Here is a 57671-nt window from a genome sequence, read left to right on the forward strand (position 1 = left end):
TGAGGAGGAAAAACACGCCATTCATCTCGCCGCCTTAGAGGATGGATAATCCTGGCACAAGATCGTTAAAATAAAACATACATTTCTGTCACCGTGTATGCATCAGAAGCTTATGCATCAGAAGCTTATGTATCTGAACTCAAGGCAAGTGGGTATCCCGTCACTGATAGGAATCAAGTCAGCGGAAATAATCCCGTCGTGATTGATTATCCACCTGGTCACTTAGCATGGGGATTACAAGTTGGTCGCACATTGGCCACAGGAAACTCCATTGTGCAACCAGGGACCTCTTCACAAGCGGTAGTCGTGTACGGTCCATAGAGCCTAGTCTAATCTCCTCATATCTATCACATCTCGCATAGGCACTTCATAACTTCCTATATACAGACGTTCACCTTTTATCTTTGGAATACCCTGGTAGATGATGTCGTGATCCTTCCCTTTCCTCACCTTCACTTCAATAGAGGCGGCATTATTCAATGCCATCTCTACAATCTCTTGCATCTCCATGTACTTTTCGTCATCGATCAGATCAGCATCGATCGATGGTAATCGCCTGTTCCTCATATCTCTCATCTTTTCACGATGTTCAGGTAAAATGATTCTCATAAAAGCAAATACGTTTCCATCCAATAATTTGCCCATATCTTCACCTCGCAGTATGTCCACCAATTTTGCTACTTCTAACCTTCTTTTGACCAGCTGGCAATAAACTGGATGCTCGATACACACTCAATTCCCCAAAACGTGTATGCAGATCATCCACGACTGTGTTTAATCGACTATTTTTTATCGCATCTTCAAATAAAGAGAGTTGAATCATCTCCGTACGTTCAATGAGATCATCCAATCCCACAGCAACTGCACGGACAGATCCACCAGTCCAAAAGCGATCAAACAATGCCAAGCAAACAGGATACAGTAACTTCGCATCATCCACGTACTCTCCAAGTGTTTTTGCTTTATAAAATCCACCCACAAATCCTGCATAAGTGACACCCACACTAATGCGCCGCCCTTTTTGCCCACTATGCCGAACGCGTTCACATACCTCATCTAGCAATTCTAGTAGCACAATCCCAATCTCACTGCGCTCAGCATAATCTCTAGAAAGCGTCGTACGATGCGAATACCCTTTATTCGGTGCCATGTAAGACGATGGATCAATCGGTGATCGATCGATGCCATGACTCCAGCGAAACAGAATCTCACCCCATACATTCCCAAACCGTTGTTTCAATTGTCCGCGCGAAATGGCTGCTACATCTCCTATCGTTTGACAACCAAATGCTCGTTGTAAGACTTCTCCGCGCTTTTTCACTCCCCACATCTCCGAAACAGGGATTTTTTCAAGTTCTTGTTGAACCTGTTCTTCTTTCCACCAGACAATGCCATTTGCCGCCTTCTTAGCTGCTTTATTCGCCATCTTAGCAATCCACTTATTCGGCCCTAGTCCGATGCGACAACGAATACGAAATTGATCCCAAATATCATCTTTTAGCGCTTTAGACACCATGATTGGATCATAAAACATCCCCGTAGGGTAAGGAAATGCAAAGAATGCCTCATCCACTGAAAACTGTTCATGCAAAGGGAAGTGTTGTTGAATCGTTTGTTGAATACGCACACTCACTTCGAGATACAGCTCCATCCGGGGTTTCACCACAATCAACTGGCGATCCAATCGTAAAGATTCACCTAGCGTCATTGCAGTAGTAATCCCTTTAGCTTTAGCCGCTGGTGTAGCAGCTAAAATAATCCCTCTTCGATGCTCTGGATCGCCTGCCACCACCAGAGATGGATCTGTTGCATCATCATACTGACTTCGTCCGCGTGCAAATTCACCGCGAGTGGCAACCTCACACGATGCATAAAAGGATTGCATGTCGACGAGTCCATAGATCATCTGAATCATAAAGATACGCCTACTACATCCTCTAGTGCATCGAGGATCGTCTTCACTTCGGCATACAGCATCGCACGCATGAAAATCGCTTGTGCTTCTTTCTCGCCTACACGGTATTGCATGAGGAAATCCTTGTCATTTTGCTCAATATGCAAAATCTCAATGTTGTTTTTGTCCAGTTCTCTAGCAGACTGTTTACCTAACTGAGTGATGTCATCATGCAACAAACGCAAAATCAGATACTTTCTCAACTGTCCAAGTGGTCTCATGTCAATCACCGCCATAAACAAACGTATGTTCTCTCTAGTATATCCGAATCCGCAGAAAAAGCAAACGTATGTTTGTCTGTTTTTTGTGGCTAGCATTTTAACAGAAGTCCATGTATTGTTGAATCATCAATACTTAACTAAAAATTCCCTCTATATACCCATGGGTTATACGATCATAAACGCGTCACATTACGGAAAAGGAGATGATCACATACATGGCTGATCAAACAAACCACGTTCTAGACACCATCCTGCAACTCATGTGCGAAGGCATTGTCATCGTGGATGTCCATGGGATGATTACAGAACTCAATGAAGCGTATGCAAGATTCCTTGGTATCCAAAGAGAACAGGCATTGCATCGCCATGTAACTGAAGTCATTCAAAACACCCGATTGCACAAAGTATTACAATCTGGAGTTGCTGAAAAGGGGCAAATCCAAATTATCCATGGCCACGAAATGCTGGTGCACCGCATTCCTGTGCTTCGTGAAGACGTTGTGATGGGCGCCATCGGTCTAGTGATTTTCCAAGGTGTAAACGAACAATATCAGATGATGGATCGCATTCATCAATTAACCCTATCGTCAACTCGCGAAAAAACTCCGCCTTCAGTCGATTCACCAACTACATTGCGGTCATTTGATGCAGTGATCGGCCATAGCACAGAGATGATGGCATTAAAAAAAATGTCGATGCGCGTAGCACAAACGAGCATGACCGTGTTAATTACCGGAGAAAGTGGGACAGGCAAAGAGTTATTTGCTCGTGCCATCCACAGTGAAAGCCCATTTGCAAAAGGTCCATTTATCGATATCAATTGTGCAGCCATCCCGGAGCATCTACTAGAGTCAGAATTATTTGGCTACGAGGAAGGCGCCTTTACTGGAGCCAAAAAAGGCGGGAAAACAGGAAAATTCGAGGCCGCTCACACAGGAACACTATTTCTTGATGAGTTAGGTGACATGCCATTGACTATGCAAGCCAAATTATTACGTGTATTAGAGGACCACTCCGTAGTACGCGTTGGTGGAATTAAGAAGCACCCCGTTACCTTACGTGTTATCGCCGCCACACACCGCAACATATCCGATATGGTTGCAAAGGGAGAATTTCGCGAGGATCTATACTTCCGCTTAAGTACGATGCATATCCAAATTCCCCCGCTTCGCTATCGGAAATCAGATATTCCCACTCTAGTTCATTATTATATAGAGCAGTTGTCTACACGACTTCAAGTACCTAAAAAGCGTTTAGATGATCGCACGATGCAAGTGTTTTATGATTATGCATGGCCTGGGAATATTCGCGAACTTGTTAATGTAATTGAAGTAATACTAGAAATGATGGAAGGATGTATAGTCTATCCAGAAGACTTTCCAGAATTTATAAAGAAAAAATTGATGTCTCCAGATGTACAAAAAGAAAGTGAACAGAGTCCCTATATAGAAAATAACATCACATTAAAAGGGCAACGAATACACGGAGATCGAGAAATTATTTTAGCTGCATTACAACAAGCGAGAGGTAATAAGGTTGTTGCTGCACGTCTGTTAGGCATTCATCGATCGACGCTGTATCTAAAATTGAAGCAACTTGGACTATAACTATGTGTAGCAGAGGTTATGTCATAACCAAAGATCACTCCACATGTGTAGAGATCATCTTTGATTATGATCGACCCCCGAGGCAAAATAGGGATCCATTCTACACGCGATAAAGGATTGACTACATTTTTCGATTGCTCATTTTCCCTTTTAATCCGTCTATTTTTGAAAACAGTTTAATAAGTCACCGCATCATGCGAACAATCGCACGTCCTTTAATCTGACGATTACGAAGTGCAGTATACGCTTCATCCGCCTGCTCTAATGAAAACGCCTCTGTAATCGATTGTTTGTAGTTCATTTGTCCAGATGCCGTTAATTGGATAATTTTTGGCATATCTGTTCGTACGCGCGCACCGTATGATCCTATGATCTGCAATCCCCGTCGAACGACACGTTGCAACTCGACGGGTGCAGTAAGACCCGACTTTGCAATGCCAACTACAATCACACGCCCACCATCCCTTACAAGCTCAGACGCTAGTGAGAACGTCTGCGTACTACCTAATGCCTCAATGGCAACATCCACCCCTTTTCCAAATGTTAACGCTTTTACTTTGGCGATCGGATCATCCTCAACGTGCACTGCATGTGTAGCACCCATAGTTTTTGCAAGATCTAATTTATCGTGGTCGATATCTAATGCAATAATTTGCGAAGCACCAAATGTCTTGGCCCATTGAATCGCGTTCAACCCTACACCTCCAGTGGCTACGATCGCAACTGTATCTCCAGCATGAAGATCTGCGGCGTGGCGAACGGCACCGTACGCGGTAAATACAGCGCATCCAAGAATGGCCGCTTCATCAAGTGCAACTGCATCAGGTAAGGGGAATACATCTGTGACGGGAACGACTGCGTATTCAGCAAGTCCTCCCATGGAATACATCCACACTGGAGACCCATCAGGTCGAAATAAGCGGGTTTGCCCATCGTATAACTGTCCTTTTAAGCGATTCAATGAAAAGAATTTTTCACACATATCATCTCTACCTGATTGACAGTATTCACATGTACCACATGGCATAATAAAGGATGATACTACGCGTTGCCCAATCGTAAATCCTTCTACATGTGGTCCTATTTTGGCGATCGTTCCACTAATCTCATGACCTAGAACAGCAGGAGTAGGAAAGTTCACATCGCCTAAGATCACATGTAAATCCGTGTGACAAACTCCGCAAGCCGCGACTTGTATCAATACTTCTCCATCCATTGGCTCTGGCATAAGAAGTTCTTCTATCTGCAATGGTTGATTGATCCCCACAAAGACAGCAGCTTTCATTGTACTTGCCATGTGCATCTCTCCTTCACTAGTGCAACAGTTCCTTTGTCATATAACAAGCAAGTTCCATTCCATGCTTTAGCGTACAATCGAGGATATAAAAAAGCCTACAACGAACGATCATATAGCGTAATGAAATCGATATAAGGTGGTGAATACTCATACTCATATGTCTTGTTTTTTAGACATGTCGATTCTACGTCTACATAAATAGACAGGGTGCCACAGATCTCATCTGTGGCACCCTGTCTATCCATACACTTTGTTCCACATTCACGTAAAAAGGATAGTTACTCAGTCTTATGAAGGTTGCGTAGTTGGTCGAATCACGATCTCATTCACAGATGCCCACTCCGGTTGATCCACAGCATACGCAATTGCATTTGCAATGTCTTGCGATTGGAGAGCTGATGATGCACGTGCTTTTAGAGCAATTAACGCATCTTCATCAGTGATTGTCGTAAGTAATTCGGTCTCCACTAAGCCTGGAGAAATAATCGTTGCCCGAATATTGGCAGTTGGGGATAATTCCATACGCAATCCCTCTGTAATGGCACGAACTGCAAACTTAGTTCCACTATACACAGCACCAGCCATCCCCACTCGATGGCCTGCAACAGAAGAAACATTGATAATATGACCACTATGCTGTTGCTCCATAATTGGAATTGCAGCTGCAATTCCATAAAGTACACCTTTAATGTTCACGTCAACCATGGTTTCCCACTCGTCAATTTTTCGTTTATTGAGATACGAAAGTGGCATAAGTCCTGCATTGTTTACCCATACATCAATCCGTCCGTAGGTGTGCATTGCAAAATCAGCCAAAGCCTGCACATCCGTTTTCGATATAACATCAGCAGCAAAATAGCTCGCAATTCCACCCGACTGAACGATCTCTTGCACCGTCTTTTCTAGTCGATCGGTACGGCGTGCCGACAACACAACCTTGGCACCGTCTTTAGCCAATTGGAGTGCTGTAGCCTGTCCAATCCCACTACTCGCTCCGGTGATAACAACCACTTTATCTTGAATCATAGTGGATAGATCCCCTTTATTATTTGTCATTTGCTTCTTTACTTATGTTTCATTAGATACTATTATAACATACCATTAGGAGCCTTGCTGATTACGTGTATGCTACATCTCGCTTGACAAAAAAGACCCACGCTAAGATGTTCATCACGATAAAATACGCTACAAGTATGCTGATAGAAAATCCAAGTGTCAGACCCTGAATGCTCGGACCATTGACGACAAACTGCGAGAGATCCGTATTGGCAAAGAGAATATATTTGACCCAGCTGTAACTTGACAGTGCACTGACCACCGTACTGCCAATTAAAAAGGCGAGAAGAGAGATCGTAATCGCAAGTGCACTGCTACGGAAAATAGCAGAGATCATAAAGGCAATGGTCGCAGTCATCACAATTTGTATCCATAAAAATCCATACTGCATCAACACATAGGACAAAACACTCATCTGTTGAATCGTTTGGTGTGCATCCAGATAGACCTCTGGTGACCCTGCTCCTGCTATGCCAAAAAATATCCAGCCAAGAAGAACAGAACAGACAAACATAAAGATCGTCGCAAATAAGCTATACATCAGCAGTGCCAGATACTTAGCCAGGAGAATATGAGCTCTAGTCGCTGGTTGCGTGAGCAACATCTTGATGGTTCCAGAGCTAAATTCACTAGCTACACTATCACCTGCAACAACGACAATAAACGCAATTAAGACAGGTGCTATATTTTCTGCCGTAGCAGCGAACCCCCACCCGGTCGTTTGACTAGGATTCATATTATGTACGATATCGTATTGATTGACTTTAATTTTTGCCTGTAATCGGGCAATTTCTCTTGCGGGCATGTGCCTTGTGTGAGCGATTTCTTGTTGTAATTGATCCGTCTGTACGATCATGTTTTGTTTCCAATTCGATCCTGGCGCTGGCTGATGAGTGACCATCACAATCGCCACAAGAGCGATCACGATCACAAGGAGCACCATCATGACCCACGTTCGAGATCGGCGATAAATTTTCATGTTTTCATTGCGAATGAGGTTAAACATGGGATTCACCACCTGTGATCTCAAGGAACGTCTCCTCAAGCGTTTTGTTTACCATTCGCACCTCATATATGCGTTCTCCATGACTCACGAGGGCCTGTACGATATCTGGAATCATCTCTCGTGCCACCCGAAGTTCTAGGTGGTGATCATCACGTAGTACCACGTCTACTTGAGGATAAGTAGTGTGTAAGATCGAGACCGCTTGCACACCATGTTCGATTTCAATCAAAATGTCTTGCTCGCTTGTCTCATCCATTTCCGTGCGGCGAATGGGACGAAGATCAATCAACTTGCCCGCTTGAATAATAGCCCCGCGATCACACATCAGTTCCATCTCCGATAAGAGATGACTCGACACGATCACAGCAATGCCTTCTTTTTCTGCAAGCCCTCGCAAATAATCACGCAATTCGCGAATGCCCGCTGGATCGAGGCCGTTTGTAGGCTCATCTAAGATGATCACATGCGGACGACGCAACAAAGCCTGAGCCAGTCCTAACCGTTGTCGCATACCGAGCGAGTACGTTTTTACTTTATCGTGAATGCGCGCTTCTAACCCCACTTGGTTAACAACCTCATGAATGCGCTGATCCGATACGCCTTGTGACATGCGCGCAAAGTGTTTGAGGTTTTGATATCCCGTTAAATATTTGTACATTTCCGGATTCTCTACGATGGCTCCAATATGTTGCATCGCCTTTGTAAAATTTTTTGACACATCGATCCCATCGATGAGTACTTGCCCACGAGTCATGGAGATGAGTCCCACCATCATGCGAATCGTTGTTGTCTTACCTGCTCCATTGGGTCCTAATAAACCAAACACTTCACCCTTATGAATCTCAAAGGAAAGACTGTCCACAATCGTCTTACTACCGATCACCTTCGTTAGATCGCGTATTTCGACCGCCACATTCTCGCTCATCGTTGTCCCCCCACCCTTGTTACACACCCCTTAATGTACAGCTTATCCAATTCATACTACCGCATTCTCTACTAGCTCGTGCCTACATAGGACAAAAGATGGACTCCCTATCCGAACGTTATGATATGCCTTGAATTTCTCAATTTGAGGTGAAGAGGAATTCAGCATGGCAGCCCGTTCTACTACAGGTATTGATCATGACCATGGAAGTAGAAAAATAATGAACACAGTCTCAGCTCAGTCACAACATCCAACCACACGTATACAGTGCACTCGGCGACGCGACAGTATGCTCGATTTCTTTTGTGGGCGTGGTCAATACCTGTGTAGATATCGGGATATCCCAGATGCACATGAGTCTACCGCTTTCCATTAGCCATCTGAATAGATGCTCCATTCCTGCGCAATCTCGCCATCGCGATAATGGATACGATCGGGCCGATTGCGAGCAAACTAAATACGTGTGACCAACCTATGGAGCCTTCCATACTTCCAATAAGATTGATCGATCCAATCGTCAAAAGAAACCCTATAGCCATCTGCACGGTAAGTGCACTGCCTCTGCGATCCACTGGACTGAGTTCTGTCACAGCCACTGAAAATTGTGCCGAATCAGCGATCACACTAAATCCCCACATAAAGATCACTCCAACTGTAAGCCAGATATTTTGTCGATAAGTAAATCCAATGATCAGCGACATCATTCCACTGATGGCAAGAGCAATGATCGTAGTCGCGGTACGTCCCCACAAATCTGCGATATACCCCCCGACTAAGGCACCTAGCATACCTGTAACACCAATTGCAGCAAAACTCGCAAAACCCACCCATTGACTGAGATCAGGTACGCGCGATATTCCCATCCAACTGGCTAGCAAAAATGCAGGAAGCCACGTCCACATGGCATAAAGTTCCCACATATGCCCCCAATACCCGATATTCGCAAGCATGACAGGGCGATCGCGAAAAACTTCGCCAACGCGGTCCCAACGAAAAGTCGAAGTTTGAACGCGAACAGGACTTTCCGGGACTACCCACAATACTAACCCACAACCGATCACAGCAAGAACCCCACTTCCCCCGATCACCCATGGCCATTCAGTCAAAAAGGGCAATCCAGCTAGCAAGTGAGGTAATGCTGAGCCAATGGTCAATCCACCAATTAAGATCCCCACAGAGATGCCCCGTTGGCGCGGGAACCATGTAGACACCCATTGAACCGCGACGGGATACACAATCGCAAGAAATGCACCTGTTATTGCCCTCAAGATGAATGGAGCGGGACCTCCGTGTGGAAAAAGAAGAATCAAATTGGTTGTCAGCGCAGCGCCAAATGCGCCAGACCCCATCATCCAGCGCGATGGGATGCGATCTGGCAGACCAAATGTAGCACTGATGAGTGCACCTATCACAAACCCCAATTGCACACCGGAAGTTAACCACACCATACCAGATCCAGCAATGTGCCATGCTTTAATCAACTCGGGAGTAACAGCTGATGCACTAAACCAGACACTCATAACAAGCAATTCAGCTAACGTAATCCAAAATAAAGCAACCCAACGCAAATGAAACGGAGATGGAACAAGCCCCGTAGTAGCAAACTGCAGCCCACGATCTTCCGACACTGATGCACCTCCACCATATCAATCAACATCACCATATAACTATCCTTTAGCGTATATACTATCATAACTTTAGTTAATTATTTTATCACAATTAATGATGGTATCCTGATTATAATGACAACCTCCTCCTGATATCCCATAAAGTTCTTTAAAAATTTTGTCATAGCATGTAATCTAATAGCGTACCATTCTCTTACATGAGATGCGAAAGGAAGATTCATATGAGCGTAGAAGGAACAGAATTAGAAAAAAGCCGCACGTGGCTATTTGATCAGGACCAAAACCATCGACTACTTGTAAAAATGACTGCTGAATTGCATGGATTTCCAGAGTTACTCTCCATCCCACGCTCATTTGATGAGTTAGTTCGGCTGGGATACGACTCTCGAATTTTAGATATGGTGCTGTATACATTACTACATATGAAACCTGTAATAATAACACAAATCGGAGATGGTTATCAGTGGATAGGTGCGCGTACAGAGCAACGGGATTTACATGCATTTGAGATGCAGCGCCGTTGGCTACGATTAGAAGAAGTGCTCATGTCTGGTAAGCCAGCGGGCACATTAGAACCGTGGTTCTTAGACATTTTAACAGACACGATGCGCTTATCTTCATTAGAGCTCATGCCCTCTGTTGTGGATTTTGTTAAACGGCATACATCACCACATGCTACCGGTATTGATATTGGGGGTAGCCATGGTCTATTTTCTAAAAACATGATGATTCATGGGTACGATATGACTGTGCTTGACCTACCGTTTGTTGTACAGAAAGCATCTAAACACTCCCCTGAACTAAACTTCATAGGACATAATATCCTTGAAGAACCTCTCACGGCATTTGATCAAGCATATGATTTCGCGCTGATGATTCGATTTGTTCACATGCATGGCCCTATAGATATCGCAACAATTATCGAAAATGCACGCCCTGCCATGGCTCCTCACGCAAAATGGATTGTTATTGACACAGTGCGCGGGATCTCCCCGAATGCAGATGTATTTGCTATCAACATGGGTGTAAACACGCCTCATGGCAATACGTATTCAGTAGCCGACATGGAACGCTTTTCTGGCCTACGCTGTACTCATCAAGAGTTACTACCAGCACTCGGATATGCCGGACTCATTTTTGAAAACTAATACCGTCCTATTGGCCAAACTAAAATAAGGATGCAAGTACCCTAGATTAGAGCACCTGTATTCTTATTTTAGTATTTTCTTCATATCTCCAATCATGTTTATTGTAAACACTCTTTCATAAAGAATGAGTGTATTTTTGTATTGACAAAATAGAAAGTATAATTATATTATTTTAACTAATAGATTATTATCTCGTCGACGGTCGACAGTCGACGATATAGATGCAAAAGAAAGGAGTACATCATTGACATCTCAGATTACGCGGAGTGAGCCCCTTACTAAACAAGTGTATCGCGCGATTAAAAACGCCATTTTATCTGGTGAATTGCTCCCAGGAGAACGAGTGGTAGAATCCCGATGGTCCAGTCAACTGAAAGTATCTAGAAGCCCTGTAAGAGAAGCGATACGTATGCTTACAGCTGAGTATTTCTTGACAGACCACGAAGGCGTCATTGAAGTGTATCAACCTACCTTACCAGATCTAGAAAAACTATATGAAGTACGTCTAGCCATTGAACCAATGGCCGCTAAATTGGTCGTTCAAAAGATTCCTTCACCACATGTACTTACTCAGTTAGAGATCAATCTAACGAGTACCATTCACGTTTTGCAAAACGACCCAACCATCTCAGAAGTGGTTACACTCAATACAGAATTTCACAGACTGATCATGGAGGCTAGCGACAATCACTATTTGACTGAGATCTATCATAACTATTCTCTCTTGATTGAAATGTACGGACATTGGATTTTACAGTCCCATCTATCCACGACCAAGATCGTTGAAGAACACACCGCTATTTTTGAAGCCTTAGCACATGCTAACCCAGAAGTTGCATTTCAAACGATGTATGCCCATATTTCAAAAGATATTTCCGCAATGCAACGTCTTCATACTGGGGGGGTAATACGATGAGTTTCCATAAAAATAAAGTGTTTTTCACCATTTCTACAGCTACTTTACTTAGTCTGAGTGCAATCACTGGATGTGGAACAACTACGACAACAACACCCAATACAAGCCCTGTAGTCAATTCGACAAATCAAACGTTAAACATAGGATTAAGTGCGGATCCTCCGACGTTAGACCCTGCCTATTCTAGCGCACTAGTAGATCGGCAAGTCATGTTTAACTTGTATAACACACTATTTAAACTTTCTACACAAAATACCATTGTCCCTGATCTAGTCAAATCATTTACAGTTTCTCAAAATGGATTAACGTACACCTTACAGTTACACCAACACGTCACTTTTCAAGACGGTACACCATTTAATGCTGCAGCCGTCAAATTTAATCTAACACGCGATATGCAACCTGCCTCTGCACGACATTCATCACTTTCTGATATCTCAAGCGTCACTACACCAAGCGAATATACAGTAGTCATTCAACTACAAAAGCCCTTAAGTCCACTTCCAGCCATTCTTGCTGGTCGCGCAGGAATGATGGTGTCACCCACCGCAGTCCAAAAGGAAGGGGCTAACTATCCAAATGATCCAGTAGGTACAGGTCCATTTGAATTTAAGAGTCGAGTAAAAGGTGCCTCCATTCAACTTGTGCGCAATCCTCATTATTGGAGAGCAGAACCAAAATTAGAAGCAGTAACATATCAAATTTTTACAGACCCTAACGTAGAACTGACCAATCTGCAAAGTGGTGCTGTGCAGATCGTGGATACTGTACCACCTCAAGAAGTAAGTACAATGGAGCAAAACAGCAACTTTACCGTTGTCAATCACACTGGGCTTGGATACGAAGGGATTTATCTCAATATGCAACAAGGTCCCTTTACCAATCCCTATCTACGTCAAGCTGTCAATCTTGCGATTAACCGTCAGACTTTGGTCAATGTAGCTCTAAAAGGGGTTGCAACAGCTGCTTATAGCCCCTTTAGTTCAGCCTCACCTGTCTATAACCAACAACAAGACACACCTCCAACACCCAATGCAGTAAAAATCAAGCAGTTATTGGCCGAGGGCGGGAAACCACAGGGATTTCAATTTACACTACAATCTCCTAATGACCCAATTACTACACAAGTCGATCAAATTATGCAAAGCATGTTAGCGCAATACGGTATCAACATGAAAATAGAACAACTAGATTTTGGCACGCTACTAGCCAATAACGAAGCTCATAGTTTCCAAGCTTCATTTCTTGGCTGGTCTGGACGACTAGATCCTGATCAAGATGTCTACTCATTCTTTTATAGCAATGGATCTTTCAATGCATCTGAGTTCAGCAATGTACAAGCAGATCAACTATTAAATCAAGCAAGAGAAGAAACCAGTATGGCGCAACGCGCTAAAACGTATGCGGCTTTTGTACACATTTTGCATCAACAAGTGCCTTATGTATTTCTCTACCATCAAAATAATGTATTTGCATATGCAAATACATTGCAAGGATTCCACTATTACTCAGACGGTGTGATTCGCGCCTATAGCCTTTCACTATCGTAGACATCGAGTGCACGTAAAGGAAGGAGGGGTGAGCACATGACTTATATTGCGAGACGAATCATCATGATGATTCCCGTCTTGTTTTTCCTATCGATCATCGTGTTCTCCCTCATTCATTTGATCCCGGGGAATCCAGCACAGGTCATTTTAGGTCAAGATGCTTCCCCATCAGCGATCCGAGCGCTAGAAGTACAACTAGGACTCAATCAATCGCTACCAGCCCAATACTTTTCTTGGTTGGCTGGCGTACTTCACGGCAACTTAGGACGCTCCTTACTAGATGGGCAACCCGTCTCACAACTTATTGTGCAACGCTTACCTGTAACTGTGGAGTTAGCGATCGGTACCATTATTGTAGCCATTGTGATTGCTTTTCCTTTAGGCATTTTGGCAGCCATCTATCGAGATAAATGGGCGGACGTGGCGACTTTATTTGTCGCCACGGTCGGAATATCAGTCCCCCCATTTTGGTTGGGCATGTTACTTTTAATTGAATTCACAGTAAAAATTCATTTATTCCCGTCATCTGGTTATGAGCCGATCTGGTCCCATCCATTACAAAATCTATCTGTGATGACGTTACCCATTGTAGCTACGGGCTTTCGCGAAGCTGGGGTTCTTTTGCGAATGCTTCGAGGATCACTCCTGGATGTATTAGATCAGGAGTTTATTCGCACAGCACGTTCAAAAGGGATCTCCGGGTGGAAAGTCATTTTCCACCATGCAGTGAAAAATGCCCTCATTCCTGTCATTACCACGGGGGGACTGCAAGTCGCTGGTTTATTGGGTGGAATTGTAATCACAGAGACCATTTTTTCTTTGCCTGGATTCGGAAGTTTGTTAGTAGAAAGTGTATTTAGTCGCGATTATACGACAATTCAAGGCACAGCACTTGTCGCTGCATTAGCTGTCGTGTTAGTGAATTTACTTGTCGATATTACGTATGGACTAGTTGATCCACGCATGCGTACGTAAAGGGGGACTAGACCATGCAACTAGGAGACATAGGTACAGCTGTTGGGAACTCCCCGACCCGACCATTCCAATTTTTCATGAGATGGGGAGGTATACGTAAGCGCTATTCTTTATATATTGGTGGAGCCATGGTCGCACTCGTTTTACTCAGTGCACTTTTTGCTCCTTTTCTTAGTCCTTATTCACCCATTGCACAAAATTATAACGTTATTCTCCAAGGCATCAGCATGGCACACTGGCTTGGTACGGATAATCTAGGGCGCGATACGTTTACACGACTGCTCTATGGCGCTCGCACATCGATGGAAGTCACATTTGGATCGGTACTACTTGGCGTAGTCATCGGAGTCCCACTTGGTCTGTTATCTGGATATTATCAAGGTTGGTTAGATGACTTGGTGCTGATGCGCATCATTGATGCTCTACAGGCATTTCCATTTTTGATTCTCGCACTCGTTTTGGCGGCTATGCTAGGCCCCGGTATTCGCAATGCGGCCATTGCCATTGGGATTGGCTATATCCCCATCTTTGTGCGTACTGTGCGCGGCCAAGTACTGCTTGAAAAGAATAAAGAGTACATTGAATCTGCACGATTGACGGGTTGCCGTGCATCGCGACTCATGCTACACCATCTGTTACCTAATGTCATGACTCCGCTCTTCGTACAGATGACGCTTGCGATTGCAAACGGCATTGTCACAGAAGCTTCACTTGGTTATCTCGGACTGAGTGCACAACCTCCAACAGCTAGTTGGGGATCCATGTTACAAGTGGCTCAAGGCTATATCAGTACTGATCCGTTAATGGCTATTGCTCCTGGGCTTGCCATTGTATTTGCAGTGATGGGATTTAATCTACTTGGCGATGGATTACAGACTTATTTTAACAAGCGAAAAGGATAATCCAATCACTCGGAGGCCCTATAATGAACCTTACTCATCATCTCAACGACTACCCATATGCTTCAAAGAGATCGGTCGTAGTTGGTAAACGCGGCATGGTTGCCACTGGACAACCGCTTGCTGCACAAGCAGGATTAGCCGTCCTACAACGCGGGGGCAATGCGATCGATGCTGCAATTGCAGCCGCTGCCTGCCTTACAGTCGTTGAACCTACTGCCAATGGCATTGGTAGCGATCTGTTTGCCATCGTCCATACACAGGGCAAACTACACGGGTTAAATGCCAGTGGACCTGCTCCCGCACTATTGACCGCACAAAAGGTACAACAAGCAGGACACAAAGAAATGCCGCGCTTTGGCGTTTTACCAGTCACAGTACCCGGTACACCCAAAGGATGGGCCACCCTTTCTGAGAAGTTTGGGAAATTGCCATTAACTGACGTTATGACCGATGCTGTTTTTTACGCACAACAGGGATTTCCGCTCTCGCCCGTGCTTGCACGCATGTGGGACCGCGCATACTCCGCATACAAAAATCATTTGCAGGGAGAAGAATTTGCTGCATGGTTTGAGACCTTTGCACCAGATGGACGCGCACCTCGTGCAGGTGAGGTTTGGCGCTCACCCGGACATGCACACACATTACAACAAATCGCAGAGACGCATGCCCGATCCTTCTATGAGGGTGATATCGCTCACCACATTGACACTTTTTTTCGCCAACACCAGGGATATCTATCGAGTGCAGATCTTGCTGCTTATCAACCTGAGTGGGTTGATCCCATCCACTCAACATATCGCGGATATGAAGTGTGGGAATTACCTCCAAATGGCCAAGGTCTCATCGCATTGTTGGCACTCAATCTATTGCAGACAGAGGAATTTTCCACAAAAGAATCAGAACAAACGTACCATTATCAAATCGAAGCATTAAAATTAGCATTTGCGGATGGATTAGCCTATATTACAGATCCGTTGCATATGTCGATGGATGTTCAGGCCTTGTTATCTGCCGATTACACAAACATGCGCAAACAAGCCATTGGACAACGTGCGGGAGAACCAACTGCAGGCTCACCTGTTAAGGGCGGAACTGTGTACCTTGCAACAGCAGATGAAGAAGGCAATATGGTCTCCCTCATTCAAAGTAATTACATGGGGTTTGGATCGGGGATTGTCATTCCTGGGACAGGGATTAGTATGCAAAACCGAGGTCATCTGTTTTCATTAGATGCATCACATGCAAATTATTTACAGCCAGGGAAACGAACGTTTCATACCATTATTCCAGGATTCCTCACTCAGCAAGGGCGAGCCGTCGGACCATTTGGTGTGATGGGTGGTTATATGCAGCCACAAGGACACTTACAAGTCATGATGAATCTACTTCACTTTAATCTCAATCCCCAGTCTGCACTTGATGCACCCCGCTTTCAGTGGATCAAAGGTAAAACGGTAGAAGTGGAACGGACGGTATCAGAGTCGGTAGTAAGTGGATTACAGTCTCGTGGACATGATGTACGCATCGCAGCTGATTCTACAGCATTTGGTCGGGGGCAAATGATCTTGCGCAATGAACAAGGAGTACTTTTTGGTGCGACAGAACCCCGTACCGATGGTACAGTAGCGACCTATTGAAAAAACGCAGCGACATCTCTCACGCACTATGACGTCTGCCTAATAGATGTCGCTGCGTTTCATATGGCCAAAATAGGTACTATCTATGATGATACTTCAAATGAAAAGCCGCATTGTTCTATGACGGAACGCGGTAATTCCATACGCGCAGTCTTCTTTGGATCAACAATCTGACATACATGTAAGTTAGCTGCAGCACTCAAAAGAAAGACCGCTTCAGGTGTCGTCATTTGGCATTCTTGTTCAAGCAAGCGCGCCATATGTTTCACAGCAAGCTCACTCGCCTCGTCAAGATCTTGTGCAGATGCAATCGTCATCACGGTGTTCTTATTGATCAGCATTGGCGCCGGCCAAGCCTTACCTTTTAACACATGGACTTGCACCGTCACAGAACCTGCAATTTCTACACCACTTACACCAACCTCGCCATCTCCCATCACAGCATGCAAATCACCAAGGGCTAACAATGCTCCAGGTACATTTACAGGTAATAACAAATAAGCACCTGTCGTGATATGTTTACAGTCCATGTTGCCACCATGATCACCAGGTGTACCGCACGAGATCGATGCGCCCTTAGGCGCGGTTCCAATGACGCCTATCATCGGATGGAGCGGAATGCCTATATCTTGTGAAATCCATGCTTGATGATCGATAATAGGTACCATTCGAATCGCGTTTTCTTTTAACTCATCCCCAAATACGCCTAACTTTGGACCAATCGTCATCACGCCTTGATCGGCTAACTCCATAGTAAGAATGTGCACTACAAGTAGATCACCCGGTTCCGCATTTTCTATATACACAGGTCCCGTGGCAGGGTTAATGCGTTCCCAGTCTAATTCACCAAAATCCATACGATCACTCTGGATTTGATCTTCGAAACAATCACAGGTATGAAAAACGATGATACTATGGTCAGGAACGCGCAGAACAGGTTCATTCTCGGAGCACAAAGCATACACAATATCCATTTTAGAAACTTCATAGTTCATAAGCATGCCTCCACCCATTCGTATATTTCGCCTCACTGTAGTTTAAGACTATCGCACTATTTCCATCTCTAACTTCTCTGCCTACGAAGTAAGCACCTCTTGTAACAGCACTTGTAATCGCTTAGTGATACTTCCTTCAACAAGGCCATTAGTAGAGATAGGAGTTCCCTCTACACGTATAATTGGTGTGATGCCACTCATGGTCCCTAAGGTAAATACTTCATCTGCAGAATATAATGCATCTGGAGAAAAGGATTCTTCTTTCACCTCAAAGCCTAGTAGGTTAGCATGTTCTATCATGAATCGCCGAGTGACTCCATGTAAAATGAATTCATCAGCTGGATGCGTAACTACCACTCCATCCCTAACAATAGCTAGATTACTACTCGTACATTCTGTTACCACACCATCGCGCACAAAAATAGCATCGTCTGCCCCTTGATCTTTTGCTTTTTGTTTCATCCACACATTGGGTAATAAGTTAAGTGATTTAATATGACAGTGTTTCCACCGAATATCATCAACAATAATCATGCGTTGCCCACGTTGTTGTACGATCTTCCATAACTCATCGTGATAGGGCCGAACGGTTAAGCTGAGATGACTCGGAACATTTGGAAAAGAGTGTTCCCTTTTTACGATCCCTCGCGAGAGTTGAACATACACTTGGGAATCTATAAACGCGATACGCGCGATAGCTTCCTCAATTAACGTGCGCAAATCTGACATCGATCGCTCTAAAGGAATACCGATCACTGATGCGCTACGTTCAAATCGCTCCAGATGTTCATCTAACAAGAATGGTTTGCCTCTATGAACGCGGATGACTTCATACACTCCATCACCAAACTGATGAGCACGATCTTCAATGGGAATCACTGGTTCATCGAGGGATACAAATCGTCCTCTTGCGTATCCAATTCCCTCTGATTGTGCCTCCATCTGTGTAACAGCCACTCTTCTTCACTCCTCATTTCTCTCTATGTCTATCTACATAAGAAACGATTATATCTCACTATTTGATCTAGTATAAGATACTATGACGTATTCATCCAGACTTTTTCTACATCATTCCGTGATCGATGGATACTCTGATATTCGCTTCTACACTACCAGACAGGTTTTGTGGATATATACATAATCTACATCAACATGTATGCTCTTGAATGACGAGGTCGTTCACACATGTCTTGATTACACTATGCATGGCGCGGGTCATATCGTCCAAAGACATACTTGGCAGCGCACGATCGATCACCTGGCTAGGAAGATAAGGTATGTGAATAAATCCACCCTTAACCTTTGGATATTCAGTTGCAATGATGTGCATAAGTCCATAAAACAAATGATTGCATACAAAAGTACCTGCTGAGTTCGAAACTGCGGCGGGAATCCCTATCGAACGAAGTTCGCAAACTATTTTTTTCAAGGGGAGTGTAGAAAAATATGCAGCTGGCCCATTCTCTACGATCGTCATGTCAATAGGTTGTTGTCCGTCATTATCAGGGATATTCGCGTCATTAATATTGATCGCGACTCGTTCCGGGGTCATCTGATATCGACCTCCTGCTTGCCCCACACAAATCACGATATGTGGCTGCCATTCTCTCATCACAGAGTGAATTTTTTCGATGGCTTGACCAAAAATCGTAGGGATCTCTAGGGATCGAACATTGATCACACCGATTCCCGTATCCATACTTCCTTGTATACGTGTAACGACTTCTAATGCTGGGTTAATGGATTCACCACCAAACGCATCAAAGCCTGTTAGTAACATGCGTTTTTCCACGACTACCACCTCCGTTTCTCCTTCAAAAAAAGATCGATTCGTCTATCAGTTCAATAGGTACCCAACCACGCACACTATTGATCATCCACATTTTTGTAACTCTTTCTAAATCAGACCGATGCAACACGATTTCTTCAAGAATTCCTTCGTCAAGTAATTGTGCTCGAAAAGTACCTGCCAGTAATCCACAGGAACGAGCTGGAGTCAACATGCGCCCATCTAGTTCTACTACGATATTTCCATTCGTACATTCAGTCACTTCACGATCCTCATTCCAAAGTACTACGTCAAAGACTCCGGGATATTCATGTTGATCATACTGATACATCTCCCTCCGCGTAGTTTTATGATAGAGAAATAGATTATTTTTTAAAATAGGATTTCTAGCTACTGCCACTTTTTGTGCAAATCCAGTAAGCTCATGTAGCACTCCACTTTCTACCCGAACTTCACCAGACTGAGACACTAAAAGACGAACTTTGCGTTTCATTGAAGGATAATGCCTAGCATGTTCCTTCAATCGATCAACAACCATTTCTAGATCAAGACCAATATTGAAAAACTGTGCAGTTGTTGCTAAGCGAGCCATGTGCCGTTCAAACAAAGTATACTCGCCATGGTCTAATCGAAGAGTTTCTAACAAATCAAATGGTGTATCCGTCTTCCCTAGCAGTTCAGCTTTAGTCAGTGCCTCAACATATTCACCATCTGTCGTAGAATCCCACGTGACACCACCACCGACACCATACTCTGCGAGTCCCGTTTGAGCATCGATAACACAGGTACGTATAGCTACATTAAACATAGCATGACCATTTGGTTCCATGATTCCAACCGTTCCACAGTATATTCCTCTTGGATGTTGTTCTAGTTGTGCGATGATACCCATCGTTCTGATTTTAGGGGCTCCTGTGATCGATGCACTTGGAAATAATGCCTTTAGCACATCGATAACTGTTGTGCTCTCCTCCATAGTAGCCGTAACAGTAGACGTCATTTGATATACCGTTTTATATTGCTCGACTTCAAACAATAGTGGAACCTCTACAGTCGAAACACCCTCAATCTTTGATAAGTCATTGCGCAATAAATCCACAATCATCACATTTTCTGCCCGATTCTTTTCTGAAAAAGCTAGCCATGATGCCAACCCTTGATCTTCTTCCAGTCATCTTCCGCGTTGAACAGTTCCCTTCATCGGACGAGTGGTAATGATGTTTCCATTCTTCTCAAAAAGTAACTCAGGTGAAATGGATAGAATGCGGTAACGCCCCATGTGAAGATACGCAGAATAATCTGTTTCCTGGGCGCGTTTCAAGCGGTGATAAAAACCTATATCATCACCCTCAAAGTGAGAACGAAGTCGCATAGTATAATTGACCTGATACGTATCTCCACGCGCTATCGCTTGTTTGATCTCCTCGATACTGTCGCTATATTGTTCAAAGGTTGTATCTGATTCCCAAGGCGACATCGTATATTCATTGTCAAAAGCCACATCTGCATCCGTCATAGGTTCATTAAAAATACCAAACCACAACAAAGGCATTTGATGCTGGGATCCTACCTTATAAGCAGAATCAAATGCAGATGCGGCCTCATAAGAAATATACCCGGCGGCATAGTACCCTTGATCCACAAGTGTCTGAATTTTCCTGAGTGTAGAACACACTTCAGATATGGAATGCACAGAGAATACATTAACAGGTTGACTAAATACCCTCCGCTGCGAACATCCCTGTTGATCAACAAAATCAAAAATAAGCAAAGGTGATTGCGATTCTCGTTCCATTCGTCTACTCACAGGTTCACTCCATATCATGGATCGTTATCATCAAAAAAATTGCATGCAAAGTGCGTAGCATTCAGTGTAATCTATAGCTATATACTTCATAGAGCGAGAGGTGAATCTATGCTTTTAGCTGCACTTCATGGATTTCTTTTAGCAGTTGCACTCATCCTTCCCATCGGTATGCAAAATGGCTTTATTATTGGCCAAGGTGCGCTTCACAAGCGCTGGTTTGGTGCCTTACCAGCTGTGATCACGGCAGCCCTATGTGACACTCTTTTAGTCTCATTAGCAGTAATAGGCGTATCCTCGGCTGCGCTTCACATAACCTGGTTGCGGTATGCATTTGGTGCGCTTGGCATCTTGTTTTTGCTGTATATTGGTTCAATAACCTGGAGAGACAGCTCTAAGATAGAGCAACATGAGACTGCTACCGCATGGTCGCCAAAAAGACAGATCAAATTTGCCGCGTCCGTATCATTACTCAATCCACATGCACTCATTGATACATTAGCCGTGATTGGCGGGAGCGCCCTCATGTATACCTCTTGGCCAGATAAGTTCGCTTTTGGCATTGCATGTGTAGCCGTCTCGTGGATATGGTTTTTTGTTTTAGTCATTCTTGGGCATGTGACCGGACGCGTTGCAGTAAAAAAATCATCACTAGGTCTCATCAATCGAATCTCTGCCATCATGATGTGGAGCTCTGCCATCTACCTTAGCTATATCATCTATACCTTCAAGTGAAACAAACTTGATCACGTAGATGAATGTGCGGGCAGTAAACCGATCCAAGCAAATTGACTGCCTAAAACGACTCGTTTCGAGTCTGTGAGTTGAAATCGTCCAAATTTAACTTGGAGCTGCTGACCTTCTTTTAGTTGCGCATGACCCAGCTTATACAACTGTTCATCGAAATGAATGTCTAACTTTGAGCCGACAGAATAAGGTGATGGTCCATCCACATCGTTATAAGTCTTTGTCACGTCGAGTGTTATCGATTGAAGTCGATCATTGGTTGAATTCATCGCAGACAGTATGCCATCCACTTTAAAGATCGGAGAAGTGAGCACACCATGCGAGGAGGTAGATTGTAAAGTAAACCCACCCGCTGGACTCGATGCAGGAATAAGCGGTTGCGCTTTTGCTGCTGCCGTGCCACAACCAACAACTGTTAGAGAAGCTATACATAGTAGGAGTGCCGTAGTAGAAACCCTCATGTTCATCATCATTCCTCCCTATGTTAGTATACCTTTTTTAAAATGATTGTGTATAAATTCAAGTCTTCTTAGGCACTCCACGTAAGATGGTGTGCATGGGATGGACAAGTGATTGTACTCAGTGGTGCTACCATTCCAATGTATAGACTGAATATTATAAAAATAAAAGATACATATGTCGATACTACGAGTGCTAAATATCGATCACGTATTTCCAATGATGAAAAATAAAATATACTATTATTTCTCTCTAAGATGGATCGATTAATTTCCCCGGATTCAACAAATGTTGAGGATCAAGAACAGACTTGATCAGTCTCATCGTTTCAAGAGCCGTTCCGTGTTCCTTTTCTTGATACTTCATTTTGCCAAGCCCAACACCATGTTCCCCTGTACAAGTTCCTCCTACACGCAGTGCTAGAGCGACCAATCTTTCGTTGAAGGCATGAGCTCGAGATAGATCTTCTTTGCAATCAACATTCACAGCTAGTGACACATGAAAATTGCCATCTCCGACATGCCCCAATACGGCTCCTTGTAACTCCATTGTACACAGTAATTCTTTTGCGTTCCTTACTGCATCCGCTATCATTGATATGGGCACACACACATCCGAGCCCATATGACGTAACCCTACATGTTGATGCATAAACGCATAGAGCGCATGGTGACGTACTTCCCACATTTGCTGACGCTCCTTTTCACCACTGACAAATACAAAATGGGTACAACCTTCATCTTTCATCAACTCTTGTGTTACACGAACGTCAGCCATTACACTTTCTGACGTTCCACGAAACTCTAGAAAAAGATGTGGCACAACAGAAAAACCGCTTGATCGATAGTGATTGAATGCCTCTATATAGGGTGAATCAACAAGTTCCATGCGTACAATCGGAATCCCTGCGCTGACTACAGCAGTAGATGCCTCGACACAAGATGTAATATCGGGAAATTCTGCTCTCGCGCATACAATGCTTTCCGGTATTCCCCATACCTTGATCCACAATTCGGTAAACACACCTAGAGTCCCTTCAGAGCCAACAAAAAGCCCGTTCAGATTGTATCCAGAAGATGATTTTGCTGCCAAGGTTCCCGTATGAATCACAGTTCCATTCGCCAGGACAACTTCTATAGCACGCACATTCTCCCGCATCGCTCCATATCGAACAGTAGTCGTTCCGCTGGCATTGGTTGCCGCCATACCACCTAATGTTGCATTTGCGCCAGGATCTACGGCAAAAAATAACCCATAGGGCTTCAAAAAATGATTAAGCTGATCCTTTGTCACACCAGATTGAACTCGTACTAGAAAATCCTCTGATCGAATCTCTAGTATGCGATTCATTCGATTCATGTCAAGAGAGATCCCACCCCTCACAGGGATCGCACTTCCTTCGAGTCCACTGCCACTGCCAAAGGGCACGATAGGTATCTGATATTTTGCAGAAAAATTCACAACGGTAATTACATCGTCAGTCGATTCAGGGAAAACGACGAGATCAGGCAGTGAAGGTGAATTATAAGATTCATCCTTTCCATGTTGCTCTCGAACACATACATTGACAGACACTTTATCCATTCCTATAAGAGCGCTTAACTGATCAAATATTTCGGTGGCTATCATTTTAACACCCCCAAAAAAGAATACGATTACAGTTGTGTTGTATTCTGTACATATGAGTTCTGTGTAGAATCCAGGCGTATACGACTGGCCTGTATATTGATAACAATGCCCACTACAGCAAGTATCGCGATAACGACAAAAACACCATCCCAACCAAGATTAGGCACTAAGAACGAGGAGACTAAGGGTCCAATAGCACTCGCCGTATTTGAAATAAGCCCCATACCAAAAGCTCCAGCCCCCATCAGAGATAACGGAAAGGCGACACCAGGTGTGGCCCAGTAGTTCGGAGGAATCATGATACTCATTGCATTGATAATAACCGCAACAAGTAACCATGCATAGGACATATGACCAAAAACAAAAATAAGGATAGCTCCATTTATCATTCACTTTACCTCGTAAAATTAACTGATCGATATGCGAGTTCTGTAGACTCCATATCGATCAGCCTATCAAGATGAAACAACTAATCCTCAATTACATTAGTTCATAGCCATCTCTTTGTGAATAACATCTGTCTCCACTTCGGATCGAGTAAAAAAGGTTAGAATCAAAGAAAGAATACTTGATACCCCCAATGTCACTAATCCTGCAAATACGAATCCCATTGGTTTTAAAAGAGCAAACAACGGCCCACCAAACAATGCTCCGATATTAAACACAAGAAAAATAACCCCTGTAATTGTTCCAGCGATAGAATCATCAACAGAATCCTGACAAAGCGTAGCTGTCAAATCTACATATATTCCCCACCCGGCTCCAAATAAAAACGTAGCAATGAGCAATTCCGTCGGCGTTTTAGCAATTCCAAACATCCCAACACTACCCATAGCAATGAGAAATGAGGCAAAACTAACAATGTATTTACGTCCTACTTTATCTGCTAATGCCCCAAGCGGGAATGCACAAATCAATCCCCCCAATCCTCCCATAGAGGCGATACTCGCAGCCGTAGAGGATGGTAATTGCAATACCTTAAGCAGGAAATCTGAGTAATACCCCAAATACCCAAAAAGTGCAATCCCAAATAAAAAAATAGATATAGACATCACCAGTACATTGCGATTGATGATCCCTTTTAAAGAAAGTTGACGTTTTTCAATTCTCTTATATGTTTTGGGTACAAACAGATAAAATAAAAGAATCGACACGAGACTAAAGGCTCCAGAAATAACAAAAGGAACTTGAAAATGTGGTAAAAAGGGTGAAATGAGATACGGGCTTGCAAATAATCCTAAACCAAAAAAGACAGCAAAAGCAGATACAGCTCGCCCTCGTGTTTCATAGAATATATCTCCTAGTAACGCGATAATGGCTGGTTGAAACATGCCAACTCCAACCCCTACCATAAATCTTGAAATCATGAGAGTTATGGGGGTTGTTGCAAATCCAGTAAAGACGGTGAATAATGTAAAAATAATGACTGATAAAAGAATCGTATATTTGACTGAGAATCGGTCAAATAAATAGCCACCCACTAAACTAAAGACTGCAATACCGAGAGCATACCCAGTTGCGATCATTCCAAGAAGAGCAACCGTACCATGCACGTCAGGCACAATAAAGGGAGATCCGAACGTATACAGATTGGTATCGAATCCCTCAAGGAATGCGGGAATGGCTGATACGATCACAATTACAATAAACATCATCTTACTACGTTTCGAGACTGAACGAACTGATTCCGTCTGACTTAATCCAATCAAATTCATTTCCCCATCCCCCTTTGGTCGCATCTTAACTCTACATCCATAGTCCTATGTAGATTGAATATTTATCATTATATTCAGTATATATTTAATTATAGATTAAAACAAAAAATATTTATCGACTGATCTATCTATTCGATAGAATGATCATCTTAACAAAAATAAAGTAGCCTCATGCACCACATACAGACAATAGGTGATTTGATGCATGAGGCCGAACATGATTGAAATTCAAACTATCTGATGCGTTGTCGTTGTACTTTCATTCACGAATGAAAGTACATGCTGCGGTCGTTGATCAATCGCATGCCGCACAAGATTATCGATGGCGTTTTGAATCATTGTTGCCCATGCACATTGCGTTAATCCTGCTAAATGGGGGGATAACAGCATGCGTTGTCGTACTTCATCATCTACCAAAAGAAGAGGATGATCGGGAGGCAATGGTTCAGGATCAAAGACATCTAATCCTGCAGCATAAATCTGCTTTGTCACAAGCGCATTGGCTAACGCTTGATGATCTACCACACCTCCACGCCCCACATTGATCAATATGGCTGTTGGTTTCATGAGCGCAAAAAGTCGTGCATCAAACAGTTGATAACTTTGTTCTGTTAACGGTAGCGCCACCGCGACAGCATCTGCCACTTGAACAATCGCATCTAATTCGCTATATAGTAGCCCAAGCTTTTCTTCTACAGACGCGTTTCGAGTTCGCGAATAATAGAGTATCTTGGAGCCAAATGGACGTACTAACTCCGCAAAACACTGGCCGATAGCCCCTAAGCCTATGATTCCAATGGTCATTTCACTCAGGTTTCGCAACCGTGGACCCATGAGATCCATTCTCGCATTGGAGAATTGCCCATTGTATACCATAGCCTGTGCTTCACCAGCACGGCGTGCAAAATAGAGTAACATCATAAGCATATGTTCTGCCACGGCTGGAGCATTTGCTCCAGGATTATTGCAAACCACCAATCCTTTCTCAACAACCGCTTCGCGATCGATGCGATCATATCCTGCACTGACCAATTGGATCATTTCAAGACTAGTCGCAGAGAGCACTTCATACGGAATTGGTGTTCCGCCACCCAATACCGCCTGAAATTTAGATAACTGATCGCCCAACAAAGGATTTACATCATCCCAATATGCAATCTTCATCCATTCAGGTATCATAGGATTTCCCACCAAAAGACGATCCTTAGGAATTAACGATAAAACATGAAACGATGCATTATTCATCTACATTCCAACCCTTATTTTCGACCTACACTTCACTGTATGAGATAGCCAGTCATCTTTCCTACCGTTTTATAGACTTGATTCTGACTGAAATGTTACTTGATGCTCTTTTAGACCATTTGTAGTCACTACCATTCGCCAATAACGACTATACAGCACCCAACCAATGACTCCAAATAAGATCACCTGGAAAAGCGGATTAAAATACCAAATCGTTTTTAGGGACGGAAGCACCACGAGATAAGCTAATCCTACAGCAATCAGCATTTGTATCCACCCAAGCAATAATTGCAACCTTCGTTTTTTCTTCAACCAAGTTCTGTTATTTTCGTATAACAATGGAGCGGATTTAGGTAAACGGAGTACACCTAAACCTAAAGCAAAGTGAACGATCGTTCCCGCTAACACACTTGATGCCAATCCAAATGCTGTTCCGGTAAATACCGTTTGAGTCAAAACTACGCTCGACATGAAAGCCCCTACTGTTAACGTTCGAACAGGAGTCTGGAACGAAGATAGATGTTTAAAATAACTGGGCAAAAGTCCGTCTGCTGAAAATGCTAGCATCATACGAGATTGTCCCATCATTACAGGTAGGATTGTTTTAAATACAATCAACGCAACCGCAAAACTAAGAATAACATCTAACCAACCTGGCAAGAGCAGACCTATAAGAGCTGAAGCACTAGCTAATGACGTATCGTGATCACGCATCAATCCACTCAACAATTGCCAAGGTACCAAGTGGTATAGCGCGGCTGCAAATAAGGTATAAAATGCAGTAACAAGAAAAACCAACACAATCATACTATTACCTAAAATTTTCTTTGCGTTTGCCGTTTCTCCACCTGTGTAAGTAGCACCTCGCAATCCCGAATATGCATAGTACAATACAGGAAGAACCATAAAAAAGGCAAAGTGAGTTTGTTGTGGAGCTCCGCTCATTAGACTGCTAGGAGATAGATGATCCTTTAGTGCAAGAATAGTCAACAAACTTGTTGATGAATGGCTGAATCCAACGATCATCACAAGTAAACCAGCAAATAGAATCACGCCCATTGCAATCTGCAAAGCAACCCCAACGAGACGAATGCCTCTCGCATGCATTGCCCACGCAATCCAAATCATGGCTAAACCTGCAATCCACTGACCTTCTATTGTTGTAAGAGGAGTTCCAAGCCCAGGCGACATGCTGTTTAACGCAGATGCTAGAAAAGTTGGTGCAACATAAGCTAAAAATCCGATGCTCGCAGTGCTACCAAACCAAGAAATAACATGTACAATAAAGCCAAACCTCGCACCAAGCGTACGACTAATAAACAGGTACTCACCGCCTGCGCCAGCTAGTGATCCTGAGAAGAACCAATACGTCGCCGCAAGTGTCAAAGCAATACATCCATCAACAAAAATAGCTAGAGGAACTTGTGCACCTATACCAGGTGTGATTCCCTGTACTTGCGCTGAAACCGCAAAGATACCAGCTCCTACTTCACCCGCAAGACCGAAGGCAATCACCATTAACCAGGTTAATTTTTTAGCTAACCTGGTAGATGAAGGGTCTAGCGAGTGATCATGTATGCTTGAAGATAGATTACTTAACATCACCATCACTATCCCATCATAATAGATTTTTCAAGCAAAATAAAGTACTACTTAACACGATAAATAACTTATTGTGTTAAGTATAATAACACACCGCTTCGTTGCAATCAATAAGTATACTGAAAATTTAGATCTATTTGGGCTGCATTTTTCTATCTGCAATCTTGCATCCAACTAGATATAACCATCTAGTTGGATCCCACACATCTCAATCAATGTACATAAGCGCATGATGGCAGTTTTATGCGTAGTATGATAAAAATTAGATATGATCAATTATTCGCTTCTTCTGATATGGGAACAAATTGTTTATCCTAAGGGGGAATTAACGATGATCGTTTACGAACGTGAACATGATTTTGTCATGGTCGATCAACACCACCATGCGCTGTTGTCAGGACAGTTAGCTCAGTATTGGAGAGAAGATCTATTTAACGGAGAGAGCCATCGCGAAGATGTGATCTACGCTATCGCTCAACATGATCGAGCCTGGATCACTTTAGATGAAATTCCTCTGTGGAATGATCGATCAAAGGCGCCCTTTTCGTTTATTGACTTCCCGTCTCCACTAAAACTCCTGCATTATCAACGCGGAGTAGATGAAGTAGAAGGTCAAAACAAATACGCCGCCTTACTCTGTAGCTGTCATTACTCTTCATTCTTTTACGAACCTATGAGTAGCGATGAACGCGAATATAAGCAACTTGAATCCAATCGCCAAAATCGCTTGTTTAGCGAAATTAAATTCATATCTGACGACGAGTGTTCCCAACATTTGAGGATGTTAAAGTTCCTTGATAATTTATCTATCTACATCTGCATCAACGAACCAGGTATATCGAAAAAAGAAGAATTCAAATGGTATACAGATGGCTTCAACGGTTCTGAACAACTACCGACTGCAGCAGGCAACAAAATCATTGCGTATTGGCTCAATGATCACTCGATCGGGCTCACCATGTCTCCGTTCAAAGAGCATACAAGAGTATCCGTTCCCACAAAAATCGTCACTAAAAAATCCATACACCAATACGGCGTGGCTAAGGCGTATTCACACACTAAAACGACAATTCGCACGGTAGAAGTAGGTCCATTGCCCATATAATCTTCCTGCATGCATCACGCCGAATTCGCCTTGCCAGCACGCATAGCAGACCCAATAGCGGCCAATGCCATCATCACTATACATGCATAAAATGCAGCATGAATGCCATTGTCAAATGTATTCATTAGTTGTGGATGCAGCGTTGTGGTACCTACAAATACTGCATAGACTAATCCTCTTGGTATCCTAGCCGATGCGATAAGAATAGCCATGGCAAATGAAAGCACCATCCCAATATTCGCAAACGTGCGCAACATTCCAGAAACGATGCCATACACCTTTGCAGGAGCTGCCTTCATGACAGCAGCGTTATTGGATGGGAAGAAGAACCCTGCCCCAATACCATTGATGATACTGCCAAGCATCACAATTCCAAATGGTGTAATAGTATTGAGCTGAGCATAGATGAAGATAGCTATGGCCTGCAAAAGTAGCCCCATGGTTGCAGGGACTACTACTCCAATTCGATCACTCCACCGCCCCGCTAATGGACCTGCAATACCGCCAATGATATACCCTGGAACCAGTAGCAATGATGCATGAAGTGGACTTAACCCACGCACCCCTTGTAAATACATAATAAGCAAAAATAGCACGGCAAAATTACCAAGTGATTGAAAAAAAGAGGCTAGAAGAGAGAAGGTGAGAACTTTCGTTTTAAATAAACGTATATCTAATGCTGGTGATTGTTGCATTCGTTCTGCAAAAACAAATCCAACCAGCGCTACAATACCGATAAAAGCTAGCAAATACGTAATTACATCAAGTTGTCCTGATGACCATCTTGTCATAGCCAAAAGACCTCCAAGTAAACCGACCCCAAGAGTGACCATACCAATCAAGTCAAATGAGCGACTTGCACGCTCAGTTCGATCTTTAAGCACCTTCAATGCCAGTATAAACGCGAAAATGCCAATAGGTACATTGATAAGAAAAATCCATCGCCAAGAAAAATAAGTTGTGATCAATCCGCCGAGCAATATCCCTAAAATAGCCCCCATATTCCAGCCAATACTATTAAATCCATACGCGCGCCCTCGCAATTCAGATGGAAACGTATCCGCAATGACAGCACCACTGTTGGCACTCACAAAAGCACCGCCAATCCCCTGTACAATGCGAAAAAAGATGAGCCATTGCTCATTAGAAGCAATACCACACAAAAAAGAACCGATGATAAATATCAGGAATCCAAATTCATAAATACGAACACGCCCAAACATATCTCCGATACGACCTACTTGTGTCGACAACAGTGTAATGACAAGGAGATACGATAGGATTACCCAAACCGCATCTGACAACTGGGCATGCAATGACCCCATCATCGTCGGCAATGCAAGTACCACAATCGTTGTATCAACTGCTGTGATAAGGACACCTGTCAAAATAACAGTTAAAGCAAGTTTTTGATAGTGAGACATCCTAATTGGCACAGTAGAATCAGACATCATAAACACCTCACCGAGCAGGATTGATCTTGTTCATTATACTCGTTAATTGACTTCAAGAACCATCATTGATACGGCAAACTCATCAAACGATCAAACCATATTTACAGATTAATTACGAGTTGAATACATAATGGTTACACATTGTTTATTATACGACGATACTAGATTGTTACTCTAAGAGAGGAAAAAGAAAGTGGTTGAGATCGCGACATGATGGCATTCACAAATAAAAGGAGTGAGGCTCACCTTGCAAAAACTGGCGATCTATTCTCTCACGTTTCGCCAGAAAAACACGCTCATCGGTTGGAGTTTTGTATTGCCTGCGGTGGGACTTCTGAGTGTTTTTGGCATCGGATCTATCGCCTATGTGCTTTATCTTAGTTTACTGCGTTGGAATCTGATTGACCCAACACCAACTTTCGTAGGGTTAGCCAATTACAACCAGCTCCTTCACAGCACAAGCTTTTTGCATGCCATTTTGCGAACCTTGTTTTATTTAGTTGTAAGTACGGGTATTACCTTGCCACTTAGTCTCTTTCTTGCAGTTTTACTACATGAACCATTTCGTGGCGTGCGTATATTTCGAGCTCTGTTTTTCATACCCTACGTGGCGCCAACAGTAGCAAGTGCGATCGCGTGGTCTTGGTTGTTTGAACCACATCACGGTTTGATCAATTATTTTTTGCGCGTGTTCCATATGCCTGCACAACCGTGGCTTGGAAGTCCCAATCAAGCGATGCTGGTGATTATCCTGCTATATGTATGGCAATTTACAGGATATTTTATCGTGCTTTTTCTAAACGGCCTTCAAAATGTACCAGTACCGCTTTATGAGGCAGCCCAAATGGACGGCGCCAATCGGTGGCAACAATTCTATCGTGTCACGCTACCTATGATTACGCCCACCCTGTTTTTCGTCATGACGATGTCAATCATTTTTTCTTTTCTATCCTTTGACCAAGTATATGTGTTAACCAATGGTGGTCCTGCAGATAGCACCACAACCATCATTTACTATCTTTTTTTACAAGGGTTTCAATTCTTTCACATCGGCATAGCGGCTGCAGTTGCGGTATTGCTCCTTCTTTTCCTTGCTGTGATCACTTACTTGCAATTTAAGGGGGAAAGCAAGTGGGTACACCATCAAATGTAGTCACGACATCGCTGTCTAGCGTACAAAAACGACATCTTATACGAAGCAAACGTGTTCCTATGAGAAAAATAATCAACATCTCTGTGCTTACAATGATCGCTGCGGTTTTTTTCATGCCGCTATGGTGGATGGCAGATACTTCTCTCTTATCCAATCAACAGGTATTCGACTATCCACCGCATTATATCCCATGGCATCCACAGTGGACAAATTTTATCGCAGCTTGGGATCAACCGTACTTTTCACGATACATGCTAAACTCGATCATCATTGCTGTAGCCATCGTGATCGGCCAACTTGTGACATCATCACTCGCCGCTTACGCCATTGCAAGAGTACCTTTTCGGGGGAAAAAGATCGCATATGGATTGATCTTAGCCACCTTTATGATCCCTGTGCAAGTTACCTTTATCCCGATGTTCCTCATGATGAAAGAGTTCAATTGGATCGATACTTATCAAGCGCTAATCGTACCTTTCTTGGGCTCTGCATTCGCTACATTTTGGTTAGTTCAGGCATTTCGCCAAGTTCCGCAAGTGATTCTCGATGCTGCGCAAATGGACGGTGCGGGTCACATGTGGATACTCACTCGTATCGTATTGCCGATGTGTAAACCATCCTTATTGTCAGTCGCGTTTTTAAACTTCGTGTTTCACTACAATGATCTGTTTTGGCCACTCATTACCACTCAGTCCAATAGCATGCGCACAGTTCCTGTTGGTCTAACGTACATGATTGCCAATGACGGCAGCGGAACATCGTGGAGCACGCTGATGGCAAGTAGTTTATTAGCCATCCTCCCTGCACTCCTGCTCTTTTTCATTGGCCAGAAATATTTCGTACAAGGTACCGCGCATACGGCAATCAAAGAGTAATCCATAAACGATCAAACCCATGGAGGCTTACGATATGAAAATGAAAACCATCAGTTTAGGTGTCCTGCTTGTTCTTAGTTCATCCATAGCACTCACGGGTTGTGGTTCACAGTCGGCTGCACAATCTACGACCAATCCAACGACAAGTAGTGCAAATATTGCTTCCACATCATCGAGTACTCCTGTACAAGTGACCTTTTGGGAAGGCATGTCTGGCCAATTGGGCCAGGTGCTCCAACAGATGGTACAAAAATTTAACGCCACACACCCAGGAATACATGTCAACGCAGTCTATCAGGGAAGTTATTCTGGCGATGGCCCATTACAAGAAAAACTGATGGCTGCTATCGCTTCAGGTAAAGTCCCCGATATGGTTCAATTAGAAATTCACTCAACGCCATTATTTGCATCAAGCGGTGCATTACAGCCCCTAGATAGCTATATGGCATCTAGTAAAAACGATCAGAAATCAGACTTCTTACCGGGGCTCTTAAATAACACGTCTTATCAAGGCACCACTTATGGCATTCCTTTTAATCGAAGCGTCCCCGTGTTGTACTACAATCCAACATTGTTTGCAGCTGCACATATCCAAACAGCACCCGCGACCTGGGCACAGTTAGCACAGGATGCTGCAAAATTGACGAAAAAAAGCAATGGAACAACGTCAGTCTATGGTTTTGAGCCAGTTAATCAGTGGTGGTTTTTTGAATCTCTCGTATGGTCCGATGGAGGTCATTTATTAAACCCTACACTCACTGAAGCAACATTTGATACACCACAGGCGGAAGCTGGAATGAAGTTGTGGCAAACCATGCAATCCCAAGGAACACTGGCTGTCAATGCTGGACCTAATGAATGGACGCAAACGATCGAAGATTTTGGTCATGGCCGCACTGCCATGTACATTGGCTCCGCTGGTGATATGGGGCAAATCGCACAAACAGGAGTAACGTACCGTACAGCGTTTATGCCTAAATTCACGCAATATGCTGTGCCAACGGGTGGTGCCAATGCGGTAATCATGCAAAAAGCCCCTGCGGCTCAAAAAGCTGCAGCGTGGACATTTATTAAGTGGTTTACGAGTGTACCACAAACGATTGAATGGAGTGAACAAACGGGGTATCTACCTGTCAAACAAGCGGCGCTATCTGCTCCTGCACTCACGAGTTACTATGCGCAACATCCAAATCACAAGGTTCCGGTCGAAGAATTAGCTTATGCTAAACAAGCACCGCTATCCCCAGATTATCTACAAGTCTATCAATACATTCAGGATGCAATGGATCAAATCATGGATAGCCAAACACCCGTTTCTACTGCATTGCATCAAGCGGTTCAAAAGTCTGACCAAGCATTGAGTCAACCACAGTAAGCTAATCCCAAGAATTGAGTCCACACTTCACTTCAGAGGGGCGATCACTATGCTATCCATACAAGAGCTTTTTGCTACAATCCCTGAAATACATGTCGCCCACCGTGGCGCAAGCGCACAGTACCCCGAAAACACGATGTCCGCATTCATAAATGCTGCGCATCTTGGTGCACATATGATTGAACTGGATGTCCACCTTACAGCAGATGAACAACTTGTCGTGATGCACGATGCGACACTAGATCGCACCACAAATGGAACAGGTTCGATCGGTTCCTTGCGTTTTAGTGACATGGAATATCTGGATGCTGGCAGCTGGCGCAATCCTGCATCTGAACATATGCCTATACCCAGGTTAGGTGATGTACTGCGCTGGTTACCAAACCATCTCTGCGTCAACATTGAGCTAAAGGGCACCCCCCAAAACAAAGAGGGCTTAGCAAAAAATGTACTAAAAGAAGTCATAGCCTATGAGTGTGAAGGTCGGGTGCTGCTCTCTTCATTTAATCATGAACTGTTAGCTGTGATTCGTCATATGAACACAGAAATTCCTTTAGGTGCTATCTACTGCGGCCGTCCCTGGCCGCTACTTAGCCTAGCAGAAACACTGCAACTCTTTAGTTTGCACGCCCACATCGCAGATATCGATCGCGAGTGGGCGCAGCGTGTTCTATCAGGAGGTTATGAAGTCGTTGCATGGACACTGCGTCATGCGTCACAAGTTCACCACTGCCGACAAGCAGGTGTAAAGGCGCTTGTGGTCGATGACTTATCCTTGCTGACAACACCTTATAACCATTCACACCAGAACTTGGTCATATAACTTCTCAAAGCGTGCTATGTTCTCGTTGAAACGCGGAACAGACTGAGCACTTTCTGCTTGTTTAACGAGTTCAACGACCAATTCATTGTACGGTGCCACAAGGCCTCTCTCTTTTGCGAGTTGAGGTATGACTCCGTTAATAAAATCAATTTCTGTTTGACGCTTCTTCTCAAGATCCTGCAACATACTTGCTTTCAAAAGCCTAGTAGGTTGCAGGATCACGCGAAGCGTGTGGATATGCGCTTTAATATCGGCGTTACTATTGACTTCTAAGGACGCCACATCAAACCCATTCATTTTAGCAAAATTTACGCCATATGCATGTCCAACTTTTATGGTTTCATCCGCTATGTGCACAGCACTCCGTATGCCTATGGCATCATCTAGTACGTCGCCGTACGTGCCACCAAGTGCTGCGGACATTCCACTAAACGCATTGTTAATAAGCAACTTAGACCATTTCGTCCCCACTAAATTATCAGAGATGTGCGTGCCACCCACTAGGTCTAAGATCGCTTGAATACGCTCGATTCTCTTGGTGGTTACACCATCTAACTCGCCAATTTGAAATGCATATTTTTTAAACATCTCAGCTTCTGTTGTAAGACTGGATACACCTGGTTCCATCCACGTCGCTCCATATTCAACAGACCCAGCAATAACACGTTTGCGCCCCACGATAGAAGCTACTTTTTCCTCCGGTATACCATTTTGCAATGAGCACACGACACTTTGTTCACCGATATAAGGTAACAGATGCTGAAGAACGGCATCATTATAAAGTTGTTTTGTGAGCAATAAGACCAAATCATACTTACCTGACATCTGATCGGGGGTGATCGCATGAACTGGTGCTGTAAATTGTAGCGTTCCAACCACTTGTGCACCCGATTGATTCAGGGCATGAACATGTGCTTGATTGACATCGATTAACTCGACATCTTGTCCTGCTGCAGCAATATAGGCTCCTGCGATCGTCCCTAAAGAACCTGCTCCTAAAATAGCGATTCTCATGTGTTACACCTCTTCCTAAGTTGTTACAAATTTAGTGAAGCAAATAATTATATACAGGCTTCGCGGGATTCAACGTCACATCAGCCACAATGTGTGATGCAGATACCACTTCTTGCACTGGAAGATCAGCAAGTGGTGCAAGTGCATGCTCAAATAATTGGAGTCGCGCAGGTCCAGTCCACGCGCCCTTGATGTGTGCATCAGTGATTTGCGTGCGAACCAAGTCACAAATCCGCAATTGTCCATTGTAATCTGTCGCGATTTTCATCATAAAATTTGGACGACAAATTTCCTTGCGAGCCTCTTCTAGATCAAGTTCAACATGTTTATATCCCATCGTAGCAGTCGCTACACGAAGTGACCCGTAATCGAGCGTTCCCACCAATGTATCCGAATCGACATAGAGCTTAGGTGCACCCCACTTCTTAGGGTAGGCGGTCAGTTCTCTTCCACTTGCAATGGCTGGAAAGTTATCTACGTACATTGAATGTACATAGTCACCTTCCTCATTATTAAACTGCACAGGAATTACCTGTCCTGATTCGGTATACACGCCAAGACCAGACACATCGGGCATCCACATGACTTCAAAGCGGACAAGCGGTGACTCTTCATCGATCTCCAGTGGTTCAGGCACAGCCGCGCGCAGCGCGTTTACATCCGTTCGGTAAACAATGTTCAGATATTCGCGATTGACAAACTTATAGGTGGGCACCGAGTAAGCTGGTGCAGTAAGGGGTGTAGTTAAGTTTTTAGATAGATCATGGATGTCAATTTTCATAGTCGTACTCCTCTCACTGAAGCTTGTTGCTAATAGACTTAAAATACTAAGTGACCAATTTAGTAATTTAGTCATTTCGTATTATAGCTCTCATTCCTCTTTTTGTGAAGTGTTGATTTGAGGAACGCTACACATCGTAGTACTCTTATTGTTAAAGAGGTGTTCCCATGTCCACGACAAGACAAAGAGTCATAGATGCCGCTATCAAGTCGTTCTCCATGTTTGGTTACAAAGGAACGACGATGGACCAGGTGGCCAAAATTGCAGATGTAAGTAAAGGCACGATCTATATGTTCTTTGCAAGTAAAGATGAGTTGTTTGCCTTTATTCTTGATGGCATTGCAGAGGAACTTCAACAAATCGCAAGCAAAGCATTTTGTGCCACCGATCAATTCCTAGAAAATTTAGAAAATGCAATCGTTCAAATCCTAAACTACCGTTCAAAACACGAGTTGTTAGTCAAACTAAGCCTAGAAGTGAAGGAACTTGGTACAACGAAAGTTGTCGCTGGCCTCCAACACATTGAGCGCTCAATTATTCAGTTTATCGCATCTGAAATCCGCCAGGGACAAGAGCGCAATGACATAGCGGAGTGTCATCCAGAAGTGGTTGCCTTTATTATTTTGCGGACGTATACCACGTTAGTCAACGAATGGGACAAACAATTTGCGCCTATTACGAATGACGAAATTCGGGAGACTTTTTATCAAGTCTTCGTACGTGGCCTTAGGCCGACTCTTCGCACAGAGAGCGAAACTCATTAAAAAATACCAGGCTAGATTAGGTACAACGCGAATCTGCAGACATGTCATATGGATATCTCGAGAAAACAAATGGTTGTTTATGTATTTCCATGCACATAATAAATTATATGTAGATGAAAATAAGGACTGTACGAAGGCCAACCATACATACTCTAAGCCAAAAATTGTATGCTGTATTGAGTAAAGGAGAACCAAAAGCATGTCAGATGCGGATAGCTTTCTTAGTACATACTACCTGAGCCTTTTTGAATTTGTAGGTGCCATTGTCTTTTTAGTGATTTTCAAAGTAGTGATGTTACTAGTGATGGAAAAAATGTCACGATCATTAGCTGACGACCCTCATCCGGAAGATCTGAAAGCAAAGAAAAAAGTGATTCATATTCCAATACCATATCGAATAGTGAAACATAGCATCGCCACATTTTTATTAATTAGCGGGCTATTACAAATTCGTCCCAGCATCCTTTTTGTCCAACCAGCCACGTGGTTTGCTCATCAGCAGGTAGGAGTCGGATCGCCTTATGATTCATTTCTCACTTTGTTTATACACCACGGAATGTGGATCAATATCTGGTCTGTGGTTATTCAACTTTCGCTAGCAGGACTCATATGGTCGTTTGACCAAGTCACTGCTACGCGAATCATGGCGGGTCTCATTTTTCTATTTGGACTTTTCACATGGATATATGCGGAGGATCTTGGTCGTATAGGCGCACCCAATCCCACATTTTTAGAAGGCTCCCCTGGTACAGGGTTGCTTCTGGCGCTCACAGTTATTTTATTATGGGTTCCATTTCATAGTTGGCATACACTCTTTGTACGCCATATGGTGATTTACGCCAATGCAGGATATTGGTTTTTATTTGCCATCGTTCAATGGCTCCCATTTCATTCATTTTGGTCCGGCAAAGGGTATCAAATGATGATTGCTCTTCATCCTATACATACACCCATATGGCTATTTCATTTGTTTGCACAAGTGAATCTATGGGGTGTTCATCAAGGTTTGATTGCCACATTTATCTTAGGAGGTATCCCACTTGCATTAGCTATCATGTGGCTCACTACTACATGGCGTCCACAACTGACTAGCTTTGTCGCAAGTAGCACGTGGATGATTTTATTGATCTTGTGGGTCGTTTTTCAAAGTGCAGGATTTCGTGGGGCATTTGCACTTGCATTGGGGTCACAGCCCCTTTTGGTTATCTGGGCAACCATACCCTATTGGATGCACCGAAAAGAACTAGTGACTATACACTGAATCGCTTGTCAAGGTATGGCATCATGTGATGGCCGTTAGTACCTTAAGTCATCGACATTAAGGAGTATTTGATATCATCTATTGTCTATATAAAAAGATTAGCATATAATTTTAAGTATCAATCATTTTTATCATAAGGGGGTAACTACCATGAGCAAAGTATTAATTCTTTTAAACGCTGGTCCAGAGGATCCTTCACGAGTGGAATCAGCATTTGGTCTAACCAATGTTCTAGCAACTTCACCCGATATCGAGCATGTTGCCCTTATTTTTTTTGCACATGCTGTAGAACTACTCACTCATGAGATCTATATAGAAAAGGCAACATCCTTTATTGAAAAGGGCGCACTTGTCCTTGCCTGTCAAGCACATGCCGAGAAAAGACATATTGATGACACCTTGCGTGCAGGCAGTGTACCACTAAAATATGTAGGCCAAGACATCGTTTCACTCGTTAAAGATGGATACCAAGTCATTTCATTCTAGTCCTTACAAATAAAAAAGCTTCGATCCTTCTTATATCAGACCATAAACTAACTACCTTTAATTCCTGTATCTTTGTCATCAGGAGTAAAGGTAGTTAGATGAATCTTACCATCGGTGAATCCATCAGATGAGATCAATTAATTTTTCGCTAATCTACTCATTTCACCAATACTATCGTACTCATTGTACAGTTTTAGGCATCCAAGAAATCATCGCCATTCTGTGAGGGCGCGGTTGTAGAATAGCTGATGCACGATCCTCCAATATGTTTTCTAAGCGCTTGATTGCATCAGTATCATCGGAAATTTCCAATTGCAAAGCAATCATCGGTAACGCCGTTGCTACGTCCAACCATCTTGGTCCAAGCTCTTCTTCAAAAATATGTACGTCAGCCACAATCCCTGCATGTAGCAACACTGGATAGATTTCCTCAAATCCCGGCATATGGGGACCTACCCGATCCGGATGGAATATCGGCCATAACTCTTCCAAAGATCTCATGATCGGATCAACATGCACAGCAAGAATGCACTGTTTTGTAGCGGTACGCTCCATCTCCCTTGCAAATCCCACCCAATCATCAGAGAACTGAATAACAAATGTGGCAAGAGCTACTTCCACATGTGCAGGTAACTGCGCATCTACATCTGCAGGCCACATGCTTTGTAACACCTGTACCCTATGACTCACATCATAGCGCTCTACCGTTTCCTCTAAATGAGATATCATCTCACCCGCAGGTTCGATCGCCACAACGTGACACCCAGCTGCCGCCAATGGACCCGTAAAGCGTCCGACTCCTGCACCAATATCAAGAACCGTGCGTTCCTCGCCTAAGTGTTTCAATACTTCTTGGAATATAGGTGATTGTGTGACATCTTGTGTTTCACTTGAGCGTTTTAATCCAGCCGCCATCATGCTCATCGATGCATGCGACCGTGCGCTTGGCTTCATTCCACGACTACTCATATGTATTCACTCCCCTGAGCATTGCTTTCACACTCATCATAATCCAAAACTCTCATGCTGCATATCGCAACCTCAAAATAAAACATGCCTATATTTGCGACCTTAAAATTGCCAAATCATATAGTTGCGATTGAAATTTATTTTTGCGTACCACACTTACTCTTTCGCGACATTTCCCGCGCAATATCGTCAAAACTCGCAACCCATCTCGACATAATTCTCCTAGTGATCAAATCAATAACTAAACTGAACATGAGAGCTAAGTTCAATTACATCTGCACTCTACCGTTTATAGAGAGATCATACATCTATTGTCGAGCCAATTCAGAGTTAGCTTTCCGGTAAAGGAAAAGGATTGGTAGACATAACAGCGCAGCAGCATGGCAGCAATTTCTCAATATCCATTTCGTTATAATATCTCAGCTAAGAATTGGCGACAGCTACAACGTGTCCATTTAACTTACCATGCGGATCTACTTCTTATAGAGGTTGTTCAAAAAGGGGTCAGAACTCCCCGGCGCGTTGCAGCGTCAGCGCCAAGAACGCTCCCTCACATACCCAAAACGTATGCTCAGTCCACATTCTTGGCTCGCTTCCTTGCACTGCGCGGGTCTTACCTGCCCCCTTTTTGAACAGGCACTTATAAGCGATCCCCCATTATTACATAAGTAGATACATGCGCAAAAAAAATTCAACTACCAAGAACCTTTACAAAATCACGGCATCTTTGGTAGTTGGATGATTGGTTTATAGAGGTTGTTCAAAAAGTGGTCAGAACTCCCCGGCGCATTGCAGCGTCAGCGCCAAGAACGCTCCCTCACGTACCCAAAACGTACGCTCAGTCCACATTCTTGGCTCGCTTCCTTGCACTGCGCGGGTCTTACCTGTCCCCTTTTTGAACAGGCTCTTATACTATGTTTCTTATGCTTTGAAAATTGAGTTGACTACTCTGTGCGAATCTGAAGAGTTTCGCGTAAGGCAGCCTTGTGAATTTTGCCTGCACTCGTCATCGGTAGCCTATCCATAAATACTATCCGATCCGGAATCCAAAATGTAGCGAGACGTCCATCTTGAACCGCCTGCCTGAGATGTTCCCAAAGAAACTCTTCACTACATATTGCATTCGCCCTTTTACTCATCTCGATGACTGCGATGGGACGTTCTCCCCATCGCTCGTCAGGCCATGCAATGACAGCAACATCGATGACTCCATCACATTCTGAGAGAAGACTCTCAATCACACTTGTAGCAATCCATTCACCACCACTTTTTACGGCATCCTTTTGTCGATCAAGCACGTACAATGAGCTGTCTTCATGCCAAACGGCGAGATCTCCACTGCGAAACCACCCGTCACTATAGGTAGCCCGTGAACGGTCCGGATCACAAAAGTAACCATCTGGTAACCAAGGACTTTTAACCCATACTTCGCCTATTGTAACTCCATCTCTCGGAACAGAGCCACCCTCTTCATGACGAACATCGACGATTACCATAGGCAAGGGCAGCGTTCGCGTAGCTAAGATGGTTCGTCGTTCTTGATCTGTTAGCCTTTTCGCATCTACGATCGCAGAGATACTTGTTCCCAACTGATCAGAACCACCATAAATAAGCGAGAATGTTATACCTGCTTCATGCAAGCGTTGTGTAAGACCAGTTGATAGCGGACTGCCACCGGTGAGAACACGTAATGGGAGATGCTCTTTACACCCAGTCTGTTGTTCCCATTCATGCAACAGCATGTGCAGTTGTGTCGGGACCATATTGCTCCACGTCACATGTTCATGCGCAATGATCGCTAGTTGTTCTTTAGCATCTGCCCGTTCTGGAAGCACCAGCTTCGCTCCGAGGTAGGGTATAAAAAAAGAGGCTCCCCAGCCGTGAATGTGAAAGAATGGGATCAGTGGCATCATGGTATCGCCACTGACAATTTTGGCCCCTGTATCATGAATCGCTAGATGATGTGCAATCTGCAAGGAAGCGTGTAGCATGTCGCGGTGCCGATAACGCATGCCTTTAGGACGTCCAGTCGTTCCAGTCGTATAAAATATGGAAAAAATATCGTCATCCTCTACGTCTATACCAAACTCTATTGGCTCCTGTTGTGCAGCATCACGTCCAATAGCTATCAGTTGCTCAAATGTCAACTCGCCATGTTCCGGTGCAATGGCTAGTGAACGATCTTCCCTCATCCAGATCACTTGTCGTACGCTCGTTTGCATCGTATGTGCAACTTGTGCAAAACCTTCCCAAGCAAAGATATATTCATCGCCTGCATGCTGCACTGTATATAGTAAATCTGCTTTTGGGAGACGGAAATTGAGCGGATGGTTAATCGCCCCAAGCATAGACAACGCGAATTGCAGCTCAAAAAAGCGATAGCTATTGACATCGAGAATCCCGACTACTGTACCTTTTTGAATGCCTATCCTACGCATACCATGTGCTAAGTGATACACGCGTTGCCACTCTTTTTCATAGGTGGATCGATAAGAACCACTGATCACCTCTACATCTGGACATTTCCATGCAGCGTCTGCCAAGATTTCATGGATTAAACCCTTACGCATCGAGACCAATCCCCCACACTTCACGATCATTCATGGCCCATGCTGGATATTCTTCATGCAAGATAAAACGCGCAGCATATAACTCCGCTAATTTTTCATAGCGCTTTCCACCTGTTGGTACCAGCGTATAAAGAAGTGCCACTTGCGTCGCGTCAGCAATCTGTTCTAAGACGTGTTTTGCGTGCCATTGTGCTTCTTCAGAAGGTAAATCAGCCAATTGCGCAAGCGCTGTCTCCATCGCATATTGTGCGATCTTCGCTGTCTTTGTACCTATTTTTTCGAGTATCGGAACAAATTCAGCTAGATAGGTTTCGTGTGCATGATGCTTATGAATCGTCTCTAGAAAATCGAGTGCCTGAATATTGCTTGGCCCTTCCCAAATAGGCGTAATAAGTGCTTCGCGATGCCATCTCGCAACGCTATATTCTTCGAGAAATCCTAGACCACCAAATAATTCCATAACCATCGCAGTCATTGCAGATGCGTGCTCAGCCGTACGATTTTTCGCTACGTGCGTGAGAAAGCGTGCATAGTGATAGTCACTTGTATACGGAGGGCGAGTATCCCAAGCGTGATCAAACTTGTCGATCGCATGAAAACTCAACGCAAGCCCACCAGCTAAACGAACAGCAAGATCTGTCAGATCGCGACGAATCAATGGATATGCTTGTAATGCATTCCCAAATGCTTTACGCCTCTGAACACGTTCAAGCACTTCAATATGCGCTTTACGTGCTGTACCCATAGCACCCATCGTATTAGCGAGACGCGAAACGGTTAAATTTTCAAGAGTATAATAGATTCCTTGATTGGCCTCGCCAATTAGATACGCTTCACTTTGGTTTAACTCTGCCTCACCAGAAGGAACTGCGCGCGTGGCACTCTTATCTTTAAGCCGCCGAATGTGAAAGTTAAGCTTAGAATCGCGATTGATGCGTGGCATGAGAAAGAGGGCTAGACCCTTTGGCCCAGGTTTTCCACCTACCGGTCTTGCTGTCGTAATCGCATAATCAGTGAGCCCTGCACCACTTGCAAAATACTTGTCTGCAGTGAGGTGCCAGTGATCGCCGTCTGGTGTAGCCATGGCTTCATTTGCCCCAAGATCGCTGCCACCCTGAGATTCGGTCATCCACGTTGCTCCATAGGCTTCACCTGAAAGCAGTTGCTCCTTCCACTCTGAAAATTGTGGTGCATACTTATGAATTGCGTATACCGTTTGTCCAGTGATCGTCAAAATGCAGTACAATCCAGGATCCCCAACAAGATAGCCAAGTGCATAGTGATGATGCCAACTTCCACCCTCATATGGGGGGCGATTGATATGGGCGATCTGTTTCAACACAGAACGATGTGCTGGACTCAACCGCACGCGGTCGATGCGATTGCCGTCCAGATCATGACTGACAAGGACTGGACGTGCATCATGATCAACATGGTAAACGGTTTCATAAATCTCGCGTCCAGCATATTCTCCAAATTCCTGAAGTTCTATTTGATGCTCTGCATAGTCAGACCAGTAGTGTTTAAGAATCACTTGTAAATCGTGATCCTGCGTAAAATGATTTTTACCATAGGCATATGAAATGTGATTCATACCTGTTTCTCTCCCCTTCGCTTATGCGCTAACGTCTGTGTGATACGTTCGCGCAATTCCAATAGTTCACTGCGTACCACCTCTAGGTCGCGAATCTGCGCATCAATGTCGCTTAGTTTCTCATCACCACGCTTTAGTACATCTTCCAATTGAGTGATCTCTGTCACATCTACATCGTACAAATCAAGCATGTCTGCGATCTCTTTCAAACCAAATCCCAATCGACGTCCACGCAAGATCAATTGCAATCGAACGCGATCCCGATCGTGATAGAGTCTTTGAACACCGCGTCGCTCAGGTGCGAGCAGTCCCACTTCTTCGTAATAGCGAAGAGTTCTCGGTGTTACATCAAATAACTCCGTAATCTCTGAAATCGTGAATCGACGTTCCACTTCAATGCCTCCAAACGAAGCGTATTCTTTCCTATTAGCATTTACATGCGAATATAAACAAAATATACGGTCTATTTACGTTTCCGTCAACTGCATGAACCATCACTCCTCTGGTAGATGGTACGAAGCGGTTTGAGAACAACTTCTTATTACACAAATTGCTCAGGCTCTAATAGAGCAAAAATCCCATTGAATAAGGCCAAAAGCCTACTCAATGGGATGAAGTTATTTCAATGAATTATGCGCTAGGAGATACCCACCAATATTGCATCTGTGGAATCCCAACTGATGCATCTGCATATTGAATTGTTCCATGAATATTTGGAGCATGAACGGTCAATGTTGCTTGGTTATTTTGCCATAAAACCGGTAAATGTTTAGCTGTAAACTCTTCATACTTAAAAAATACTTGCATGTTTTGCTGCTCTGTTGGATACGGTAAATGCGTTGCATGAATTAGTGCATCTTCTTCAGAATTGCTATATCCATCACCCGAAGACGCACCCGTTCCAAAAAGTCCACCTCCAGATGGATAAAAACCTGGTCCATCATAGTACCATCCAAGTCCTGTCGCCATCTGCCATCCATTTGGATTCTTCACATCACTAGTAAGACTGATCAACGAACTAAACGAGAGAGGTTTCACTTGAATATCAATGCCCTCTTGCGCCCAATCTTGTTGCATTAATTCTACGGCGTCCGTTTCTGAAAGAGTCCCACTAGGATATAACATGGTAAACTTCATTTTTTCTGATCCTTTAGTCATGACTCCATTGACTAATTTCCAACCATGAGACTCCAAGAGCTTTTTCCCTGCAGCAATATTAAATGGGTACGGATTGGTATTGAGTGCCGGATCGTAAAATTTGGTTTTAGGGATGTTCGGGATAGGGCCATCAATCGGATCTGCATACCCATGATAAATATATTGATTAATTGCTTGGTTATTGATTCCCATTTCCATAGCTTGACGAACATACAGGTTCTTAAATATTCCTCTCACTTGTGCACCTGGAAATAGATTTAGTTCTGTATCAAAATAACCAAACGTATATTCAGGAACAATCGAATCTCCCTGCGATGTGAGTGCCTTGGATGATCCGATTTGGCTTAAATCCATATAACCAACATTGACTTCGCCAGTACGAAGAGCGGCAAATTCTGCAGTATTAGAAGCTTCATATGCGAGAATAATTTTACTCACAATACTTTTATGCCCTGAGTATTCAGGATTGGGGATGAGTGTCCAATACTGATTAGGCACTGCTTTTTGCAATTTAAATGGCCCATCCACAACAGAAATAAAGTTTGGATTCGTAGCCTCTTCACCTAAATACTTAATTTCTTTCATGATGTTTTTATGAATATCCCATGCTGCAGCTGGCATGGGAACTAATTGAATAAGTCCATTGTAAATAAACCATTGTTGATTTGCCGGTTGATCAAGCGTCACCGTAAATTCATAAGAATTATTGGCAACCACACTTTTAATACCTGACGGAATATCGCCAGTGCCTTCGCCAACATAGGGCCAAGGTGCAGGTGCATTAGCAGACGATGCAGCTTGAATCACATGCCATGTAAACAACACATCTTTTGATGTGACAGGCTGGCCATTGGACCACTTCCATTTGGGATTTAAAAAAACATGGTATATCGTCCCTGATTTGTTGTAGGTGATTTTATTGGCGATAGATGACTGCCAATTGATACTGTAATTATTATTGATCCACAGTAACGGTTTGTATATTTCATCATACAGTCCCGCATTGTAATCAAAACTAGCATCGGTAATGGGTAGATACCAGTTGTAATTCGTTTGTGCTGCTTGTGCAATCACAATCGTGCCACCAGGTGTAGGTTTAAGAGATGTAGCCGATTGTCCAGCCGATCCAGTGGAACTATTTGTAGTACTACCACAGCCTGTCACAACCAATGCTAAAGATACGGCTAACATGCCATACCCAAAAGACTTTACCTTTTGAGAACCTACACGGTTCATCTTTCCCTTCGTTATCCACGGCATCATTATTTCCCCCAGTTGTAAGGTCATCTCATCTGTTTATTGAATGGTCAACTCAAAGTCTGCAATAATTTCCCCTACAAGTTCTTGACGAGTATTGAATAATTTAGGATGCTCATACTGTTCTAATGCGGCTTGCTCCGCTTCAGATAAGATGGATAGATCGAGCAAAGTTTTTAACACGGCAGGTTGTATCGCTCGAGCGTTTCCATCTCTAGTTTTTGCTACGATGGTGAGTTGTCTTTCTGTATCAATCACTAGAAAAAATCCTTCTGCCCCTCCCTTAGCCAATAATCGTCCATCGGTTGCGAGCATGAGGTTCGTGTCAAATCTACCTGTTCCACCGACTAACTCTGGATAAGTTCGCATCGCATGAGAGATCCTTTGCATCGCTTCCCCGTGCACACTTTGGGTTGGATCTGCAAACTTAGAAAATGCTCGAGCCCATTCTGTAAGTGATAAAGCAAATGCAGGAACACCACAACCATCAACACCGATCACCAGTTGATCAGGTGACACCTCGGCAAGCTCAGCAAGTATACCCATAATCTCTTGCTGCAAAGGGTGTTGAAGTTGATGGTAGGACTCGATTGGCACGCCCATCTGACGACAATACATGAGCATGCCCGTATGTTTTCCTGAACAATTACTGTAAAGTGAAGTAGGCTTTTGACCACTTCGAATAAGCTGGAAAAACGTCTCTTCACTATGGGGTTGATGACCACCACACTGTAAATGAGACTCATCGAGACCTATCCGCAAAAGCATGTTTGCCACACGTTCCAGATGCATCATCTCAGAACTGTGTGAAGCACAGCATTGCGCAAGGTCTGCTTCGTCACAGTGAAATGATTCTAACGCTCCTGATTCCACTAGGGGAATCGCCTGAATTGGCTTCATCGAACTGCGTGCAAAAGTAGTGAACATCGGATCCCCATGCCAAGCCGTCATCAATCCTTTGGCAGACATAACGACAATATCTACTTCATGAGTGCTTTCAGTAATTCCACCTCTTGTGACTTGTATAGGCATTCCTTGACCACCTTACGATGTATTTTGATAACGTTGGTTGATTTTTAGAGGTTGTTCAAAAAGGGGTCAGAACTTCGCGGCGCATGGCAGCGTCAGCGCCAAGAACGCTCCCTCACGTACCCAAAACGTACGCTCAGTCCACATTCTTGGCTTGCTTCCTTGCACTGCGCGGGTCTTACCTGCCCCTTTTTGAACAGGCTCTATTATTGTGAAACCCACCAATAATTCATTTGTGGGAAACCAGTCAATGCATTTCCGTATTGGATCGTTCCATGTACTTTTTGTGCATGAACGGTTAGGGTAGCTATATTAGCACCCCAAAGAACGGGTAGATGCAATGCTGTAAAATCCTCATACTTATAAAATGCCTTCATCGCAGCAGCTTCTGTTGGATACGGTTGATGTGTTGCAGCGATCAAAGAATCCTCTGTCTTGTTGCTATAGCCAAACCCTGAAGGTGCATTTGTGGCAAATAATTGCCCACCACTTGGGTAGTATCCTGGACCATTGTAGAACCAGGCCAATCCGTTTGACATATCCCATCCAATCGGACTCTTCGGATCATACGTCACACTTTCTTGCGTACTTGCTGGTACTCCTTTTAATGTAATGTCGATTCCTTCCTGACCCCAATCTTGTTTCATGAGCTCCACTTGATCTTTCTCAGATAATGCCCCTGATGTATACAACATTGTAAATTGCAATTTTTGGTTGCCTTTTGTCATCACACCGTTGACGAGTTTCCAGCCATGAGATTCAAGCAATTGCTTACCTGCTTGAATATTAAAAGGATACGGATTTGTCTTCAATGTTGGATCAAAAAATTCTGTATGTGGAATTTGCGGTATCGGTCCATCCAACGGAGGCGCAAAACCATGATAGACTGACTGATCAATGCTAGAGTTATCAATGCCCATCTGCAGTGCTTGCCGAATGTACAATTGATCAAATAGTTTCTTTACAGGAGATCCCGGAAACATATTTAACTGTGTTTCAAAGTAACCAAATGCATATTGAGGCACAAGTACATTTCCCTGTGCTATAAGCGCTTGGCGAGACCCATATTGACTTGGATCTAAATAACCCACATTGACTGATCCTGTCATCAATCCCGAAAACTCTGCTTCATTAGACGATTCATATTGAAAAATAAGTTTATTGATTATGCTCTTATGCCCGTCATAATTTGGATTAGGCACGAGCGTCCAAGACTGATTGGGTACTGCTGCGGCCACTTTAAATGGTCCATCAACGACCGTATCAAACATGAGGTTGCCTGCACCCGCACCCAAATACTTAATTTCATTCGTCATGTTCTTATGAATATCCCATGTAGCCGCTGGTAGAGGTGTCAGTTGAATCAGCCCATTATAAATAAACCATTCCTGATTGGCCGGCTGATCTAGTGTGACTGTAAATTCATAGGGACCATTAGCGACCAAACTCTTGATCCCATTGGGAATATCCCCAGTGCCTGCACCCACAAATGGCCATGGAGCAGGTGCATTAGGACTTGACGTGGCTTGGATAACTTTCCAAGTGAATAAAATATCCTTTGTTGTCACCGGTTTACCATTAGACCAATGCCACTTAGGGTTCATAAATACATGGTAAACTGTACCTTTTTTATTATATGTAATCTTGTTAGCAATGGAAGAATTCCAATTGATCTGAAAGTCATTATTAATCCATAATAAGGGTTTATACAGCTCATTGATCACTTGAGCATTATCAACCCCATCATCTTGCTCATTGAAAAGAGGAAAAAACCAATTTAAATTGGATTGCGGATATTCCGCAAAAATAATCGTCCCACCAGGGGTCTGTTTAGCTGAAGAAGAGTTTGAACTAGAATTTTGATGACTACTCGAAGTCCCACAACCAGTTACTAGCAGCGTAAGTCCGCAAGTTAAAGCGCCTACCATCCATGCTCTTCGCGTAAAAATCCTTTTCATTCTAACCCCCCCTTTGATATAAATAGCCTCTCGGCATTCGATCTTCGTTGATTCTCCTGGGATTCTTGTCCGTAGGATGTTGCCGTGCCCTCCACCATGAACGCGACGGCAATTTCAACAGAATCTTCAACTGTTAACAGTTATCACTGTGTGTGACAAACCTATCACAATAGCAAATAAAATTCAACTTATTTAAAATAGAAAGATATATGAGAATCGCAGTAACTACAGCCCATGATACGTTATCTACCTTTACTCTCTAATTGTTTTAAAGCAAGCAAATAATGCAAGCGCAATTCACTTGATATGCGCTCTATATCTTTACTTTTTAATACGTCTAATAACAACTGGTGAATCTCAACCACCCGGTTCACTCTCATCGGCACTTGATTAGAAATTGTCAAGAACATCGCCCCAACTTGGGAATCTAATTGGTTATGTGCCTGAATTAACCGAGAATGATTACACATACTTACGATCACCCGATGAAATTCAATGTCACAGGAAACGATTCCCTCCATATCTGAAGTATCTAGAGCATACTTAAATTTCTTGATGATTAGCTCAAGCATAGTTAAGTGCTCATCTTTCATGTTGGCCATCCCTAGTTGAACCGCTTCCGCTTCTAGTAAGGCGCGAAATGTATAAATCTCGTATGCATCTTGTGTAGATAGGATGGAGACAGCTGTTCCTTTGTTCACCTCATGTGTTACCAGTCCCTCGTTTTGCAACATGAGAAGCGCTTCTCTAATCGGGCCACGGGATACTTGTAATTGTTTTGCAATATGTACCTCGTTCACTCGATCTCCAGGTTTCAATGTTCCATTTAATATCATCTTGCGAATTTCTTTTGCTGATTCATCAGCTAATGACGTTCGCGTCAATTTAGCAGGCATCTGGATGTCCATTCGCTACAAAACCCCTCGAAAATAAATAAATACGGTCACTCATAAAAGCCATTGACACATGTCATACGCCTCATAACATCTTCATATATTCTATAATGTCAATAGATTCTGGACAGTATCATTATATACAATTCTCATCTGTCGATGGAAAGAACTTTTTCTATACGCACGCGTGCATATGAAACGTCACGATGAATCAATGATTGCATGTTGTATACGATAAAATAATATGTTACTCTGCAAAATAGAAAGTACAACTTCATCATCGATTGCATAACTGGCGGATGTGTGGGTATACCACGAGGGAGTGCAATTGTTTCAATAGTCGACCGCCTGGGCATTCTGTATATGGGATCCCAGGCGGTTTTTATTTTTAAAATACACTCATGTAAGGAGCGTTTTAAAAGATGTATGGTGCCCCGCTGTCTTTGAAATCCAAGAAAATAATGTTGCTAGGATCTGGAGAATTGGGTAAGGAAGTAGCTATAGAAGCACAGCGATTAGGAGTAGAAGTGATTGCTGTTGACCGTTATGAAAACGCCCCAGCTATGCAAGTTGCTCATCGATCCTATGTGATCAATATGTTGTCTGCAGACGACCTGCGCTCTTTGATAGAACGTGAGCAACCCGATTGGATTGTTCCTGAAATTGAAGCCATAGCCACTTCCGTGCTAGTCGACATGGAGCAAGAAGGCTACCGAGTGATCCCCACTGCAAACGCCGCAAAGTTGACCATGGATCGCGAAGGGATTCGCAGACTGGCAGCAGAGCAACTCCATCTACCCACACCTAACTATCAATTTGCCAATAGTTTAGAAGAGTTGCGAAGTGCAGTGAAGAAGATTGGTATTCCATGTGTGATCAAACCAATTATGAGTTCCTCAGGTAAAGGGCAAAGCATATGCAGATCAGAAGAAGATATAGATCATTCATGGAACTATGCTATGAATAGTGGTCGTGTCAAAAATACACGGGTGATCGTAGAGGAGTTTATTTCATTCGATTCCGAGATTACTTTGTTAACTGTACGATCCATTTCAGGCACAAATTATTGCACTCCTATTGGGCATTTACAAAAGGACGGAGATTACATCGAGTCTTGGCAGCCCCATTTCTTAACTGAGCAACAACAACAACAAGCCATGGAGATTGCAAAAACATTAACCGATGCTCTAGGGGGTTTCGGTGTATTTGGCGTAGAACTTTTTGTAACAGCCAATCAAATCTATTTCAGCGAGGTATCTCCACGCCCACATGACACCGGATTAGTCACTCTCGCAACACAAGACTTATCCGAGTTTGCATTACACGTTCGTGCTATCCTCGGTTTCCCCATTCCGTCCATCACTCTCCATACTCCTGGAGCAAGTCATGCGGTAAAGTCACCTATCGAATCAAATAGCTATCAAGTATCAGGAATAGACGATGCGCTTTTGATTCCTTGCACACAAGTACGCTTCTTTGGAAAACCAACGTCGACCATTGGAAGACGCTTAGCAGTTACCATCAGTTCAGCACAAGATGTTGACACAGCCCGTCAACGTGCAACGAAAGCTGCTTCATGCATTCATATCACCTGACCAGATCAAAAAAAAAAAAAAATACCTAATGGGACCACTTCAACACAAGTGGCCCTATTAGGTTAATCCATCTATTTCTATCCCTTTACAGAGCCGGCAAGAAGTCCCCGCACAAAATACTTTCCTAAAAAGATATAGACAATTAAGGTCGGCAGAGACGCTAGTAATGCGCTAGCCATCTGTACGTTCCATTGCACAGTCTGACTCCCGGCGATATTGACAAGAGCAACTGTGACTGGCTGATTGGGAGGATTGGTCAGAGAGACCGCAAATAAAAAGTTATTCCACACTTGCGTAAACTGCCAAATACCAGTCACTACAAAGCCCGGTATCGATAACGGCAAAATAATATGCCGGAAAATACCCCAATACCCCACTCCATCAATAGCTCCTGATTCGATAATTTCATTTGGAATAGCAGAATAATAGTTCTTAAAGATCAATGTTGTAATAGGTATGCCATAAATACTATGAACCATAATCAGTCCAAGAATCGTATTGTACAAACCCATCGCATCAAGCACCCTCAAGAGAGGAATTAACACACTTTGATATGGAATAAACATCCCAAATAGAATAATGAAAAAAATCACACTTGATCCTTTAAATTTCCATTTAGATAACGCATATCCATTGAGTGAACCAATTAAAGATGAAATAATCGTTGCCGGAATCGCTAGTTCAATGCTGTTACCAAAGTTAGGGCCCAACTGATCCCAAGCAGAAACGATACTCGAAAAACTAGGTTTTAATGGTAAGTTCCACATCTGAGAGAGACTAATTGCAGCATTATCTTTAAGACTGGTAATAACCACGACATAAATAGGTACAAGGTACAGCATGGCCAATAAAATTAATAGAATATATAACAGGGCACGAGATAATTGCCGAAATGTAAGGCGCATTTGCATTACTCATCTTCCCCCTGTTTCAATGTAGAAATGAGATACGGAACAATAAAAGCAGCCATAATAATTAAGAGCACCACAGAGATTGCCGCACCTTGGGCAAATTCATTTCCCTGAAAGGTTGTTTGAAACATGTCCATACTCGGCATATCAGTCACAAATTCCTGCCCTGGCCCTGTCATTGCATAAATTAAGCCAAAGATTTTTAGTGAAGCTGCAGTTAAAATGATCACCACAGTTGTCGTAGTCGCCTTTAATTGCGGAAGGATAATGGACCAAAAAATTCTCCAAGACCCAGCACCATCAATGCGAGCCGCTTCTTTTATATCATCAGAAATCCCACGTAGCCCTGCCAAATAAACGGCCATTGCAAATCCAGACATTTCCCAGACGGCTGCAATTAAAACGGCCAATAAAGCAAGTGGAATACCTAATTGGATTTGTCCAACAGTGATATTAGGGATGATCGTTGTGCTCAAAAACCAAGAAGGTAAATGTTTAAAACCCATTGCTTTTAATATTAAGTTGACGCCAGTTTGTGGATTTAAAATCCAGGACCAAATAACACCAGTCACAACAAAGGAAACAGCCATAGGAAAGATAAAAATGCTGCGAAATAAACTTTCCGCTTTTATCTTTTGGTCAATCAACATAGCTAAAAACAGGCCGATCACTATACAAGCAATAATAAATAAAATCGTAAAAACAACAATATTTCTAAGATCAGATTGAAAACGAAAAGTTTCAAAAACAAATAGATAATTTTTCAAACCAGCAAATGAAAAGTTGGGAATAAAACTATTCCAGTTGGTAAATGAAACATACACAGTCCACACAATAAACCCATAAACAAATATACCAAGTAGAATAATAGACGGTGCAAGCGTTGCAAGCGCTGAAATTCGATCACGTGAAATGCGGAATCGTTTTCTTCTAAATGAAGAAGATCCAGCTACATCATCGCTGATCTCAACCATCGAACCTTTCATGTATGTCCTCCATATTGTCTGGATTTTTCTTGATAAATAAGAAGATAGTCAAAGTCAGCTACAGCACTGACTTTGACCAGTCTTCATGTATAGTATTTCATGAAACATCGTACTAATTCAAGGGATTAGCTTGTGCAGCACTGTTGACAGCAGAAACGAATTGATTTACATTATGGTTTGTTACAAAAATTTCCATAGCGTTATTTACTTGGTTTGTAAAGCCAGGATTGGCTCCACCTTGACCAATAATCAGTGCAAGAGGATCCTTTTTAAAGGATGCCATGGCAGAACGAGAATAGGCATCATACAACGATGTATTGGCATCTAATCGTGGAGAAAAGGTCCCTTTTAGTGGATTGAATACATCTTGACCTTTTTCTGAACCGAGCACTTTTAAGAAGTTTAATGTTAATGTATCGCTCTTTAGTTTGGAAGGTAATCCAAACACGTCCGTCACCGCTGCAAATACGCCTTGCGTACCAGGTGTTGGTGCCCAACCAAAGCCCGTACCAGGTGTCAAATGCAAATCAGTAGTGAAGTATCCTTGTGCCCAGTCACCTTGAACATTCATAGCAGCTTGTCCTTGTGCAACCATTTGATCCGCTTGTTGCCAATGCAGTGCAGAGTAATCTGAGTTCGTATAAGCCATCATTTTAGAGAATGTTTGTGCTGCACTGACAACACCCGGCGAAGTCCATGAACCCTTACCAGAGAGCAGTTGATTATATTGAGTTTCACCAAGTGTTCCAAGTAAAACGTCACTCCAAAGCAAGGTAGCTTCCCAGTTACCGTGGTTTGCGAGGGCAAGAGGAGTAATACCGTGTGATTTCAACACTTTTGCATCAGCAAAAAATTGAGAAAATGTTGTAGGCGGTGTTAAATTGTACTTATGGAAAATAGCCGGATTATACCATAGCACATTTGCACGTTGCATATCGACTGGAACCGCATAAATTTTCCCATTTACAGTCAACATATTTAATAGTGATTGCGGGAAGTCTTGATACCAACCTTCTTTTGTATACAAGGAATTAAGCGGCTTCATGTCACCTGCTTGAATCCAAGACAGTAATGAACCATTACCACCATGCACTTGAAATGTTCCTGGTGGATTGCCAGCTTCCATGCGACTTGCCAATACGGCTTTAGCGTTTGAACCGGCTCCACCTGCCACAGCTTCGTTAATGACGCTCACATTAGGATATTGTTGTTTATAAACACCAATTAATGCGTTAAGAGCTTTGCTACTAGCAACACCTGTCCACCAGCTGAAAATTTGAAGTTGTTGTCCACTGGCAGATTGATTTGCAGCTGGTGTACCACCGGAACTAGGAGCAGGCGTTGCACTTTGACTACCACAGCCAGTAAGTGCAATTGATCCTAATGTTGCGACAGCGGCCAGACTTAAGCCAAGCTTCTTTTTCATATCTATTATTGCCCCCTTATGATGTGCAAAACTCATGTAACCTATGACAATAATACGATCATAGATAGAATACTCCCAGTACTAGCCCATAAAAACAGGGAATAAGTAACTGGTATGTTAAAGATTTAAGCAGAAAACACTTTCTTAAATCTCTAACTTATTAATAATATGCTATCTTTAATGTTTATGCAACCCTTCTCTAAAATTTTACTGTGAGGTGATACGCATTTGATTTCATTGAGTACTCCGTTTCTTGCTTAATTTTTTTACGTAAGCTCACTCTATTTTACGCGTATTGAAACTTATCTGTCCCGAGTATTTAAAATAATGTAAGTAAGTGAGCCAAGTCAATCATGATGAACTTTTAAAAAACTTTTACCCAGTGGTATCACAATCTTGTTTGCATTGGCATTGATGATCCCCGCAAATGAAGTATAAAGTGCTAACACTCCTGTAATTATTCCAAACCATCCACCCACGACAACACTCGTTCCACTAAAATTAGCACTTGCAAGTAGAAAGAATGTAATTGTTAAAAATAAAAACACGAAAAATAACGCTTTGTTTAAATAAAACGTCCCAACAAACATATACAACGTAAATATTCCCCACATCAATAAAAACATACCTATGCCCACGCCAACTCCTGATCCTAAACTAGAAACATGTGAAACTAAAAGGTAAAAGGATATCCAAAATGCACCATATGATGTAAAGGCAGTTGCACCAAATGTATTGCCTTTCCGAAACTCCCACATGCCTGCTAAAAGTTGAGAAGCTCCTCCGTATGCCATCGCTAAAGGAAGCACCACTCCCATGTCAGTTGCAGGCACGATGCCTGCATTCATTGCGCTTAAAACACATGTGGTGAGCCCAAATCCAGCTAATCCGAGTGGCCCAGGATCAGCAATCGTTACTTGTTTGAATTCATTCATCTAGTTGACCTCCTATTTGTTATCGCTTACATTTTAATAATAAAGAAAAATCACAAAATATCAATACACAAACTAGCCATTTGCACACATGCACTTCAAACGAAACTGAATGATCAGTATGCAAAAGGACTGGGCATAAACTTGGTTACACGATCTAGCGACCTACACTATTCCTCCTGATAAGCAGTCAAAGTACCCCACTAACGGTATGCAACGCACTTTTATATTGTGTCACCCCATGCGAACACCGATTGCACGACCATGATACCGGGTTAAGTTTTTAATAACCTCGCTCATACAATACACATTGTTTAATGACATTCTACTTAACACTAGTTTTATTCATAAATGAGAGTTCAAACAGCCGCCAATTACCAAAGCGTACATCGTGCAGTTCCTTACACAACGAAAAAACCAGCTCATTTCGGATCAAGAATCCCAAAAGAAGCTGGTACTTCAACAACTCATCGACCATATCGAGATCGATTTTAA

At 43.2% G+C, this 57671-nt stretch carries 51 protein-coding genes, 1 pseudogene and 1 riboswitch; of the genes and pseudogenes, 18 read left to right on the top strand and 34 right to left on the bottom strand.

Features of this window, described 5'->3' with window-relative positions; translation table 11 throughout:
* The first annotated feature begins 93 nt into the window (after positions 1 to 93).
* Positions 94 to 321 (top strand): hypothetical protein, encoded by a 228-nt coding sequence (locus MM817_RS03145; protein WP_241711976.1) that lies wholly within the window; start codon positions 94 to 96, stop codon positions 319 to 321.
* Between the two features lie 3 nt (positions 322 to 324).
* Here the strand turns inward: MM817_RS03145 and MM817_RS03150 are convergent, their stop codons facing one another.
* Genes MM817_RS03150 through MM817_RS03160 form a run of 3 tightly spaced genes read right to left on the bottom strand, consistent with a single transcriptional unit; the run spans position 325 to position 2175 of the window.
* Complete coding sequence (locus MM817_RS03150) at positions 325 to 645, bottom strand: YolD-like family protein (RefSeq protein WP_241711977.1); 321 nt, start codon at positions 643 to 645, stop codon at positions 325 to 327.
* Between the two features lie 4 nt (positions 646 to 649).
* A complete protein-coding gene (locus MM817_RS03155) occupies positions 650 to 1915 on the bottom strand; it encodes a Y-family DNA polymerase (RefSeq protein ID WP_241711978.1) in 1266 nt (421 codons plus the stop codon).
* Positions 1912 to 2175, bottom strand: coding sequence for a hypothetical protein (locus MM817_RS03160; RefSeq protein ID WP_241711979.1), 264 nt, complete (start codon positions 2173 to 2175; stop codon positions 1912 to 1914). The genes MM817_RS03155 and MM817_RS03160 overlap by 4 nt, the downstream gene beginning before the upstream one ends.
* 215 nt (positions 2176 to 2390) lie before the next feature.
* Between MM817_RS03160 and MM817_RS03165 the strand changes: the two genes are divergently transcribed.
* On the top strand, positions 2391 to 3782 hold the full coding sequence (locus tag MM817_RS03165; protein ID WP_241711980.1) for a sigma-54 interaction domain-containing protein: 1392 nt from the start codon (positions 2391 to 2393) through the stop codon (positions 3780 to 3782).
* 184 nt (positions 3783 to 3966) lie between these two features.
* Here the strand turns inward: MM817_RS03165 and MM817_RS03170 are convergent, their stop codons facing one another.
* The 5 genes from MM817_RS03170 to MM817_RS03190 form a co-directional block, all read right to left on the bottom strand.
* Positions 3967 to 5079 (bottom strand): zinc-binding dehydrogenase, encoded by a 1113-nt coding sequence (locus MM817_RS03170; protein WP_241711981.1) that lies wholly within the window; start codon positions 5077 to 5079, stop codon positions 3967 to 3969.
* A 288-nt stretch (positions 5080 to 5367) separates the two neighbouring features.
* On the bottom strand, positions 5368 to 6105 hold the full coding sequence (locus MM817_RS03175; RefSeq protein ID WP_241711982.1) for an SDR family oxidoreductase: 738 nt from the start codon (positions 6103 to 6105) through the stop codon (positions 5368 to 5370).
* A gap of 91 nt (positions 6106 to 6196) precedes the next feature.
* Entirely contained in the window at positions 6197 to 7141 is a 945-nt protein-coding gene (locus tag MM817_RS03180) for an ABC transporter permease (RefSeq protein ID WP_241711983.1), read from the bottom strand.
* Positions 7134 to 8066: an ABC transporter ATP-binding protein gene (locus MM817_RS03185; protein WP_241711984.1), complete on the bottom strand. Its 933-nt coding sequence runs from the start codon at positions 8064 to 8066 to the stop codon at positions 7134 to 7136. The genes MM817_RS03180 and MM817_RS03185 overlap by 8 nt, the downstream gene beginning before the upstream one ends.
* A 359-nt stretch (positions 8067 to 8425) precedes the next feature.
* The gene (locus MM817_RS03190; protein ID WP_241711985.1) at positions 8426 to 9694 is read right to left on the bottom strand and encodes an MFS transporter; all 1269 of its coding nucleotides are present in this window, start codon (positions 9692 to 9694) and stop codon (positions 8426 to 8428) included.
* A 221-nt stretch (positions 9695 to 9915) separates the two neighbouring features.
* Between MM817_RS03190 and MM817_RS03195 the strand changes: the two genes are divergently transcribed.
* From MM817_RS03195 to MM817_RS03220, 6 genes are all read left to right on the top strand, one after another.
* Positions 9916 to 10842: a methyltransferase gene (locus MM817_RS03195; protein WP_241711986.1), complete on the top strand. Its 927-nt coding sequence runs from the start codon at positions 9916 to 9918 to the stop codon at positions 10840 to 10842.
* 244 nt (positions 10843 to 11086) lie between these two features.
* Positions 11087 to 11758, top strand: coding sequence for a GntR family transcriptional regulator (locus MM817_RS03200; RefSeq protein ID WP_241711987.1), 672 nt, complete (start codon positions 11087 to 11089; stop codon positions 11756 to 11758).
* Complete coding sequence (locus MM817_RS03205) at positions 11755 to 13308, top strand: ABC transporter substrate-binding protein (protein WP_241711988.1); 1554 nt, start codon at positions 11755 to 11757, stop codon at positions 13306 to 13308. The genes MM817_RS03200 and MM817_RS03205 overlap by 4 nt, the downstream gene beginning before the upstream one ends.
* Positions 13309 to 13344: 36 nt before the next feature.
* Complete coding sequence (locus MM817_RS03210; protein ID WP_241711989.1) at positions 13345 to 14283, top strand: ABC transporter permease; 939 nt, start codon at positions 13345 to 13347, stop codon at positions 14281 to 14283.
* Between the two features lie 14 nt (positions 14284 to 14297).
* The gene (locus tag MM817_RS03215) at positions 14298 to 15185 is read left to right on the top strand and encodes an ABC transporter permease (RefSeq protein ID WP_241711990.1); all 888 of its coding nucleotides are present in this window, start codon (positions 14298 to 14300) and stop codon (positions 15183 to 15185) included.
* A gap of 23 nt (positions 15186 to 15208) precedes the next feature.
* Complete coding sequence (locus MM817_RS03220; RefSeq protein ID WP_241711991.1) at positions 15209 to 16822, top strand: gamma-glutamyltransferase family protein; 1614 nt, start codon at positions 15209 to 15211, stop codon at positions 16820 to 16822.
* Between the two features lie 83 nt (positions 16823 to 16905).
* On the opposite strand, the gene MM817_RS03225 is transcribed toward MM817_RS03220, so the two are convergent.
* From MM817_RS03225 to pabB, 5 genes and pseudogenes are all read right to left on the bottom strand, one after another.
* Complete coding sequence (locus tag MM817_RS03225; protein ID WP_241711992.1) at positions 16906 to 17817, bottom strand: acetamidase/formamidase family protein; 912 nt, start codon at positions 17815 to 17817, stop codon at positions 16906 to 16908.
* Between the two features lie 81 nt (positions 17818 to 17898).
* Positions 17899 to 18774 (bottom strand): aminotransferase class IV, encoded by an 876-nt coding sequence (locus MM817_RS03230; RefSeq protein WP_241711993.1) that lies wholly within the window; start codon positions 18772 to 18774, stop codon positions 17899 to 17901.
* A gap of 190 nt (positions 18775 to 18964) precedes the next feature.
* Entirely contained in the window at positions 18965 to 19597 is a 633-nt protein-coding gene (pcp, locus tag MM817_RS03235) for a pyroglutamyl-peptidase I (protein WP_272879702.1), read from the bottom strand.
* Between the two features lie 34 nt (positions 19598 to 19631).
* Positions 19632 to 20252 carry an aminotransferase class IV gene (locus MM817_RS03240; RefSeq protein ID WP_272879703.1) on the bottom strand — a complete coding sequence of 207 codons (621 nt, stop codon included), beginning with the start codon at positions 20250 to 20252 and terminating at the stop codon, positions 19632 to 19634.
* Positions 20253 to 20300: 48 nt separating this feature from the next.
* Positions 20301 to 21431, bottom strand: a pseudogene (pabB, locus tag MM817_RS03245) (aminodeoxychorismate synthase component I); the annotation flags it as partial.
* Between the two features lie 90 nt (positions 21432 to 21521).
* On the opposite strand from pabB, the gene MM817_RS03250 reads away from it, so the two are divergent.
* Positions 21522 to 22145 (top strand): LysE/ArgO family amino acid transporter, encoded by a 624-nt coding sequence (locus MM817_RS03250; protein WP_241711995.1) that lies wholly within the window; start codon positions 21522 to 21524, stop codon positions 22143 to 22145.
* A gap of 11 nt (positions 22146 to 22156) precedes the next feature.
* Here the strand turns inward: MM817_RS03250 and MM817_RS03255 are convergent, their stop codons facing one another.
* The 6 genes from MM817_RS03255 to MM817_RS03280 all read right to left on the bottom strand — a co-directional run bounded on the left by MM817_RS03255 (position 22157) and on the right by MM817_RS03280 (position 28807).
* Positions 22157 to 22624 (bottom strand): hypothetical protein, encoded by a 468-nt coding sequence (locus MM817_RS03255; RefSeq protein WP_241711996.1) that lies wholly within the window; start codon positions 22622 to 22624, stop codon positions 22157 to 22159.
* Between the two features lie 244 nt (positions 22625 to 22868).
* The gene (locus tag MM817_RS03260; protein ID WP_241711997.1) at positions 22869 to 24245 is read right to left on the bottom strand and encodes an FAD-binding oxidoreductase; all 1377 of its coding nucleotides are present in this window, start codon (positions 24243 to 24245) and stop codon (positions 22869 to 22871) included.
* A gap of 26 nt (positions 24246 to 24271) precedes the next feature.
* Positions 24272 to 24634, bottom strand: coding sequence for an MFS transporter (locus tag MM817_RS03265; protein ID WP_241711998.1), 363 nt, complete (start codon positions 24632 to 24634; stop codon positions 24272 to 24274).
* A gap of 96 nt (positions 24635 to 24730) precedes the next feature.
* A complete protein-coding gene (locus tag MM817_RS03270) occupies positions 24731 to 25960 on the bottom strand; it encodes an MFS transporter (RefSeq protein WP_241711999.1) in 1230 nt (409 codons plus the stop codon).
* A 228-nt stretch (positions 25961 to 26188) separates the two neighbouring features.
* Positions 26189 to 27205: a 2-hydroxyacid dehydrogenase gene (locus MM817_RS03275; protein WP_241712000.1), complete on the bottom strand. Its 1017-nt coding sequence runs from the start codon at positions 27203 to 27205 to the stop codon at positions 26189 to 26191.
* A 69-nt stretch (positions 27206 to 27274) separates the two neighbouring features.
* Positions 27275 to 28807, bottom strand: a complete 1533-nt coding sequence (locus MM817_RS03280) for an APC family permease (RefSeq protein WP_241712001.1) — start codon at positions 28805 to 28807, stop codon at positions 27275 to 27277.
* Positions 28808 to 29138: 331 nt separating this feature from the next.
* On the opposite strand from MM817_RS03280, the gene MM817_RS03285 reads away from it, so the two are divergent.
* The gene (locus MM817_RS03285) at positions 29139 to 29912 is read left to right on the top strand and encodes a DUF3891 family protein (protein WP_241712002.1); all 774 of its coding nucleotides are present in this window, start codon (positions 29139 to 29141) and stop codon (positions 29910 to 29912) included.
* A 14-nt stretch (positions 29913 to 29926) separates the two neighbouring features.
* Here the strand turns inward: MM817_RS03285 and MM817_RS03290 are convergent, their stop codons facing one another.
* On the bottom strand, positions 29927 to 31363 hold the full coding sequence (locus MM817_RS03290; RefSeq protein WP_241712003.1) for an MFS transporter: 1437 nt from the start codon (positions 31361 to 31363) through the stop codon (positions 29927 to 29929).
* A gap of 250 nt (positions 31364 to 31613) precedes the next feature.
* On the opposite strand from MM817_RS03290, the gene MM817_RS03295 reads away from it, so the two are divergent.
* From MM817_RS03295 to MM817_RS03310, 4 genes are read left to right on the top strand one after another with little or no spacing between them, the layout of a single operon-like run.
* A complete protein-coding gene (locus MM817_RS03295; protein WP_241712004.1) occupies positions 31614 to 32519 on the top strand; it encodes a carbohydrate ABC transporter permease in 906 nt (301 codons plus the stop codon).
* Positions 32498 to 33394 carry a carbohydrate ABC transporter permease gene (locus MM817_RS03300; protein ID WP_241712005.1) on the top strand — a complete coding sequence of 299 codons (897 nt, stop codon included), beginning with the start codon at positions 32498 to 32500 and terminating at the stop codon, positions 33392 to 33394. Before MM817_RS03295 ends, MM817_RS03300 begins: the two co-directional genes overlap by 22 nt.
* Positions 33395 to 33428: 34 nt before the next feature.
* Entirely contained in the window at positions 33429 to 34769 is a 1341-nt protein-coding gene (locus MM817_RS03305; protein WP_241712006.1) for an ABC transporter substrate-binding protein, read from the top strand.
* A gap of 49 nt (positions 34770 to 34818) precedes the next feature.
* Complete coding sequence (locus MM817_RS03310) at positions 34819 to 35592, top strand: glycerophosphodiester phosphodiesterase (RefSeq protein WP_241712007.1); 774 nt, start codon at positions 34819 to 34821, stop codon at positions 35590 to 35592.
* On the opposite strand, the gene MM817_RS03315 is transcribed toward MM817_RS03310, so the two are convergent.
* On the bottom strand, positions 35569 to 36606 hold the full coding sequence (locus MM817_RS03315) for a ketopantoate reductase family protein (RefSeq protein ID WP_241712008.1): 1038 nt from the start codon (positions 36604 to 36606) through the stop codon (positions 35569 to 35571). The two genes, MM817_RS03310 and MM817_RS03315, sit on opposite strands and share 24 nt — an antisense overlap.
* A 31-nt stretch (positions 36607 to 36637) precedes the next feature.
* Positions 36638 to 37387, bottom strand: a complete 750-nt coding sequence (locus tag MM817_RS03320) for an acetoacetate decarboxylase (RefSeq protein WP_241712009.1) — start codon at positions 37385 to 37387, stop codon at positions 36638 to 36640.
* A gap of 167 nt (positions 37388 to 37554) precedes the next feature.
* Here MM817_RS03320 and MM817_RS03325 point away from each other — a divergent pair, with 167 nt between their 5' ends.
* From MM817_RS03325 to MM817_RS03335, 3 genes are all read left to right on the top strand, one after another.
* Entirely contained in the window at positions 37555 to 38151 is a 597-nt protein-coding gene (locus MM817_RS03325) for a TetR/AcrR family transcriptional regulator (RefSeq protein WP_241712010.1), read from the top strand.
* Positions 38152 to 38350: 199 nt separating this feature from the next.
* Positions 38351 to 39412 (top strand): hypothetical protein, encoded by a 1062-nt coding sequence (locus MM817_RS03330; protein ID WP_241712011.1) that lies wholly within the window; start codon positions 38351 to 38353, stop codon positions 39410 to 39412.
* 150 nt (positions 39413 to 39562) lie between these two features.
* The gene (locus tag MM817_RS03335; protein ID WP_241712012.1) at positions 39563 to 39898 is read left to right on the top strand and encodes a DsrE family protein; all 336 of its coding nucleotides are present in this window, start codon (positions 39563 to 39565) and stop codon (positions 39896 to 39898) included.
* A gap of 180 nt (positions 39899 to 40078) precedes the next feature.
* Here the strand turns inward: MM817_RS03335 and MM817_RS03340 are convergent, their stop codons facing one another.
* From MM817_RS03340 to MM817_RS03375, 8 genes are all read right to left on the bottom strand, one after another.
* Positions 40079 to 40867: a class I SAM-dependent methyltransferase gene (locus tag MM817_RS03340; RefSeq protein WP_241712013.1), complete on the bottom strand. Its 789-nt coding sequence runs from the start codon at positions 40865 to 40867 to the stop codon at positions 40079 to 40081.
* A gap of 944 nt (positions 40868 to 41811) precedes the next feature.
* The gene (locus MM817_RS03345; protein WP_241712014.1) at positions 41812 to 43437 is read right to left on the bottom strand and encodes an AMP-binding protein; all 1626 of its coding nucleotides are present in this window, start codon (positions 43435 to 43437) and stop codon (positions 41812 to 41814) included.
* Positions 43430 to 45031 carry an acyl-CoA dehydrogenase family protein gene (locus tag MM817_RS03350; protein ID WP_241712015.1) on the bottom strand — a complete coding sequence of 534 codons (1602 nt, stop codon included), beginning with the start codon at positions 45029 to 45031 and terminating at the stop codon, positions 43430 to 43432. The genes MM817_RS03345 and MM817_RS03350 overlap by 8 nt, the downstream gene beginning before the upstream one ends.
* Positions 45028 to 45423 (bottom strand): MerR family transcriptional regulator, encoded by a 396-nt coding sequence (locus tag MM817_RS03355; protein WP_241712016.1) that lies wholly within the window; start codon positions 45421 to 45423, stop codon positions 45028 to 45030. The genes MM817_RS03350 and MM817_RS03355 overlap by 4 nt, the downstream gene beginning before the upstream one ends.
* Before the next feature lie 238 nt (positions 45424 to 45661).
* Positions 45662 to 47449: a peptide ABC transporter substrate-binding protein gene (locus MM817_RS03360; RefSeq protein WP_241712017.1), complete on the bottom strand. Its 1788-nt coding sequence runs from the start codon at positions 47447 to 47449 to the stop codon at positions 45662 to 45664.
* A gap of 36 nt (positions 47450 to 47485) precedes the next feature.
* Positions 47486 to 48478, bottom strand: a complete 993-nt coding sequence (locus tag MM817_RS03365) for an asparaginase (protein WP_241712018.1) — start codon at positions 48476 to 48478, stop codon at positions 47486 to 47488.
* Between the two features lie 203 nt (positions 48479 to 48681).
* A complete protein-coding gene (locus tag MM817_RS03370) occupies positions 48682 to 50433 on the bottom strand; it encodes a peptide ABC transporter substrate-binding protein (RefSeq protein ID WP_241712019.1) in 1752 nt (583 codons plus the stop codon).
* Between the two features lie 242 nt (positions 50434 to 50675).
* Positions 50676 to 51341 carry a GntR family transcriptional regulator gene (locus tag MM817_RS03375; RefSeq protein WP_241712020.1) on the bottom strand — a complete coding sequence of 222 codons (666 nt, stop codon included), beginning with the start codon at positions 51339 to 51341 and terminating at the stop codon, positions 50676 to 50678.
* A gap of 263 nt (positions 51342 to 51604) precedes the next feature.
* A riboswitch (ZMP/ZTP riboswitch) is annotated at positions 51605 to 51687 on the top strand.
* Between the two features lie 61 nt (positions 51688 to 51748).
* Between MM817_RS03375 and purT the strand changes: the two genes are divergently transcribed.
* Complete coding sequence (gene purT / locus MM817_RS03380) at positions 51749 to 52921, top strand: formate-dependent phosphoribosylglycinamide formyltransferase (protein WP_241712021.1); 1173 nt, start codon at positions 51749 to 51751, stop codon at positions 52919 to 52921.
* A 77-nt stretch (positions 52922 to 52998) separates the two neighbouring features.
* On the opposite strand, the gene MM817_RS03385 is transcribed toward purT, so the two are convergent.
* From MM817_RS03385 to MM817_RS03400, 4 genes are all read right to left on the bottom strand, one after another.
* Complete coding sequence (locus MM817_RS03385) at positions 52999 to 53832, bottom strand: carbohydrate ABC transporter permease (protein ID WP_419723357.1); 834 nt, start codon at positions 53830 to 53832, stop codon at positions 52999 to 53001.
* Entirely contained in the window at positions 53832 to 54818 is a 987-nt protein-coding gene (locus MM817_RS03390) for a carbohydrate ABC transporter permease (RefSeq protein WP_241712022.1), read from the bottom strand. Before MM817_RS03390 ends, MM817_RS03385 begins: the two co-directional genes overlap by 1 nt.
* 112 nt (positions 54819 to 54930) lie before the next feature.
* On the bottom strand, positions 54931 to 56244 hold the full coding sequence (locus MM817_RS03395) for an ABC transporter substrate-binding protein (protein WP_241712023.1): 1314 nt from the start codon (positions 56242 to 56244) through the stop codon (positions 54931 to 54933).
* A 347-nt stretch (positions 56245 to 56591) separates the two neighbouring features.
* Entirely contained in the window at positions 56592 to 57179 is a 588-nt protein-coding gene (locus tag MM817_RS03400) for an acetate uptake transporter (protein WP_241712024.1), read from the bottom strand.
* Positions 57180 to 57671 lie beyond the last annotated feature (492 nt).

Origin of the sequence: Sulfoacidibacillus ferrooxidans (genome assembly GCF_022606465.1) — a bacterium.
Lineage (GTDB): Bacteria > Bacillota > Bacilli > Alicyclobacillales > SLC66 > Sulfoacidibacillus > Sulfoacidibacillus ferrooxidans.

Coding starts and splice junctions, on each gene's coding strand:
- MM817_RS03180 (WP_241711983.1), bottom strand. CDS start 7,141: ATGTTTAACCTCATTCGCAATGAAAACATGAAAATTTATCGCCGATCT.
- MM817_RS03265 (WP_241711998.1), bottom strand. CDS start 24,634: ATGATAAATGGAGCTATCCTTATTTTTGTTTTTGGTCATATGTCCTAT.
- MM817_RS03275 (WP_241712000.1), bottom strand. CDS start 27,205: ATGAATAATGCATCGTTTCATGTTTTATCGTTAATTCCTAAGGATCGT.
- MM817_RS03175 (WP_241711982.1), bottom strand. CDS start 6,105: ATGATTCAAGATAAAGTGGTTGTTATCACCGGAGCGAGTAGTGGGATT.
- MM817_RS03160 (WP_241711979.1), bottom strand. CDS start 2,175: ATGAGACCACTTGGACAGTTGAGAAAGTATCTGATTTTGCGTTTGTTG.
- MM817_RS03290 (WP_241712003.1), bottom strand. CDS start 31,363: ATGTCTGATTCTACTGTGCCAATTAGGATGTCTCACTATCAAAAACTT.
- MM817_RS03340 (WP_241712013.1), bottom strand. CDS start 40,867: ATGAGTAGTCGTGGAATGAAGCCAAGCGCACGGTCGCATGCATCGATG.
- MM817_RS03165 (WP_241711980.1), top strand. CDS start 2,391: ATGGCTGATCAAACAAACCACGTTCTAGACACCATCCTGCAACTCATG.
- MM817_RS03305 (WP_241712006.1), top strand. CDS start 33,429: ATGAAAATGAAAACCATCAGTTTAGGTGTCCTGCTTGTTCTTAGTTCA.
- MM817_RS03400 (WP_241712024.1), bottom strand. CDS start 57,179: ATGAATGAATTCAAACAAGTAACGATTGCTGATCCTGGGCCACTCGGA.
- MM817_RS03250 (WP_241711995.1), top strand. CDS start 21,522: ATGCTTTTAGCTGCACTTCATGGATTTCTTTTAGCAGTTGCACTCATC.
- MM817_RS03345 (WP_241712014.1), bottom strand. CDS start 43,437: ATGCGTAAGGGTTTAATCCATGAAATCTTGGCAGACGCTGCATGGAAA.
- MM817_RS03170 (WP_241711981.1), bottom strand. CDS start 5,079: ATGGCAAGTACAATGAAAGCTGCTGTCTTTGTGGGGATCAATCAACCA.
- MM817_RS03185 (WP_241711984.1), bottom strand. CDS start 8,066: ATGAGCGAGAATGTGGCGGTCGAAATACGCGATCTAACGAAGGTGATC.
- MM817_RS03360 (WP_241712017.1), bottom strand. CDS start 47,449: ATGCCGTGGATAACGAAGGGAAAGATGAACCGTGTAGGTTCTCAAAAG.
- MM817_RS03255 (WP_241711996.1), bottom strand. CDS start 22,624: ATGAACATGAGGGTTTCTACTACGGCACTCCTACTATGTATAGCTTCT.
- MM817_RS03315 (WP_241712008.1), bottom strand. CDS start 36,606: ATGAGAATCGCTATTTTAGGAGCAGGTTCTTTAGGGACGATCGCAGGA.
- MM817_RS03370 (WP_241712019.1), bottom strand. CDS start 50,433: ATGAAAAGGATTTTTACGCGAAGAGCATGGATGGTAGGCGCTTTAACT.
- MM817_RS03310 (WP_241712007.1), top strand. CDS start 34,819: ATGCTATCCATACAAGAGCTTTTTGCTACAATCCCTGAAATACATGTC.
- MM817_RS03280 (WP_241712001.1), bottom strand. CDS start 28,807: ATGTTAAGTAATCTATCTTCAAGCATACATGATCACTCGCTAGACCCT.
- MM817_RS03385 (WP_419723357.1), bottom strand. CDS start 53,832: ATGCAAATGCGCCTTACATTTCGGCAATTATCTCGTGCCCTGTTATAT.
- MM817_RS03205 (WP_241711988.1), top strand. CDS start 11,755: ATGAGTTTCCATAAAAATAAAGTGTTTTTCACCATTTCTACAGCTACT.
- MM817_RS03365 (WP_241712018.1), bottom strand. CDS start 48,478: ATGCCTATACAAGTCACAAGAGGTGGAATTACTGAAAGCACTCATGAA.
- MM817_RS03270 (WP_241711999.1), bottom strand. CDS start 25,960: ATGAATTTGATTGGATTAAGTCAGACGGAATCAGTTCGTTCAGTCTCG.
- MM817_RS03325 (WP_241712010.1), top strand. CDS start 37,555: ATGTCCACGACAAGACAAAGAGTCATAGATGCCGCTATCAAGTCGTTC.
- MM817_RS03260 (WP_241711997.1), bottom strand. CDS start 24,245: ATGATAGCCACCGAAATATTTGATCAGTTAAGCGCTCTTATAGGAATG.
- MM817_RS03285 (WP_241712002.1), top strand. CDS start 29,139: ATGATCGTTTACGAACGTGAACATGATTTTGTCATGGTCGATCAACAC.
- MM817_RS03330 (WP_241712011.1), top strand. CDS start 38,351: ATGTCAGATGCGGATAGCTTTCTTAGTACATACTACCTGAGCCTTTTT.
- MM817_RS03220 (WP_241711991.1), top strand. CDS start 15,209: ATGAACCTTACTCATCATCTCAACGACTACCCATATGCTTCAAAGAGA.
- MM817_RS03150 (WP_241711977.1), bottom strand. CDS start 645: ATGGGCAAATTATTGGATGGAAACGTATTTGCTTTTATGAGAATCATT.
- pcp (WP_272879702.1), bottom strand. CDS start 19,597: ATGTTACTAACAGGCTTTGATGCGTTTGGTGGTGAATCCATTAACCCA.
- MM817_RS03155 (WP_241711978.1), bottom strand. CDS start 1,915: ATGATTCAGATGATCTATGGACTCGTCGACATGCAATCCTTTTATGCA.
- MM817_RS03350 (WP_241712015.1), bottom strand. CDS start 45,031: ATGAATCACATTTCATATGCCTATGGTAAAAATCATTTTACGCAGGAT.
- MM817_RS03395 (WP_241712023.1), bottom strand. CDS start 56,244: ATGAAAAAGAAGCTTGGCTTAAGTCTGGCCGCTGTCGCAACATTAGGA.
- MM817_RS03210 (WP_241711989.1), top strand. CDS start 13,345: ATGACTTATATTGCGAGACGAATCATCATGATGATTCCCGTCTTGTTT.
- MM817_RS03390 (WP_241712022.1), bottom strand. CDS start 54,818: ATGAAAGGTTCGATGGTTGAGATCAGCGATGATGTAGCTGGATCTTCT.
- MM817_RS03320 (WP_241712009.1), bottom strand. CDS start 37,387: ATGAAAATTGACATCCATGATCTATCTAAAAACTTAACTACACCCCTT.
- purT (WP_241712021.1), top strand. CDS start 51,749: ATGTATGGTGCCCCGCTGTCTTTGAAATCCAAGAAAATAATGTTGCTA.
- MM817_RS03225 (WP_241711992.1), bottom strand. CDS start 17,817: ATGAACTATGAAGTTTCTAAAATGGATATTGTGTATGCTTTGTGCTCC.
- MM817_RS03215 (WP_241711990.1), top strand. CDS start 14,298: ATGCAACTAGGAGACATAGGTACAGCTGTTGGGAACTCCCCGACCCGA.
- MM817_RS03335 (WP_241712012.1), top strand. CDS start 39,563: ATGAGCAAAGTATTAATTCTTTTAAACGCTGGTCCAGAGGATCCTTCA.
- MM817_RS03195 (WP_241711986.1), top strand. CDS start 9,916: ATGAGCGTAGAAGGAACAGAATTAGAAAAAAGCCGCACGTGGCTATTT.
- MM817_RS03375 (WP_241712020.1), bottom strand. CDS start 51,341: ATGGACATCCAGATGCCTGCTAAATTGACGCGAACGTCATTAGCTGAT.